At 67.6% G+C, this 56,507-nt stretch carries 55 protein-coding genes and 3 tRNA genes (2 of these 58 running past the window's edge); 33 read left to right on the top strand and 25 right to left on the bottom strand.

Going from position 1 to position 56,507, the window contains the following annotated elements; translation table 11 throughout:
- Both AB0O89_RS10105 and AB0O89_RS10110 read right to left on the bottom strand, forming a co-directional pair.
- On the bottom strand, window positions 1–712 hold the 5' portion of the coding sequence (locus tag AB0O89_RS10105) for a pirin family protein (RefSeq protein ID WP_363497027.1). The gene continues 284 nt to the left of window position 1, outside the view; the window shows 712 of its 996 coding nt (coding positions 1–712); its start codon is at window positions 710–712; its stop codon lies beyond the left edge, outside the window.
- A complete protein-coding gene (locus tag AB0O89_RS10110; protein ID WP_363497030.1) occupies window positions 709–1,032 on the bottom strand; it encodes a GNAT family N-acetyltransferase in 324 nt (107 codons plus the stop codon). Before AB0O89_RS10110 ends, AB0O89_RS10105 begins: the two co-directional genes overlap by 4 nt.
- A 120-nt stretch (window positions 1,033–1,152) precedes the next feature.
- On the opposite strand from AB0O89_RS10110, the gene AB0O89_RS10115 reads away from it, so the two are divergent.
- The 5 genes from AB0O89_RS10115 (at window position 1,153) to AB0O89_RS10135 (ending at window position 10,399) form a co-directional block, all read left to right on the top strand.
- Window positions 1,153–3,735, top strand: coding sequence for a DUF3516 domain-containing protein (locus tag AB0O89_RS10115; protein WP_363497159.1), 2,583 nt, complete (start codon window positions 1,153–1,155; stop codon window positions 3,733–3,735).
- A gap of 58 nt (window positions 3,736–3,793) precedes the next feature.
- Window positions 3,794–5,752, top strand: a complete 1,959-nt coding sequence (recQ, locus tag AB0O89_RS10120; RefSeq protein ID WP_363497033.1) for a DNA helicase RecQ — start codon at window positions 3,794–3,796, stop codon at window positions 5,750–5,752.
- Between the two features lie 32 nt (window positions 5,753–5,784).
- Window positions 5,785–7,596, top strand: a complete 1,812-nt coding sequence (locus tag AB0O89_RS10125; RefSeq protein WP_363497036.1) for a glycoside hydrolase family 3 N-terminal domain-containing protein — start codon at window positions 5,785–5,787, stop codon at window positions 7,594–7,596.
- A 30-nt stretch (window positions 7,597–7,626) separates the two neighbouring features.
- Window positions 7,627–8,178, top strand: a complete 552-nt coding sequence (locus tag AB0O89_RS10130; RefSeq protein WP_363497039.1) for a gluconokinase — start codon at window positions 7,627–7,629, stop codon at window positions 8,176–8,178.
- Window positions 8,179–8,347: 169 nt separating this feature from the next.
- On the top strand, window positions 8,348–10,399 hold the full coding sequence (locus AB0O89_RS10135) for an acyl-CoA dehydrogenase (RefSeq protein WP_363497042.1): 2,052 nt from the start codon (window positions 8,348–8,350) through the stop codon (window positions 10,397–10,399).
- Window positions 10,400–10,437: 38 nt separating this feature from the next.
- Here AB0O89_RS10135 and AB0O89_RS10140 read toward each other — a convergent pair whose 3' ends face one another.
- Entirely contained in the window at window positions 10,438–11,139 is a 702-nt protein-coding gene (locus AB0O89_RS10140) for an alpha/beta hydrolase (protein WP_363497045.1), read from the bottom strand.
- An 89-nt stretch (window positions 11,140–11,228) separates the two neighbouring features.
- Between AB0O89_RS10140 and AB0O89_RS10145 the strand changes: the two genes are divergently transcribed.
- Window positions 11,229–12,152: an AraC family transcriptional regulator gene (locus AB0O89_RS10145; protein WP_363497048.1), complete on the top strand. Its 924-nt coding sequence runs from the start codon at window positions 11,229–11,231 to the stop codon at window positions 12,150–12,152.
- A 53-nt stretch (window positions 12,153–12,205) separates the two neighbouring features.
- Window positions 12,206–12,799 carry a DNA-3-methyladenine glycosylase I gene (locus AB0O89_RS10150; RefSeq protein ID WP_363497051.1) on the top strand — a complete coding sequence of 198 codons (594 nt, stop codon included), beginning with the start codon at window positions 12,206–12,208 and terminating at the stop codon, window positions 12,797–12,799.
- An 18-nt stretch (window positions 12,800–12,817) separates the two neighbouring features.
- On the opposite strand, the gene AB0O89_RS10155 is transcribed toward AB0O89_RS10150, so the two are convergent.
- From AB0O89_RS10155 to AB0O89_RS10180, 6 genes are all read right to left on the bottom strand, one after another.
- Complete coding sequence (locus AB0O89_RS10155) at window positions 12,818–13,306, bottom strand: recombinase family protein (RefSeq protein ID WP_363497054.1); 489 nt, start codon at window positions 13,304–13,306, stop codon at window positions 12,818–12,820.
- Window positions 13,307–13,364: 58 nt separating this feature from the next.
- Window positions 13,365–15,119: a sodium:proton antiporter gene (locus AB0O89_RS10160; RefSeq protein WP_363497057.1), complete on the bottom strand. Its 1,755-nt coding sequence runs from the start codon at window positions 15,117–15,119 to the stop codon at window positions 13,365–13,367.
- On the bottom strand, window positions 15,116–16,126 hold the full coding sequence (locus AB0O89_RS10165; protein WP_363497060.1) for a malate dehydrogenase: 1,011 nt from the start codon (window positions 16,124–16,126) through the stop codon (window positions 15,116–15,118). The genes AB0O89_RS10160 and AB0O89_RS10165 overlap by 4 nt, the downstream gene beginning before the upstream one ends.
- A 52-nt stretch (window positions 16,127–16,178) precedes the next feature.
- Complete coding sequence (locus AB0O89_RS10170) at window positions 16,179–17,864, bottom strand: GMC family oxidoreductase N-terminal domain-containing protein (protein WP_363497063.1); 1,686 nt, start codon at window positions 17,862–17,864, stop codon at window positions 16,179–16,181.
- Complete coding sequence (locus tag AB0O89_RS10175) at window positions 17,861–19,606, bottom strand: aldehyde dehydrogenase family protein (protein ID WP_363497066.1); 1,746 nt, start codon at window positions 19,604–19,606, stop codon at window positions 17,861–17,863. Before AB0O89_RS10175 ends, AB0O89_RS10170 begins: the two co-directional genes overlap by 4 nt.
- A 90-nt stretch (window positions 19,607–19,696) precedes the next feature.
- Window positions 19,697–19,963, bottom strand: a complete 267-nt coding sequence (locus tag AB0O89_RS10180) for a glutaredoxin domain-containing protein (RefSeq protein WP_292712983.1) — start codon at window positions 19,961–19,963, stop codon at window positions 19,697–19,699.
- A gap of 110 nt (window positions 19,964–20,073) precedes the next feature.
- On the opposite strand from AB0O89_RS10180, the gene AB0O89_RS10185 reads away from it, so the two are divergent.
- On the top strand, window positions 20,074–21,225 hold the full coding sequence (locus tag AB0O89_RS10185) for a glycosyltransferase (protein WP_363497069.1): 1,152 nt from the start codon (window positions 20,074–20,076) through the stop codon (window positions 21,223–21,225).
- 29 nt (window positions 21,226–21,254) lie between these two features.
- Here AB0O89_RS10185 and AB0O89_RS10190 read toward each other — a convergent pair whose 3' ends face one another.
- A complete protein-coding gene (locus tag AB0O89_RS10190; protein ID WP_363497072.1) occupies window positions 21,255–22,322 on the bottom strand; it encodes a xylanase in 1,068 nt (355 codons plus the stop codon).
- A gap of 183 nt (window positions 22,323–22,505) precedes the next feature.
- Here AB0O89_RS10190 and AB0O89_RS10195 point away from each other — a divergent pair, with 183 nt between their 5' ends.
- Together AB0O89_RS10195 and AB0O89_RS10200 are read left to right on the top strand one after the other, a co-directional pair.
- The gene (locus AB0O89_RS10195; protein WP_341578341.1) at window positions 22,506–22,904 is read left to right on the top strand and encodes a (deoxy)nucleoside triphosphate pyrophosphohydrolase; all 399 of its coding nucleotides are present in this window, start codon (window positions 22,506–22,508) and stop codon (window positions 22,902–22,904) included.
- A 9-nt stretch (window positions 22,905–22,913) separates the two neighbouring features.
- Window positions 22,914–23,426: an ACT domain-containing protein gene (locus AB0O89_RS10200; protein WP_363497076.1), complete on the top strand. Its 513-nt coding sequence runs from the start codon at window positions 22,914–22,916 to the stop codon at window positions 23,424–23,426.
- Window positions 23,427–23,460: 34 nt separating this feature from the next.
- Here the strand turns inward: AB0O89_RS10200 and AB0O89_RS10205 are convergent, their stop codons facing one another.
- The 3 genes from AB0O89_RS10205 to nrdI are packed head-to-tail and all read right to left on the bottom strand — an operon-like array spanning window position 23,461 to window position 25,215.
- Window positions 23,461–23,769: a hypothetical protein gene (locus AB0O89_RS10205; RefSeq protein WP_363497079.1), complete on the bottom strand. Its 309-nt coding sequence runs from the start codon at window positions 23,767–23,769 to the stop codon at window positions 23,461–23,463.
- A 48-nt stretch (window positions 23,770–23,817) separates the two neighbouring features.
- Window positions 23,818–24,732, bottom strand: coding sequence for an oxygenase MpaB family protein (locus AB0O89_RS10210; protein ID WP_363497082.1), 915 nt, complete (start codon window positions 24,730–24,732; stop codon window positions 23,818–23,820).
- Window positions 24,733–24,771: 39 nt separating this feature from the next.
- Window positions 24,772–25,215, bottom strand: a complete 444-nt coding sequence (gene nrdI, locus AB0O89_RS10215; RefSeq protein ID WP_363497085.1) for a class Ib ribonucleoside-diphosphate reductase assembly flavoprotein NrdI — start codon at window positions 25,213–25,215, stop codon at window positions 24,772–24,774.
- A gap of 130 nt (window positions 25,216–25,345) precedes the next feature.
- Between nrdI and AB0O89_RS10220 the strand changes: the two genes are divergently transcribed.
- Window positions 25,346–26,128 (top strand): alpha/beta hydrolase, encoded by a 783-nt coding sequence (locus AB0O89_RS10220; RefSeq protein WP_363497088.1) that lies wholly within the window; start codon window positions 25,346–25,348, stop codon window positions 26,126–26,128.
- 7 nt (window positions 26,129–26,135) lie between these two features.
- Here the strand turns inward: AB0O89_RS10220 and AB0O89_RS10225 are convergent, their stop codons facing one another.
- The 5 genes from AB0O89_RS10225 to AB0O89_RS10245 form a co-directional block, all read right to left on the bottom strand.
- Window positions 26,136–26,675: a YaeQ family protein gene (locus AB0O89_RS10225; RefSeq protein WP_363497091.1), complete on the bottom strand. Its 540-nt coding sequence runs from the start codon at window positions 26,673–26,675 to the stop codon at window positions 26,136–26,138.
- Between the two features lie 20 nt (window positions 26,676–26,695).
- Entirely contained in the window at window positions 26,696–27,868 is a 1,173-nt protein-coding gene (locus AB0O89_RS10230; RefSeq protein WP_363497094.1) for a Fic/DOC family N-terminal domain-containing protein, read from the bottom strand.
- 201 nt (window positions 27,869–28,069) lie between these two features.
- Window positions 28,070–28,142 (bottom strand) — tRNA-Phe (locus tag AB0O89_RS10235).
- Between the two features lie 69 nt (window positions 28,143–28,211).
- A tRNA-Asp gene (locus tag AB0O89_RS10240) sits at window positions 28,212–28,285 on the bottom strand.
- 20 nt (window positions 28,286–28,305) lie between these two features.
- Window positions 28,306–28,378 (bottom strand) — tRNA-Glu (locus tag AB0O89_RS10245).
- A gap of 175 nt (window positions 28,379–28,553) precedes the next feature.
- Between AB0O89_RS10245 and AB0O89_RS10250 the strand changes: the two genes are divergently transcribed.
- On the top strand, window positions 28,554–30,305 hold the full coding sequence (locus tag AB0O89_RS10250; protein ID WP_363497097.1) for a CocE/NonD family hydrolase: 1,752 nt from the start codon (window positions 28,554–28,556) through the stop codon (window positions 30,303–30,305).
- Between the two features lie 93 nt (window positions 30,306–30,398).
- Entirely contained in the window at window positions 30,399–31,733 is a 1,335-nt protein-coding gene (locus AB0O89_RS10255; RefSeq protein ID WP_363497100.1) for a peptidoglycan DD-metalloendopeptidase family protein, read from the top strand.
- A 76-nt stretch (window positions 31,734–31,809) separates the two neighbouring features.
- Here AB0O89_RS10255 and ppa read toward each other — a convergent pair whose 3' ends face one another.
- Window positions 31,810–32,364: an inorganic diphosphatase gene (gene ppa, locus AB0O89_RS10260; RefSeq protein ID WP_363497162.1), complete on the bottom strand. Its 555-nt coding sequence runs from the start codon at window positions 32,362–32,364 to the stop codon at window positions 31,810–31,812.
- Window positions 32,365–32,533: 169 nt separating this feature from the next.
- On the opposite strand from ppa, the gene tilS reads away from it, so the two are divergent.
- The 12 genes from tilS to lysS all read left to right on the top strand — a co-directional run bounded on the left by tilS (window position 32,534) and on the right by lysS (window position 43,626).
- Entirely contained in the window at window positions 32,534–33,529 is a 996-nt protein-coding gene (gene tilS / locus AB0O89_RS10265) for a tRNA lysidine(34) synthetase TilS (RefSeq protein WP_363497103.1), read from the top strand.
- A 22-nt stretch (window positions 33,530–33,551) separates the two neighbouring features.
- Window positions 33,552–34,103 (top strand): hypoxanthine phosphoribosyltransferase, encoded by a 552-nt coding sequence (gene hpt / locus AB0O89_RS10270; RefSeq protein WP_363497106.1) that lies wholly within the window; start codon window positions 33,552–33,554, stop codon window positions 34,101–34,103.
- 133 nt (window positions 34,104–34,236) lie between these two features.
- The gene (gene ftsH / locus AB0O89_RS10275; protein ID WP_363497109.1) at window positions 34,237–36,243 is read left to right on the top strand and encodes an ATP-dependent zinc metalloprotease FtsH; all 2,007 of its coding nucleotides are present in this window, start codon (window positions 34,237–34,239) and stop codon (window positions 36,241–36,243) included.
- A 9-nt stretch (window positions 36,244–36,252) separates the two neighbouring features.
- Entirely contained in the window at window positions 36,253–36,837 is a 585-nt protein-coding gene (folE, locus tag AB0O89_RS10280) for a GTP cyclohydrolase I (protein WP_363497112.1), read from the top strand.
- Window position 36,838: 1 nt separating this feature from the next.
- Window positions 36,839–37,744: a dihydropteroate synthase gene (gene folP, locus AB0O89_RS10285; RefSeq protein WP_363497115.1), complete on the top strand. Its 906-nt coding sequence runs from the start codon at window positions 36,839–36,841 to the stop codon at window positions 37,742–37,744.
- The gene (gene folB / locus AB0O89_RS10290; protein ID WP_300590960.1) at window positions 37,728–38,108 is read left to right on the top strand and encodes a dihydroneopterin aldolase; all 381 of its coding nucleotides are present in this window, start codon (window positions 37,728–37,730) and stop codon (window positions 38,106–38,108) included. Before folP ends, folB begins: the two co-directional genes overlap by 17 nt.
- Complete coding sequence (folK, locus tag AB0O89_RS10295; protein WP_300590961.1) at window positions 38,105–38,638, top strand: 2-amino-4-hydroxy-6-hydroxymethyldihydropteridine diphosphokinase; 534 nt, start codon at window positions 38,105–38,107, stop codon at window positions 38,636–38,638. The genes folB and folK overlap by 4 nt, the downstream gene beginning before the upstream one ends.
- Entirely contained in the window at window positions 38,635–39,126 is a 492-nt protein-coding gene (locus tag AB0O89_RS10300; RefSeq protein ID WP_363497120.1) for a DUF3180 domain-containing protein, read from the top strand. Before folK ends, AB0O89_RS10300 begins: the two co-directional genes overlap by 4 nt.
- A 52-nt stretch (window positions 39,127–39,178) precedes the next feature.
- Window positions 39,179–39,730: a PH domain-containing protein gene (locus tag AB0O89_RS10305; protein WP_300592913.1), complete on the top strand. Its 552-nt coding sequence runs from the start codon at window positions 39,179–39,181 to the stop codon at window positions 39,728–39,730.
- Window positions 39,727–41,301: a PH domain-containing protein gene (locus AB0O89_RS10310; protein ID WP_300592910.1), complete on the top strand. Its 1,575-nt coding sequence runs from the start codon at window positions 39,727–39,729 to the stop codon at window positions 41,299–41,301. Before AB0O89_RS10305 ends, AB0O89_RS10310 begins: the two co-directional genes overlap by 4 nt.
- The gene (locus AB0O89_RS10315) at window positions 41,298–41,993 is read left to right on the top strand and encodes a Rossmann-like and DUF2520 domain-containing protein (protein ID WP_331790843.1); all 696 of its coding nucleotides are present in this window, start codon (window positions 41,298–41,300) and stop codon (window positions 41,991–41,993) included. Before AB0O89_RS10310 ends, AB0O89_RS10315 begins: the two co-directional genes overlap by 4 nt.
- Window positions 41,994–42,066: 73 nt before the next feature.
- Entirely contained in the window at window positions 42,067–43,626 is a 1,560-nt protein-coding gene (gene lysS, locus AB0O89_RS10320) for a lysine--tRNA ligase (RefSeq protein ID WP_363497124.1), read from the top strand.
- A 43-nt stretch (window positions 43,627–43,669) separates the two neighbouring features.
- Here the strand turns inward: lysS and AB0O89_RS10325 are convergent, their stop codons facing one another.
- Entirely contained in the window at window positions 43,670–44,779 is a 1,110-nt protein-coding gene (locus AB0O89_RS10325; protein WP_363497127.1) for a DUF4192 domain-containing protein, read from the bottom strand.
- Window positions 44,780–44,888: 109 nt separating this feature from the next.
- Here AB0O89_RS10325 and AB0O89_RS10330 point away from each other — a divergent pair, with 109 nt between their 5' ends.
- The 4 genes from AB0O89_RS10330 to AB0O89_RS10345 all read left to right on the top strand — a co-directional run bounded on the left by AB0O89_RS10330 (window position 44,889) and on the right by AB0O89_RS10345 (window position 48,499).
- Window positions 44,889–45,077, top strand: coding sequence for a hypothetical protein (locus AB0O89_RS10330; protein ID WP_300591526.1), 189 nt, complete (start codon window positions 44,889–44,891; stop codon window positions 45,075–45,077).
- A gap of 53 nt (window positions 45,078–45,130) precedes the next feature.
- Complete coding sequence (gene cls, locus AB0O89_RS10335) at window positions 45,131–46,648, top strand: cardiolipin synthase (protein WP_300591525.1); 1,518 nt, start codon at window positions 45,131–45,133, stop codon at window positions 46,646–46,648.
- 22 nt (window positions 46,649–46,670) lie between these two features.
- Window positions 46,671–47,366: a hypothetical protein gene (locus AB0O89_RS10340; RefSeq protein WP_363497131.1), complete on the top strand. Its 696-nt coding sequence runs from the start codon at window positions 46,671–46,673 to the stop codon at window positions 47,364–47,366.
- A 563-nt stretch (window positions 47,367–47,929) separates the two neighbouring features.
- Complete coding sequence (locus AB0O89_RS10345; RefSeq protein WP_300591523.1) at window positions 47,930–48,499, top strand: hypothetical protein; 570 nt, start codon at window positions 47,930–47,932, stop codon at window positions 48,497–48,499.
- Between the two features lie 96 nt (window positions 48,500–48,595).
- Here AB0O89_RS10345 and AB0O89_RS10350 read toward each other — a convergent pair whose 3' ends face one another.
- The gene (locus AB0O89_RS10350) at window positions 48,596–48,841 is read right to left on the bottom strand and encodes a helix-turn-helix transcriptional regulator (protein WP_363497134.1); all 246 of its coding nucleotides are present in this window, start codon (window positions 48,839–48,841) and stop codon (window positions 48,596–48,598) included.
- Complete coding sequence (locus AB0O89_RS10355) at window positions 48,838–49,449, bottom strand: hypothetical protein (RefSeq protein WP_300591521.1); 612 nt, start codon at window positions 49,447–49,449, stop codon at window positions 48,838–48,840. The genes AB0O89_RS10350 and AB0O89_RS10355 overlap by 4 nt, the downstream gene beginning before the upstream one ends.
- Before the next feature lie 260 nt (window positions 49,450–49,709).
- On the opposite strand from AB0O89_RS10355, the gene AB0O89_RS10360 reads away from it, so the two are divergent.
- The gene (locus tag AB0O89_RS10360) at window positions 49,710–52,238 is read left to right on the top strand and encodes an ATP-dependent Clp protease ATP-binding subunit (protein ID WP_363497137.1); all 2,529 of its coding nucleotides are present in this window, start codon (window positions 49,710–49,712) and stop codon (window positions 52,236–52,238) included.
- A gap of 58 nt (window positions 52,239–52,296) precedes the next feature.
- Here AB0O89_RS10360 and AB0O89_RS10365 read toward each other — a convergent pair whose 3' ends face one another.
- Complete coding sequence (locus AB0O89_RS10365) at window positions 52,297–52,554, bottom strand: hypothetical protein (RefSeq protein ID WP_363497140.1); 258 nt, start codon at window positions 52,552–52,554, stop codon at window positions 52,297–52,299.
- 182 nt (window positions 52,555–52,736) lie between these two features.
- Here AB0O89_RS10365 and AB0O89_RS10370 point away from each other — a divergent pair, with 182 nt between their 5' ends.
- The 3 genes from AB0O89_RS10370 to AB0O89_RS10380 are packed head-to-tail and all read left to right on the top strand — an operon-like array spanning window position 52,737 to window position 54,434.
- Window positions 52,737–53,243, top strand: coding sequence for an amino-acid N-acetyltransferase (locus tag AB0O89_RS10370; protein WP_292732458.1), 507 nt, complete (start codon window positions 52,737–52,739; stop codon window positions 53,241–53,243).
- Between the two features lie 46 nt (window positions 53,244–53,289).
- Window positions 53,290–53,973 carry a hypothetical protein gene (locus AB0O89_RS10375; protein WP_300591518.1) on the top strand — a complete coding sequence of 228 codons (684 nt, stop codon included), beginning with the start codon at window positions 53,290–53,292 and terminating at the stop codon, window positions 53,971–53,973.
- A gap of 50 nt (window positions 53,974–54,023) precedes the next feature.
- A complete protein-coding gene (locus AB0O89_RS10380) occupies window positions 54,024–54,434 on the top strand; it encodes a dehydrogenase (RefSeq protein ID WP_300591517.1) in 411 nt (136 codons plus the stop codon).
- Between the two features lie 12 nt (window positions 54,435–54,446).
- Here the strand turns inward: AB0O89_RS10380 and radA are convergent, their stop codons facing one another.
- Entirely contained in the window at window positions 54,447–55,832 is a 1,386-nt protein-coding gene (radA, locus tag AB0O89_RS10385; protein ID WP_300591516.1) for a DNA repair protein RadA, read from the bottom strand.
- A gap of 302 nt (window positions 55,833–56,134) precedes the next feature.
- A protein-coding gene (locus AB0O89_RS10390; RefSeq protein ID WP_300591515.1) for an acyl-CoA dehydrogenase family protein crosses the window boundary here: on the bottom strand, window positions 56,135–56,507 show its 3' portion. Its footprint extends 35 nt past the window's final position; 373 of the gene's 408 nt are visible here — the last part of the coding sequence; the start codon falls outside the window, past its right edge — the gene reads right to left on this strand; it ends in the stop codon at window positions 56,135–56,137.

Raw genomic sequence — 56,507 nt, forward strand, 5'->3', positions numbered from 1 at the left:
GGTCGGCGGTGTCGTGCGCATCGCCGCCCGGCGCACCGCTGACCGTCGCGTCACCATCAATCAGAAGCAGCGCGTGCTCCCATGCCTGTTCGAGCGGGATGAGCACGTCGGCTCCGGGCGAGAGTTCGAGTTCGGCGCCGACGATCGGAGTGTGCGTCGTCGCGGGGGAGGATGCCTCGCCGAGCGTCCCGAGCACCACGGTAGCCTGCGCGCTACCCGCGGCAGCGGGCAGATCGACCACCGGAAGATCCGCGTGCTGTTCGAAGGATGCCGCCCCGAACCGGGTCGCTTCAGGGAGGGCGACCCACAACTGCAGGGCGTCGAGGTCGACATCCGTCTCGCCCACAGAGTATTCGGAGTGGGAGATCCCGGCGCCTGCGGTCATGAGGTTGAGCACGCCTCGGCGCACGATCACGTCGCTGCCGACGGAATCGCGGTGACGCACCTCGCCGCTGATCGGCCAGGTCACGGTCTGCAGGCCGATGTGCGGGTGTGGCTCGACGCGCATCATGGTTCGCTGCGGCCCGAAGCGGTCAAGGAAGCACCACGCTCCGACGAGCGGGAGGTCGCGCTGCGGGAGCGCGCGAGAGACCTGCATGGCCCGTATCCCGCCGAGCGGGACATCCCTCATCTCGAGGTTCAGCAGGCGGGGTCCGTCGCAGTCGGCTGCCCCTTCTTCGGCCACCGCTGCGTCCGAGTCGAGTCGGGTCATCCCCGTGGCGCCGAGCCGTGGGGCCACGCGACGTCGAGCCCGTTGACCTCGTGCTTCTGCAGGTAGCGCACCACGAACGAGCACTCCGGCACGACGGTCTCACCACGGGACGCAACATCCGTCATGGCCTGTCCGATGAGTTCGGTGCCGAGGCCTCGGCCCGAGAAGGCCGGATCGATCTCGGTGTGGGGGAAGACCAGGCGACCCTGATCGTCGGCGACGAATTCGGTGAAGCCTGCGAGGGCTCCGTCGAGGCTGATCTCGTATCGTCCCTTGTCGTCGTTGCGCACGACCTCGGGGGTCACGTCAGTATCGGTCATCACCTGTCCTCTCGTTGCTTCCTCCCAACGTAGGCGGGGGCTGTCGTGTTCCGCGAGGGTCAGTGCGCGTGGGGGCGAGTCGCTCGCGTCAGGCAGACTCGGGGGGTGACTTCCCCGCCTATGCTCACGGACGCCGTGACAGGCGCCGCACCGGATGCCGTCTATGACGCTTTCGTGTCGTGGGCGCAGGGGCGCGGCATCCGTCTCTACCCCGCGCAGGATGAAGCTGCCATCGAACTCGTGTCGGGTTCGCACGTGGTGCTCTCGACGCCGACCGGAACGGGCAAGTCGCTCGTCGCGATCGCTGCTCACACCGCGTCGCTTGCCCGGGGCGGCCGCTCGTACTACACCGCGCCGATCAAGGCGCTCGTGGCCGAGAAGTTCTTCGCGCTGGTCGAGATCTTCGGTGCCGAGAACGTGGGAATGGTCACGGGAGACTCGTCGGTCAACGCCGACGCACCGATCGTGTGCTGCACTGCGGAGATCCTGGCGAACATCGCGCTGCGGCAGGGCACGGATGCCGACATCGACGCCGTCGTGATGGACGAGTTCCACTACTACGGCGATCCCGACCGCGGCTGGGCGTGGCAGGTGCCGCTACTGCTTCTTCCGCGCGTGCAGTTCCTGCTCATGTCGGCGACCCTGGGCGATGTCACCCCGATCGTGGCTGACCTCGAGCGCCGCACCGGCCGCGAAGTGGCGCAGATCACGGGCGTCGAGCGTCCCGTGCCGCTGCACTTCTCGTATGAGCGGCGCCCGGTCCATGACGTGGTCGAACGGTTGCTGGAGGAGTCCGAGACCCCGATCTACATCGTTCACTTCTCGCAAGCTGCAGCCCTCGAGCGGGCTCAGGCGCTTATCAACACCAAGATCGCATCGCGCGAGCAGCGTGATCAGATCGCCGCCGAGATCGGCGGGTTCCGGTTCACGACGGGGTTCGGCAAGACGCTCTCACGCCTCGTGCGGGCCGGAATCGGCATCCATCATGCCGGGATGCTGCCGCGCTACCGCCGCCTGGTCGAAACCCTCGCCCAGCGGGGACTGTTGAAGGTCATCTGCGGCACCGACACCCTCGGGGTCGGCATCAACGTGCCGATCCGCACCGTGCTCATCACGGCTCTCACCAAGTTCGACGGCACGCGGATGCGGCAGCTCACCGCCCGCGAGTTTCATCAGGTCGCCGGACGCGCGGGCCGGGCCGGGTTCGATCCCTACGGCAATGTCGTCGTCATGGCTCCCGAGTGGGAGATCGAGAACGCCGTCGCGCTCGCAAAGGCCGGCGACGACGCTTCCAAACGCAAGAAAATCGTGCGCAAGAAGGCACCCACCGGCCAGGTGAACTGGGGTGAGGGGTCGTTCGAGCGACTCGTCGACGCCGAACCCGAGCCACTCACCCCGCACCTGCAGCTGACCGCCGCGATGCTCATCAACGTCATCGGACGCGGGGGCGACGTCTTCGGCAACATCCGCTCCCTTGTGTTCGACAACCACGAGCCTCGTGCACGGCAGTACGAACTCGCTCGCCGGGCCATCGCGATCTTCCGCACGCTCGTGACGGCAGGCATCGTGGATGCCACGGCTGACGGCATCCGTCTCACCGTCGATCTGCAGCCGAACTTCGCCCTCAACCAGCCCCTCTCGCCCTTTGCGCTCGCCGCGATCTCCCTGCTCGACCCCGATGCGCCCGCCCCCGCCCCCGCGAACTCCGCAGAATCGCACGAACTCCGCAGTCCTGAGCCAGAATCCTCCGAACGTGGCGCGGATCTGCGAACTTCGAGTGCCAAGACGACGGCCGGCACCGGGCACTATGCGCTGGATGTCGTGAGCGTGATCGAGGCGACGCTGGATGACCCGCGCGCGATCCTCTCGCAGCAGGAGTTCCGCGCGAGAGGCGAGGCGGTGGCGGCGATGAAGCGCGACGGGCTCGAGTACGACGAACGGATGGCGCTGCTCGAAGACATCACCTATCCGAAGCCGCTCGCCGAGCTGCTGGCCCAGTCATTCGCGGTGTTCGCGTCGAGTCAGCCGTGGGTGCTCGATTTCGAGCTCTCGCCCAAGTCGGTGGTGCGCGACATGTATGAGCGGGCGATGTCGTTCGGCGAGTTCGTGTCGTTCTACCAGCTTGCCCGGAGCGAAGGCCTCGTGCTGCGCTACCTCTCGGATGCCTACCGCGCCGTCCGCCAGACCGTGCCGGCCGAGGCGCAGACCGACGAGGTGCTCGACCTCATCGAGTGGCTCGGCGAACTGGTCAGGCAGGTCGACTCGTCGCTGGTCGATGAGTGGGCATCCCTCACGAACCCGGTCGCCGACCCCGAGGCCCCCGTCGTGCCGCCGGCACCGCCGTCGGTCCTGACAAACCGTCGCGCCTTCACGGTGCTCGTGCGCAACGAACTATTCCGCCGCATCCAGTTGGCGGCGCTGCAAGACGACGACGGGCTGGCCGAGCTCGATCCGGGCGTCGACTGGTCGGCGGCGATGGATCGGTACTACGACGAGCACGACGAGATCCTCACCGGCGGTCCTGCGCGCTCGCCGCAGCTGTGCGTCATTGACACGACGGATGCCGAAACCTGGCGTGTCGAGCAGATCATCGACGATCCGGCGGGCGACCATGACTGGCGCATCCGCGCCGAGGTCGACCTGGCAGCATCCGTCGAGGAGGGAACCGCCGTGGTGCGTGTAACCGAGGTCGTGCGGTTGTGAGCGGGGCGCCTGCGAGCGGTAGGGACTGGGCGTCGGCGGCGCCGGATACGGTGGAGCGGTGAGTACGCCCGAGGATCCCTACGCCGACCTGGTGTGGGATCCCGACGAACTCGCCCCACCGCCCGACGGTGACGAGCCACCCGAGGACTGGGCGCCATCCGCAGTCGGCATCCGTCGCGTGTCGGCGGCTCCCGCCCGATCGTTCACGGGAGTCGACCCCCTCGCCGTGCTGCGCGAGGTCTACGGCTACGACGCGTTCCGCGCGGATCAGGCCGACATCGTCGCGCATGTCGTCGCGGGCGGAGACGCCGTCGTGCTCATGCCGACAGGTGGCGGAAAGAGCATCACCTACCAGGTGCCTGCGCTCGTGCGCGAGGGCACGGGCCTCGTGATCTCGCCGCTCATCGCGCTCATGCACGATCAGGTCGAGGCGCTCCGGGCAAACGGCGTGCGTGCGGCGGCCCTGAACTCCACGCAGTCTGCCCCCGAGCGCGCCGAGACCGAGCGCGCGTACCTGAACGGGGAGCTCGACCTGCTCTACGTCGCACCCGAGCGCCTGTCGGGTGCCGCGACGACCGCGCTGCTGCAGCGGGGTCGAATCAGCGTCATCGCGATCGACGAGGCCCACTGTGTGTCGCAGTGGGGTCACGACTTCCGCCCCGACTACCTCGCCCTCGGGGATCTCGCCGAGCGCTTCCCGGGCGTCCCCCGGATGGCGCTCACCGCGACCGCGACGCGCGAGACCCACCGCGAGATCACCGACCGGCTTCACCTGCCCGAGGCCCGCCACTTCGTCGCGAGCTTCGATCGTCCCAACATCCAGTACCGGATCGAGCCCAAGACCGACGTGCGCCGCCAGCTCACGGCGTTCGTTCGTGCGCAGGCCGCGGGAGCGTCGGGCATCGTCTATGCCCTGAGTCGCAAGAGTGTCGAGCAGACCGCTACCTACCTGCGGAGTCAGGGGATCGACGCGCTGCCGTATCACGCGGGGCTGGATCCCGGCATCCGTGCTGCCAACCAGCAGCGGTTCCTCCGCGAGGACGGCGTCGTCATGGTCGCCACGATCGCGTTCGGCATGGGGATCGACAAGCCCGACGTCCGCTACGTCGCGCACATCGATCTGCCGAAGTCGGTCGAGGGCTACTACCAAGAGACCGGCCGCGCCGGCCGCGACGGCGAGCCGTCGGTCGCGTGGATGGCCTATGGCCTCGCGGATGTCGTGCAGCAGCGTCGCCTCATCGACGGCGGCGAGGGCGATCTCGCCCGCAAGCGACGCCAGCACCAGCACCTGGATGCCATGCTCGCCCTCTGCGAGACCGTCGAGTGCCGGCGGGTGAATCTGCTCGGCTACTTTGGCCAGCCCGCCGAGCCGTGCGGCAACTGCGACACGTGCCTCGAGCCTCCCGAGACCTGGGACGGACTCGTTCCGGCGCAGAAGCTCCTGTCGACGATCGTGCGTCTCCAGCGTGAGCGCGGCCAGGCCTACGGGGCTGGGCAACTCATCGACATCCTGCGCGGCGCCGACACTGAGCGCATCCGTCAGCTGGGTCATCAAAGCCTCGCGACCTATGGCATCGGGTCTGACCTGTCCGACCAGGACTGGCGCAGCGTCGTGCGGCAGCTGCTTGCGCGCGGCATCCTGGTCGCCCGCGGGGAGTACGGCACTCTCGCTCTTGGTGAGGCTGCCGGCCCCGTGCTCAAGGGCGAACAGGCAGTGCCCCTGCGCCGCGACGTTGCCGGCCGCGCGGGAGCTGCCCGGGTACGCAAAACGGCGGCAACGGATGTCGCGCCCGCCGATCGCGACCTGTTCGAGGCGCTCCGCGCCTGGCGTGCCGAAACCGCCCGCGAGCAGGGAGTCCCCGCGTATGTCGTGTTCGGCGACGTGACGCTGCGCGCGCTCGCCGCCGCCCGTCCGACCTCACCTGCGGGCCTGGAGGGCATCACCGGGATCGGGGCGAAGAAGAAGGATGCCTACGGCGACGCCGTCCTCGCCGTCGTCGCCGCGCACTCGAGTTGAAAACCAAACAACGCTCGGTTTAATGTGATGCCATGAGCAATGGCGCCGCCGAGACCGCATCCGTTCCCTCCGTCGACACCCGCTACAAGGACTCCGCGCTCCCGATCGAGGAACGCGTCGAGATCCTGCTTCAGCAGATGACCCTGGAGGAGAAGGCGGGTCTGTTCTTCCAGACGATGATCGCTCTCGGCCCCGGCGGTGAGCTGTCAGATGGCGATCCCGCATTCGGGATCGCGTCGAACCGCGAGTACGTCGTGGAGCGCCACCTCACGCACTTCAACCTGCTGGGCGCGGCCCCCACGGCACGCGAGATCGCGCGCTGGCACAACAAGCTCCAGGAGCTCGCAGCCTCGACGCGCCTGGGCATTCCCGTCACGATCTCCACCGACCCGCGCCATTCGTTCAGCGAGAACCCGGGCGCGGCGATCTTCGCTGGGCCGTTCTCGCAGTGGCCCGAGCCGCTCGGCCTTGCCGCGACCCAGGATGCTGAACTCGTCGAGCGCTTCGGTGACATCGCTCGCCAGGAATACACCGCTGTCGGCATCCGTGCTGCCCTGCACCCCCAGGTCGACCTCGCCACCGAGCCCCGCTGGGCGCGTCAGCTGCAGACGTTCGGCGAGGACCCCGACCTGTCGGGAGAGCTCGGCGCCGCCTACATCCGCGGCTTCCAGAACGGCTCGGCCTTCGGGCCAGGCGCCGTCTCGACGATGGTCAAGCACTTCCCCGGAGGTGGCCCGCAGAAAGACGGCGAAGACCCGCACTTCGCGTACGGCCGTGAGCAGGTCTACCCCGGCGGCAAGTTCGAGCTGCATCTGAAGCCCTTCGAGGCGGCGTTCGACGCCGGCGTCCGCCAGGTGATGCCGTACTACGGGATGCCGGTGGGCACCGAGTACGAAGAGGTTGGATTCGGCTTCAACAAGAGTGTCCTGACGGGCCTGCTGCGCGAGCGCTACGGCTTCGACGGCATCGTCTGCACCGACTGGGGACTGCTGACCGATCAGCCGATCTTGGGCGATGACTTCCCCGCCCGCGCATGGGGTGCCGAGCACCTGACCCCGGGTGAGCGAGCGGTCAAGATCCTCGATGCCGGTGCCGATCAGTTCGGCGGCGAGGACGACCCGACCCTGCTGATCGAGCTTGTCCGCGCCGGCGCGCTCAGCGAGGACCGCCTGGATGTCTCGGCGCGACGCCTGCTGCGCGAGAAGTTCGTGCTCGGACTCTTCGACAACCCGTACGTCGACGAGGATGCCGCAGACCGCATCGTCGGCAACGCCGAGTTCCGGGCAGCGGGTGTCGCGGCCCAGCAGGCGTCGGTGACGGTGCTCACCAACGGCGTGCAGCGCGCTGCGACGACACCGACGCTGCCGTTCGCCGCGGGACTGGGCCTCTATGTCGAGGGCATCGATCCTGCGGTGGCGAGCGCGTATGGTGAGGTCGTCGAGAGCCCGGAGGATGCCGACCTCGCAATCCTCCGGCTGCAGGCTCCCTTCGAGCCGCGTGCCACCGCGTTCGAGAACTTCTTCCACGCCGGCTCGCTCGACTTCGCTGACGAGACGATTGCCCGCGTCGCCGAGATCGCTGCGGTGACGACGACGGTCGTGGATGTGTTCCTCGATCGACCCGCGATTCTTGCGCCGATCGTCGAGGCCGCGCACGCGGTCGTCGTGAACTGGGGCGCGAGCGCCGACGCGCTGCTGTCGGTCCTCTCGGGGAAGGTCGCTGCCCGCGGAAAGTTGCCGTTCGACGTACCTCGCAGCATGGCCGCGGTCGAGGCCTCGCGCCCCGATGTCCCCTTCGACACCGCCGACCCGCTCTTCCGTTTCGGTCACGGGCTTACGCTCTAACCGGCGGTCGGGCACCCCTAGGCTGGCAGCATGACCCGACCCGGCACCGCGATCGTCGTCATGGGAGTCAGTGCGAGCGGAAAGTCGGTGGTCGGGATCGAGATCGCCCGGCGCCTGCACCTCCCGTTCGTCGACGCCGACGACCTGCATCCGGCCGAGAACGTGGCAAAGATGTCGCAGGGTATTCCGTTGACGGATGCCGACAGGATGCCGTGGCTTGACCTGGTCGGCGACCGGTTGGCGCTGCGCTCCACGGGCGGCGAGGTGCCAGACAGTGGGGCAGCCGCGGCATCCGGCGTCGTCGTCGCGTGCTCCGCGCTGAAGCGGTCGTATCGCGATCGCCTGCGCGCGCGTGCGCCACACACGGTGTTCGTCCACCTCACCGGTGACCCCGAGCTGCTCAGCGCCCGGGCGCTGGCTCGCACCGGACACTTCATGCCGCCGGCGCTGCTGGCGTCGCAGCTGGCCACGCTCGAACCGCTCGAGACCGACGAGCCTGGCGTCGTGGTCGATGTCGCCGAGGATGTGGCGACAGTCGCCGAGCGCGCCGTCGAGTGGGTGCAGCGCGAGAGCAGCGACTGAGGCGGCATCCGTGCTGAGGGCTCCCTGAGTGCCCTGTCGCAACGCCACAACCAGCCCGACCGACCTGGCCGACCCGCGTTGTAGGCATCGTGAAGCGATTTGAGACGTCTTTGTGGGATGCCTACGGTGGAGCCTGACGTTCCCTTCCCCCTCATCGAGAGGTGATCCCATGGTTGACGCTGCCGTCCGTCCGTCCGAAACTCCTACCGCTGAACCGCGCATCGACGCCGATCTGGTCACGCGGATGCTGCTGGGCACGTGGGCCGACACTCGCCGCGAAGCCCGTGAACTCATCAAGGACCCGGCCTTCTGGCAGATCAATGGCCTGCCGATGCAAGAGCACCGCGAGCGGGTCCTCAGCCAACTTCATCTCCTCGTCGACGCTGGCGGATCCCGCCGCGCGTTCCCCAAGAAGTACGGCGGGCTCGAAGACAACGGCGCCAACCTCGCCGGCTTCGAGGAGCTCGTGCTCGCCGATCCGAGCCTGCAGATCAAGTCGGGCGTGCAATGGGGGCTGTTCGGCTCGGCGATCTATCAACTCGGCACTGAGAAGCACCACGACCGCTGGCTTCCCGACGTGATCTCCCTCGCCCTGCCCGGCGCCTTCGCCATGACCGAAACGGGGCACGGGTCGGATGTCGCGGCGATCGGAACCACGGCGACCTACGACCCCGACACCGAAGAGTTCGTCATCCACACGCCCTTCCGGGGTGCGTGGAAGGACTACCTTGGCAACGCCGCGCTGCACGGCAAGGCTGCGACGGTGTTCGCGCAGCTCATCACGGGGGGCGTGAACTACGGCGTGCACTGCTTCTTCGTGCCGATCCGCGATGACGAGGGCGCCTTCTTGCCCGGAGTCGGCGGTGAGGATGACGGCGTCAAGGGCGGCCTCAACGGCATCGACAACGGTCGCCTGCACTTCGATCAGGTCCGCATCCCGCGCGAGAACCTGTTGAACCGCTACGGCGATGTCGCCCCCGACGGCACCTACTCCAGCCCCATCGACAGCCCCGGCCGCCGTTTCTTCACGATGCTCGGCGCCCTCGTGCAGGGCCGCGTTTCGCTCGACGGCGCCTCGACGTGGGCATCCGCGCTCGCCATGACGATCGCGGTGACCTACGGCAACCAGCGGCGCCAGTTCGACAGCGGCGCAGGAACTCCCGAGGTCACCCTGCTCGACTACGGCAAGCACCAGCGTCGCCTGCTTCCCCGGCTCGCGCAGGTCTACGCGCAGGCCTTCGCGCACGACGAGCTGCTGCAGATGTTCGACGGCGTCTTCAGCGGTCGCACCGACACCCCCGAGGAGCGCGAAGATCTCGAGACCCTGGCTGCGGCGCTGAAGGCGCTCTCGACCTGGAACGCGCTCGACACGATTCAGGAGGCGCGCGAAGCCTGCGGCGGCCAGGGCTTCCTTGCCGAGAACCGCCTCACGGCCCTGCGTGCCGATCTCGACATCTACGTGACCTTCGAGGGCGACAACAACGTGCTGCTGCAGCTGGTCGGCAAGCGGCTGCTCTCTGACTACGCCAAGCAGTTCAAGGGTAAGGATGCCGCTTCCCTCGCCCGCTTCGCTGTAGGCCAGACTGCCGGCAACGTCGTCCACGGTGCGGGCCTGCGCCAGTTCGGCCAGGTCGTCACCGACTTCGGATCTACCGCTCGCGCTGTCGAGCGCGGCCTTCGCGCCGAGCAGCAGCACGAGCTTCTGGGCGACCGCGTTCAGCAGATGGTCGCCGACATCGCCGGGCGGCTGCGCCCGGCATCCAAGATGTCGAAGACGGATGCCGCTGCGCTGTTCACCGAGAACCAGGCCGAGCTCATCGAAGCGGGGCGTGCCCACGGCGAGCTGCTGCAGTGGGAGGCATTCACGGATGCCCTGAACCGCATCGAGGATGCCGACACCAAGCAGGTCCTGACGTGGCTGCGCGACCTCTTCGGTCTGACCCTCATCGAGAAGCACCTCTCGTGGTACCTCATCAACGGACGTCTGTCGACCCAGCGGGCCGCTGCAGTCACCCGCTACATCGACCGGCTGCTGCGCAGACTGCGCCCGCACGCCCAGGAACTCGTCGACGCGTTCGGCTACGAACCCGAGCACGTTCGCGCGCCCATCGCGTCCGGCGCAGAGCAGGCCCGCCAGGACGAGGCGTCCGACTACTACGCGCGCCAGGCAGCCCAGGGGTCCGCGCCGATTCCCGAGAAGGTAGCCAAGTCCGGTCGGTGAGGCGCAGCGCGCTCGCGCGCCGCGCCCCACCGGGTCCGTTACGCGACGCTCTGCGCTGCCTTTTCGATGACGTCGGCGACGGCATCCGGCTGCGACAGGAACGGCGAGTGGCTGGAGGCGAGTCGTGCGGTCTGTGCGCCGGCGCGGGCCGCGAGAGCTTCCTGCGCCACCACCGGGAAGACGGTGTCGTTCTCGGTGATCAGATAGGTCGTGGGCCGGCCACGCCAGGCGACTTGCGTGAGTGTGTCAGAGAACGGCTGCACGGCCTGCGAGAGCAGTCGCGAACTCGCACGCTCAGCCTCGTCCTCGCTCATGTCGTTGAAGAAGAGCGTGTGCGGGGGCAGTTCGTCGTTGCCGGCCGTTGACAGCGGGCCATCGATGACCCACCAGTCGGGCGCGACCCCACCGACCGCACCCAGCAGCGATTCGCCCTCGTCGAGGGCGAAGGCCGCGATATAGACGATGTGGGCCACCTTCGGATCGGTGGCACCCTGTGTCGTCGGAACACCGCCGTACGAGTGCGCAACGACAACGACCGGGCCGTCGATGCTGTCGATGGCTGCGGCGACAGCATCCGCATCGTCCTGCAGCGTGAGTGTCGCCTTGTCTTCGGCGTGCACGGTTGGCAGGTCGACGGTTTCCACGGTCCAGCCGCGGTCGACGAGGATGCTTTCGAGCGGCTCGAAGGCCCAGGAGCCGTGCCAGGCGCCATGAACCAGGAGCAATGTGGGGCGGGACATCAGTGTCCTTTCTCGAGGGATCGGGTTAGTGTCTCAACGTATTCGCGAGAGTTCGCGTGGGCAGTGGCGCCGTGTGCGAAGGAGTGGCGATGGCTGCAGAGTGGGGCCCGACCATCCAAGGATCCACCCGAGGGATGCCGGGGTGGAGCGGCCATGAGCTGTTCTGCGATGCGATAGCCGACGTCTATGTCGGCGTGCTTCCCCGGCGTCCGGAACGGCCGAGCTTCGACGCCGACTTCGCGACGTATGACCTGGGGGGCGCCTCGCTCGGGATGATCGATACACCGGGGGTGTGGGCCGATCGCACCCGGAGCTCGATTCGCCACGTCCCCGACGACGCCCTGTTCATCAACCACAGCACGACCCCCTGGGGTTTGCAGCAGGGCGGCCGCGAGTGGTCTGCCGGCGCAGCATCCGCCCTCGTCTTGGACAACGCTCAGCCGTTCACGGTGACGGTGGGTCAGAATCATCGGCTGCGGCTGTCATCGCTTCGCATCCCGCAATCGCTCGTCGGTCGCCGCCTCGCCGAACCGGATGCTCTCAACGATGTTCTGAGCCGTGGCGGTGTCGGCACCCTCCTCGGCACCCAAATGGGGATGCTCGCGGCGGCCACGCGTGCGCGTCTAGCAGGCGCTGCCAGTGCCATGGTCGACACTGTTCTGGAGCTGCTCGACGCGGCATCCCGGGGCATCGCTCCGCCTGACCGGGTCGCGACCATGAAGTCCTATGTGGAGGGACGTCTGACTGATCCTCAGTTCGGTCCGGCGGAAGTGGCGCGGGCGTTCGGGTGCTCGGTACGCACGGTGCACAAGCAGTTCGGGCGCGACGGCACCACGTTCGGTGCTTATCTTCGCGCGGCGCGCCTGGACCGGGCGCGTCAGGTTCTCCTGGCTCCCGCACCACGTACACGCACTGTCGCGGCCATCGCGCAGGAGTGCGGGTTCACCGATGTGGGGACCTTCCACCGCGCCTATCGTGCGCGCTTCGGCGTGAGTCCCGCAGCCGACCGGTGAGGCCAGCACGCCGGCGAACAGCCGATGTCGGCGGCGGACTTTAGCCTGTGAGCATGAGTCCTGACGTGGTCCGCTCCGATCTGGTCATCGACGGCGATGGTGTGGCCCGCTGCGGCTGGGTCGGCGCCGATCCGGACTACATCCGCTATCACGACGAGGAGTGGGGGCAGCCGCTGCACGGTGACCGTGCGCTGTTCGAGAAGATGAGCCTCGAAGGCTTTCAGGCTGGGTTGTCGTGGATCACGATCCTGCGCAAGCGTCCGCGCTTCCGTGAGGTGTTCGCGGGCTTCGAGCCCGATGTCGTCGCCACGTTCGGCGACGACGACATCGAGCGCCTCATGGCGGATGCCGGGATCGTGCGCAACCGGGCCAAGATCGAGGCGACGATCTCCAACGCGAGGCTCGTGGCAGGGATGTCGGCGGGCGAACTCGATGCGCTGCTGTGGTCGTTCGCCGTCCCGCCGGGCGAGCGGCCGCGCCCCCGAGCGCTGAGCGAGCTACCGGCCACCACGGCGGCATCCGACGCCCTGAGCCGTGAGCTGCGGCGCCGCGGGTTCCGATTCGTCGGGCCGACGACGATGTACGCCCTCATGCAGTCGGCTGGGATGGTCGACGATCACCTCGACGGGTGCTGGCGGGCCGCCTGAATCCCGGCACCCGAGTCGCTACCGCGGCGCCTCGGCGTCGGGGTCGGTCAGTTCTGGAGTGGCAAGCGTGACGCCCGTCTCGAGCAGGTGTGGCGCGTCATGGTCGACGACCTTCACGATGACGCCGCGGCGGCGCAGCTCGGCCACGGTGCGGATCTCTTCTCCGACGTCTCGCCCCAGAGCATGGACTGTTGCGACAACGACGACATCGCCGCGGCGCAGGCGTCCGAACAGGCGCGCCAGCCGGTCCTCCCACGACTCGAGGGTTTCGGGTGACGGATGCCGAAAGCCGTCGATCGGCACACCGAATCGAGTCAGGGCTTCGCGCTGACTCACCACCGGCGGCATCCCCTCGCGGGAGACGACAACGCCAACCAGACGCGCGTCCGAGGGGCGCGCTCGCCACCACGCACTGTCGGCGCGTTGTGGCGCGAAGCACGTCGGGCACTCCGCCGCCTGGTGCGCGCCGGGGGATGCCGCAACGGGCCCGCCCTGATCGTCAGTCATGGAGGCCTCCACGGCTATTGTGCCTGACGGTTGCGAGGCCGGCGCGCGGGGTGTTGTGTCAGTCAGCGCTCTCGAGGCGCAGCTCGAGGTTGATCTGCGAAGCGTCGAGTTCAGCGAGGGCCCGGCGCAGTGCCGCGCTGCCGAACTGGCCGCCACTACTGAGTTCGATGAGCCGTTCCCGGCGCACGCGGATGAGGGCGAGCCGTAGTTCGAGGATGTCGCGGGCCTCGTCATCCTCTGCCTCGCCAGCCTGCAGGAACAGGGGTCCGACCCGCTCGGCGAACTCCGTCGCGAATGGCGTGCCGTCGCGTCGTGTGAGCGACCCCTCGTCGGCTGCCAGCAGTGCAGCCTGGTGCATCTCGCGCTCGAGCCGTTGCTGCTCGGATCGCACCAGGTTCTCGTCGTCCTCGTTGGAGACACGGAGCAGGCGAACCAGCCCGGGGAGAGTGAAGCCCTGCAGCATGAGGCTCGTCAGGGCGACGGTGAAGGCGACGAAGATGAGGAAGTGTCGGGAGGGGGCATCGGCCGGCAGGGTTTGGGCTGCGGCGAGGGTGACGACACCACGCATCCCCGACCAGACGATGATCGTGCCGTGCTTCCAGCCGAGGGGTGCGGCTCGGTAGTAGTTGAGGTCTGACATCGCCCGAGAGATCCGGCGGCGGAAGATGGCGAGGCGACGGTTCCAGCCCGCCTCGGTGATGCGTCGGCCTCGGTCACCGTACTGTTCAGGACCGCCGGCTTCGATCTCATCGATTCGGTCGGAGATGGCGTTCAACCGCTCGGTGCGTCTCGGGTGCAGCCTGCGGCCCTGCCCCCAGACCAGCAACGCCACGTATCCGGTCCGGACAAGGAGCAGGATGCCCAAGGCTGCGCCAGCGATCCACAGTCCGTGCCCGATGCCGTGGATGCCGTTGGCGGTGCCCGTCACGATCTCGCTCATCTCGAGACCCATGATGAGGAAGACGCCGCCTTCGAGGAGCAGCTCGACGGTGTGCCAGGTGACGCGGTCGGACATGCGCTGTTCGGGCGTGAACCACCGAGCCGCGCCCTGGCCGGTGACAATTCCGGCGACCACGGCGGCGACGAGCCCGGACCCACCCAACTCCTCGGTGGGGAGGTACGCGACGAAGGGCACGATGAACCCGGCTGCCGTCGTCGCCGCCGAGCTGCGTAGCCACGATCGCAGACGAAGGTTCGCGTAACCGACGATCGCACCGATCACGATCGCGATGAACACCGCCCAGAAGAACCCGCCGACCGCGTCGATGGCTGGCGGAGCCTGGCCGGTCGAGGCGATCATGACGAATGCCGCCACTGCCGAGTTCAAGATGACCAGTGCACTTGCGTCGTTGAGCAGGCTCTCGCCCTCCAGCATCGTCACGACTCGTCGGGACACGCCCAGCCGTTTGGCTACCGCCGTGGCGACGGCATCCGTGGGGCTGAGGATCGCGCCGAGGGCAAGTGCGAGAGGGTACCCGAGGTCGGGGATCACGAGGCAGAAGAACGTTCCCAGCACGAACGAGCTCACGAAGACGAGAACGACCGCGAGACCCGCGATGGGAAGGAGGTCCCGGCGGAACTCGACGGCGGGCAGCGACACTGCCGCCGAGTAGAGCAGCGGGGGCAGCACTCCCACCAGGATGAGTTCCGGGTTGACGCTGATGTCGGGCAGGAACGGAAGGTAGCTTGCGACGATGCCGATCAGCACGAGAAGAAGCGGACCGGCGACTCTGATGCGCGGAGCAACTCTTGCCGTCATCGCGACGACGAGCACGCCGCCGATGACGAAGAGGAACGCTTCGGTCGTCGTCACAGCAGTCCTCGTGCGGCGACAGCATCCCGCTCTGCGACGAGTTCGGCCACGGATGCATCGATGCGCGCCCGTGAGCGAGCGTCCACGTCGAGACCCTCGATCACGCGGTAGCCGGTGCCGTCCGACGAGACCGGGAACGAGCAGATGAGGCCCTCAGGAACGCCGTATTCGCCGTGGGAGACGACCGCCGCCGAGGTCCACGCGACTCCTGCGGTCTCATCCCGGACATGGTCGATGGCCGCAGCGGCAGCGGAACCCACCGACGAGGATCCGCGGACCTCGATGATCTCGGCCCCCCGCTTCGCGACCCGCGTGATGAAGGTGTCATCGAGCCAGGTCAGCGCCGCATCCTCGCCGCCGAACCGCTGCGCAAGCGCAGCGCGCGCCGGCATCCCGTCGACGAGGGCGTGGTCGACGTCGGGGAACTGCGTCGCCGAATGATTGCCCCAGATCGTCATCCGCTCGAGGCTCGCCGCCGGCCGCTCCACGGCTGCGGCAAGCTGCGCGAGCGCGCGGTTGTGGTCCAGTCGGGTGAGCGCGGCAAAGCGTTCGGCCGGCACGTCGGGCGCGGATGCCGAGGCGATGAGCGCGTTCGTGTTCGCGGGGTTTCCGACCACGAGCACCCGCACATCGTCGGCGGCCACAGCGCCGATCGCGGCTCCCTGCGGCCCGAAGATTCCGGCGTTCGCCTCGAGGAGGTCGGCGCGTTCCATACCTGCGGTTCGAGGGCGCGCGCCGACGAGGAGCGCGACGTTGCACCCGTCGAAACCGGTGTGGGCGTCGTCGGTGACCTCGACGTCGGAGAGCAGCGGGAATGCACCATCCATGAGTTCGAGGGCTGCGCCCTCTGCCGATTTCATCCCCTGCGGAATCTCCAGCAGCCGCAGTCGCACGGGCCGGTCGGGTCCGAGCATGTCGCCTGCCGCGATGCGAAACAGCAGCGCGTAGCCGATCTGTCCGCCTGCGCCGGTGATGGTGACTGTCGTGGGCGTCGCGTCAGGAGCCATGACCCAGAGCGTAGTCGTCGGGCGGGTCTCGGGTTGGCCCGATAGTCCCGCCTCAGCGAACGCTGGAGGTACGCGCGGCACTCTGTCTGCGCAGAAGATCGGCTGCGATCTCGCCGATCACGATGGACGGAGCGTGGGTGTGACCGCGGATGATCGTCGGCATCACCGAGGCATCCGCCACGCGCAGGCCCGAGATGCCGCGCACACACAGCTCCGGGTCGACGACAGATGCGGCATCCGCGCCCATTCGAGCGGTGCCGACGGGGTGGTAGAGCGTGTGCGAGTACCGCCGCAGTGACAGCTCGATACGCTCGGCGCTGGTCATCCGCTCCCCGCCCTGGGGCTGTACCCACTCGCCGGTCGTGACGGCACCCAGGGACGATGTCGCGATGAGCTTCTCGCACACCTCGAGACCGGCGCGCAGGGTCGCGGCATCCGTGCCTTCGGCGTCGCTCAGGTAGGCGGGGTCGATGAGCGGGTGGGCCTGGGGATCGGCCGAGGCAAGACGGATGCTGCCGCGACTGCGCGGGCGCAACAGGATCGCGCCAACAGTGATGCCCTCGCCCGGCAGGGGAACGAGGCCCTCGCCGACATACGGGGCTGCAGCGAAGATGATCTCGATATCGGGGAGGCCGCCCGGCATACCGACACGGTCGGCGAGCGCGGTGCGGACGAAACCGTGGGCCTCGGCGACATTCGAGGTGAGCATTCCGCGCCGAGTTGTGAGGTAGCGCAGCAGCTCGGCCGGGCGCTCGGCTCCGTACAGTGTGCCGCCCGATGCGGCAGGGGCAAGCCCCGCGACGAGGTGGTCCTGCAGGTTCCTGCCGACCTCGGGGGAGTCCACGAGCGGACGGATGCCGACCTCGGCGAGCTCGTCTGCCGGCCCGATGCCCGAGAGCATCAGGATCTGGGGAGTGTTGATCGCGCCGCCGCAGAGGATCACCTCGCGCCGGGCGCGGGCGTGGCGGGTCGTGCCAGCGATGTCGACGTAGACCCCGGTGGCCCGCGGTCCGTTGTAGCCGTCAGTGGTGACCGTCACACGACGCACCTCGGCGTTGGTTACGATGCGGAGGTTCGGTCGCGACGCTGCGGGCCGCAGGTACGTGTCGGCGGTCGACGCCCGGGCGCCGCGCCGCTGCGTCACCATCGTCTGCGAGAACCCCTGACCGGCAGGGAGGTTCGCTTCGGTGATGGCGTATCCCAGCTCGCGCGCGGCTGCGAGAAACGCGGCGGTGTGAGGCCGCGGGTCGCGCTGCCGCTCAATGTTCTGCGGGCCTGACCGACCGAGTGATGGGTCGACGGCATCCTGCACGTTCTCGATGCGGCGCAGCACGGGCAGTACGGCATCCCACGACCAGCGCTCGCTCGCAGCAGCGCCCCACTCGTCGTAGTCGGCCGCGAACCCGCGCACCCACATCATGGCGTTGAGCGATGACGAGCCGCCGAGCGTCTTGCCCCGCGGCCAATAGACCTGGCGACCCTCCAGCTCGGGCTGGGGCACGGTGTCGTATCCCCAGTCGTACGGGCCGCGGAACAGCTTCTTGAAGGCCGCTGGGACATGCAGCTCCAGGGCGCGGTCGGGGCCTCCCGCTTCCAGTAGCAGCACCGTGACCTTCGGATCCTCGCTGAGCCGCGCGGCGAGGGTGGCTCCCGACGAACCTGCACCGACGATGACGTAGTCGGCGTCCAGCTCCCCGCCACGGCGGCGCGTGGCTCGAGGGCGTGCGCCGCCGCTCACGACCGGAACGCCGACTCGAGGATGCCGAGCAGGGTCGTCAGGCGCGGGCGGATGCGGAACCTGGTGAGCAGCCGCCCACCGTCGGCGGCGCCGGGACTGGTGACGAACCAGGGCGGCCGGGGAAGCGCCGAGAACGTCCCGGGGCCGACCAGAGAACCGGCCGAGCGGGGGAAGGGCCGGAAGGGCCCGCGCATGACCCCGCGCTCGATGTCGTCGAGCAGCAGCGCATTGTGGACGACGCCGATGCCGCTCTGGACGTCTTCGAGCGTCCCGCCGGGATACGCGCCCCACGGCATCGTCGGGATGCCGAACGCGACGCCGGTCCAGGTGTTGATCGCCACGGTTCCATAGCGCAGCTCTGCGACCGCGCGCTCGAACCCGTCGCCGAGGGCCGCTTCCGTGACGGGATCGATGAGAAGGTTGGCGCCGAGGGTTCCGGTCAGTCGCGCGTTCGCGTATTCGACAGCGGCGTCGAGGAACTCCTGGCCATTGCCGGGGAGGGTCACCACGCCCAGCGCCGGGGCGAAGTACTCGGTGGTCTCGATGGGCGTCGGGTCGGCATCCGTGCCAACGTCGATGACCGCGCGGGTGTGGCCCGACGACCAGTGCGCGCTCGGGTAGGTCTCGGCAACCTCGTTTAGGCGCGCCTGCGCCCCCGGGTACCAGACAGGTCGTTGCGGCGCGCGGGCCATCGCCGCCTCCACCTCCGCAAGGAACTGCTCGCGCTGGACCCACTCGGCGCTCAGGATCACGACCTGTCCCGCGACGCAGTTGTGACCGCTGTTGTGCAGGCGCATCGTCGCGACGTGTTCGGCCTGGAAGCGCAGGTCGGCGTCGGTCCACGGGCCCGGAACCACGATGATCGGGGAAACGCCGCCGAGTTCGGCGGTGATCGGCACTGAGAGCCGCGGCCGTGCGCGGCGCTTGCCCGTCGCGGTGCGGCCGAACACGATCGTGTCGAACGTGCGGGCGGCTCCCGTGATGTGGACGTGGTCGATACCCGCGTGCTCCGTGAGGGCAGCGCCGACCTCACCGCCGCCCTGCACGATGCGCAGCAGGCCGAGTGAAATCAGGGGCGCCAGGGCGCGGCCGAACACCGGAGCAAGCGGGTCCTGCGTCGGATTGATCTTGAGGATGCTGACCCGGTTGTGCGCGATGAGTTCGTACAGCACGTCGAGAACCGGGATCGAGGTGATGTTGCCCGCGCCCAGAACGAGCCCGACCCCACCGGACTCTCCCGAGGTCAGCTGACCGAGACCGGCCCTGCGTTGCGCCTCGGCGAGGGTCACACCAGGACGCAGCCACACCTCGCCGGTGTACCCCGAGAGGAGGAGGCCATCGACCGCGCTCGTCGGGAAGGCATGCACGCGGATGCGATCGCCTGGAGCCTCACCCACCCGAACGTGATCGAGCGGGCTGGCGCCGACCCGCAGGCTCGAGAGAGTCTCGATGTACGCGTCGATCGCGACCACCGTCGCGTACGGTCCGGTGAGCCACTCCTCGCCGACCAGGGGGCTCCCCGGTTCGAGACCCTTCGATCGGGCTGCGGTGAGCGCCCATTCCTCGGCTTCGGCGGCGACGGTGGCGCGGATGCTGCGAAGCAGACGGATCCGCTGCGTGAGGGTCAGTGCGCTCCAGGTGCGAGTCCCCGCACGCAGCTCTTCGATCGCTGCGTCGAGCGAGTCGGAGACAGAGGTCTCGTCGGTGACCGTGTTTGCGGCGGGACGAACGGATGACGGCATGGGCGCGCTCCTTCGGACGTGCTCCAGCATATGTCCGCGGCACGGCGTCTCACTCGCTGTGATGCGCCGTCTCACTGCCCTGTCAGAGAGCTAGGAGATCAGTGCGAGCTCGCGCAGCTTCGCCTCGACGTCGGCGTTGCTCGGCTCCACATGGTGCGTCGCATCGGGATAGACCACGACAGGAATGTTGGTGCGGCCAGAGATGTCGCGCGCGACATCCGCCGCTGACGGGTCGGCCTCGAGATCGACGTACTCGTACGCAACCCCCAGCTCATCGAGCTGCGCCTTGGTGCGCCGGCAGTCGCGGCACCAGTCAGCGCCGAACATCGTCAGGGTGCCAGAAGTTTCCGAAGTCATGCATCCAGCGTACGACCGCCGCGCACTCATCGGCCGGTCAGCCTGTGGATGCGCTATGGATCAGTGGACAGCGTTACGGCGAACTCGCCGAGGCATGCCAGCATTGAGCCATGGATCTTTCCATCGTGGTGCCGACATACAACGAGGCACCCAACATCGCGGAACTCGTGACTCGGGTTGCATCGGCGACGAGCGGCATCCGGGCAGAGATCGTCTTCGTCGATGACAGCACCGACAGTACCGCTGATGAGATCCGCCGGGTAGCTGCGGAGGCGGCGATTCCCGTTCGCCTCATTCACCGCGACATCCCCACGGGCGGCCTCGGCGGCGCGGTGATGGTGGGGTTCGACGCGGCGGCATCCGACATCTGCATCGTTATGGATGGCGACCTTCAGCACCCGCCTGAGGACATCCCGCGCCTGTGGCGCCGCTACGTGGTGGGCGATGTCGATGTCGTCGTCGCCTCGCGATACAGCGGCGAGGGGACCAATGACGGACTGGCCGGAGCATCGCGCGTTGCCGTGTCCAAGTCGGCGACGCTTCTGACCAAGGCGATGTTCCCGGGCCGCCTCAAGGGCGTCACCGATCCGATGACGGGCTTCTTCCTCATCGATCGCCGCCGCCTCGATCTTCGTACGCTCAAGCCGCGCGGGTTCAAGATTCTCCTCGAGATCCTCGCCCGCACCAACCTGCGAGTCGCTGAGGTGCCGTTCGACTTCGCCGACCGCAACGCCGGCGAATCCAAGGCCTCGTTCCGACAGGGCGTGCATTTCCTCGCACAGCTGACGATGCTGCGCTTTGGCAAGATGTCGATGTTCGCCGTCATCGGCGGCCTGGGTGCCGTCGCCAACATCGTGATCGTCTGGCTGTTGACGCGATGGGGAGTCCATGACATTCCCGCGATGATCGTCGCGGCCGAGACCACGATCATCGCCAACTTCCTGCTGCAGGAACGGTTTGTCTTCCAGGATGTGAAGGCTGAGGCATCCGGTGTCTGGGAGCGCTTCGCGAAGTCGTTCGGCTTCAACAACGCCGAGGCAATCGTGCGTATCCCGCTCACGGCGCTTCTGGTCTCGACGTGGCACATCTCGGTGGTCATCGCGACCGCGATCACCCTCGTGATCGCGTTCGTTGCGCGGTTCCTGTTCCACGCGCTCGTGGTCTACGCACCCTCGCGCAGCCGGCGCACGGGTGCCAAGACCCGCACCCGCGAGGTCCTCGAACAGCTCGACGAGCAGGTGATGGCTCCCGGCGAGCTCTGAGCCGCCGATCGCGATCCGGTAACGCGAGGTCAGCCGATCTGCCTCGCGAGGTCGCCCACCGACATCCCGTAGTTCATTCGGATGACCGGAAGCGCGAGCTTGTCTGTGCCGATGTGTACGTAGCCGTAGTCGATCGTTCGTGCCAGCTCGAACCCGGCGGCAGCGACGCCCGCCTTGGCGGTGTCGTTGTAGTGGCCGAACGGATACGCGATGACTTCCTTCGCGCCGATGTACGCGGCGGATGCCTCAAGATCGGCGGCGATCACGTCGGCGGACTCGTTGACCATGCGTCCCTGGCCGTTGGCGCCGGCGCGGTGCATGTCCTCTGTGTGTGACCGGACGATGACGTAGGGAGACGGATGCAGTTCCCGCCGGTCCACCGTGATCATGAACGAGGTTGTTAGCACGTGATGGGCATCGACCACGGGGACTGCCAGCTGGTACCAGGTGGCGTCGGCGTCGTCATCCGTCACGATGACCGAGTGGTTAGGCAGGAACAGCCGACCATCGATGAACGCGCTCAGTTCGTCCCACGTCGGAAGGTAGAAGCCCTGGTCGGCGATGTAGGCCATCTGCTGCTCGAAGTCGCCGATGTAGGCGAAGTTCAGGCGGAGCCACCCCGACTCGCCCTCGGGCTTCGAGGTGAATTGGTGGTACATGAGGATCGGGACCTGCGCGTCCTCGGCGGCGTTAGCCTCGGGAGTCGTCCACGCACCATAGAGAGTGCGCTCGCGCTCGTCGCAGTCGACCAGCTCCGACCCGTTGACGCGGTCGGCGATGCTGAGGCTCTGGGCGCCTGCGGGTGAGGCGTACCAGCCCGCGAACACAGCGCCCTCACGGGAGGGGATCGGTAGCCCCGCGTAGAGCTGACCCTCGTGCTGCAGCATCGGCGGCACGTCGAGGTCGGCGGCGTCGAACGACACCGCGCAGGTCGTCGTGTCGCCGCTATCGACGAGCATCTGCTGCGTCGCGCTCAGGGGTGGAGGAGTAGCGGGACGGGTCGGAGTCGCTGAAGCTACGGCTGCCGATGCCCCCGGATCTGTCAGGCTGATGGTTGCGACCGCACCGACGATGATCGCCACCAGTGCCACAGCCACCAGGGCAGCCCACAGGATCACGCCATGGCGCGGGCGCACATGTGCTGGTGCACGATGCGCCGGATCCGCACTCCCCTGCCCGCTCATTGGCTACCCCAGTCAGACACCGCGGCCCCGAGCCGCGCACCGCGTACGGCGCGGCGTCCGACGCGCACCATCACGCGCGATAGGAGGATTGTATTCGTGAATGATGTCCCAACCATCGATGTCGTGGCCGCTGTCGTCACAGACGGTGACGAGATCCTGGTGTGCCGGCGTGCGGCTCACATCGGTCAGTCAGGCCGCTGGGAGTTCCCCGGGGGCAAGGTCGAACCGGGGGAAGACCCGATCGATGCGCTCGTGCGTGAAGTGCAGGAAGAGCTCGGCGTCGGCATCCGTGTCACGGGACATCTGTCGACCGACGACACCCACGTCGGCGACCGCATCATTCGCCTCGCCTGCTATCGCGCGGAACTGGAGGGCGAGCGGCCGACGGAAAGTACCGATCACGACGAGCTGCGGTGGGTCGGGGTCGGCGACCTCGACCAGTTCTGGTGGGCAGAGCCCGACTTGCCCGCTGTGCGGATTCTGACCGCGGAGTAGCATGCGAGCGTGCCTCGCTACGTGATCACGCTCGTCGGAGAAGACAGGTCTGGGCTTGTCTCGGCGGTCGCGGATGCCGTGAGCGCCCACGGTGGCAACTGGGAGGGAAGCCAGCTCGCTGAGCGCGCGGGCGTGTTCGCCGGGGTGATCGAGATCTCGGTTCCCGAGGAGTCGGCGGCGGTGCTGTTGGATGCGCTGCTGGCGCTCGATGAGACTCTGACTGTCACGGCGCTCTCGGGGGCGGATGCCGCAGCGTCCAACCGCACGGCCAGTTCCCTCGTGATCTCGCTTATCGCCAACGACCGCCCGGGAATCGTCCGCGATGTCTCCGCTGTGCTCGCCGCGCACGGGCTGAGCATCGACGATCTGTCGACCGAGGTGCGGGACGCGGCAATGGCCGGAGGACGCATCTTCGAGGCATCCGTGCTGGCACATGCTGCAGCCGGGACCGATCTGTCGCGCGTGAAGGAAGACCTCGAGACGTTGGCTGCAGAGCTGCAGGTCGAGATCGCGATCGGCTGACGCCGGGCGTCACGCCCGCTGAATCAGACGCCGATCACTGACGCGCGAGGGCGTCCCAGTTGATCTCGATGTGCGTCGGGTCGCTCGGTGAGATCAGCGCCGGGAGGGTCGAGCCGACACGCGGCCAGTACTTCGCGCTCGTCACGACCTCGGTGCTGATCCGTGTCTCCGGGATGCCTGCGGTGGTTGTGACGACCTCGAGCTGACACGCCTGGTAGCGCGCGCGACCCTCGCGGTCGGATGCCGAGACCACCCGCACCGTGCCGCGCACCGCATCGGCCAGCGGGTCGCCGGTGTACTTCTCGAGCATGTGCGCGGCCTCTTCGACCCAGGGTTCCTCCATGCCCGCAGCCTACGGGACGCGCCGTTACGTGCGTGTCATCGGGTGGGCTCAGCTCGCCTCGGCGGGCCCGGTGCCGGATGCCTCGAGCCGACGCAGCCGCCGCCGCGCCATGTCGTGCGCGCGCGGACCGCTACCGAGGCTCTTGCCGGCGACGAACAGCACGAACCGGGTCATCGTGACCACCGGCAGCCATGAGCGACGCAGCCCCAGCATCCGTCGATACTCGCGCGGGATCGTCGCCACGGCGCCGGCGAACAGCAGACGGTAGGCCCACCGGAGCGACCCGTCGAGCGGGACCCGACGGAGGAACCGTACGACGTCGTGCACGCGCTCGTCACCTCGCAGGATGCCGCGATCGAGGTATCCGTGCATCCGGGCGCGCAGCTCTGCGGCAGTCTCGGGCGGATCGGTCACGCCCATGAGTCGGCCCGCGGTCGACCAGTCGCGAACGTAGGCATCCGGCCCGCCGGGGATCGCGCCGCCCCAGGTCTCGTGGCAGGTGAGGAAGGCATCCGTGAACGCGAGATGCACCCATTCGACCAGGTCGGCATCCGCGGCGGAGTAAGCGCGGCTCGCGCCGGTGCCGTCGCGGTACTTGCCCGAGACGTCGGCGTGGAAGCGGGCGACGCGGCCGAGTTCGGCATCCACCTGCTCCCGCGAGCCGAACGTGACGCAGATCACCCAGCGGACGGTCCCCGCGAGGCGGCCGAGGGGGTCTTCGCGGTAGCGCGACCAGTCGTGCACCCCCGCCATCGCGCCAGGATGCAGGGCCTGCATGAGCAGGGCACGGATGCCCGCGACGAGCGTCGGCATGCCCGCGTGCACAGTCCACGCTGCGCCGTCTTCGGCGAACAGCCCCGGATCGTCGCCGCGCTCGAGTCGCTGCACCCACGGCGGCATCCCGTTCGGATCCCCCGACAACGGCACGAGCAAGCGCGCGCGAAGTCCGGGTCGGCGGGTCACTCTCTCAGGATGCCATCGCCGCAGACCGGCGGCTCCGGATCAGGCGTCGGCGGGGTGGGATGCAGCGAGCGCGGCATCCAGGTCGTCGAGAATCTGTGCACAGTTGGTGACGTCTTCGGGGGTGCCCGCCAGTTCGAACTCGAACAGCACGGGTCTGCCCGACTTGGTGGCGAGTTCGCGGGCAGCTGCCTGGTAGTAGACGCCGAAGTTGCGGTTGCCCGACCCGATGATCCCGACCATTCGGCGCCGGTTCGCGGGGGAGCGCAGGAAACTGCGGACGCCTGCGGGCAAGGTGACTTCGTCGGCGTTGCCTGCCTTGTATGACGGGGTCAGCAGGACCCAGGGGCCGGATGCCTCGGTGCGTCGGACGCTCGCGTCGGCGAGGTTGTGCACGTCCCGGCCGGTCGCCTCGGCCAGGTGCTGCGCGAAGCGCCCCGTGAGGTTCGAGGTCGACGAGTAGAAGTAGACAGGCGTCTTGTCCACGGTTCCAGTGTCTCGCCGTTGCGGCTGGCGAGGCGTGGAGGGGGCCGGGGATAAGGGTCCGCGGTGCGAGCAATCGTCATCTCCTTCTGAGGCCTGTTCGGTGTCCGCGGCGAGGTCTACGCTCGGCCGCATGGATACGACCATCTCGGCCGACGGTACGCGCATCGCCTACGAGACCTTCGGGTCGGGCCGGCCCGTCGTCATCGTCGGCGGAGCCTTTTCAACCGCGAGCGACGGAGTACCGCTTGCGGAGGCTCTCGCCGCTCTCGGTCTTCACGGGGTGACTGTCGATCGTCGTGCCCGAGGTAGCAGCGGAGATACCGCGCCATACGCACCCGAGCGGGAAGCGGAGGATGTGGCAGCAGTCGTGGATGCCGTCGGCGGCCGCGCGGCACTTCTCGGCCATTCGTCGGGTGCGGTGCTCGCGCTGCTGGCGGCATCCCGCGGCGCACAGGTCTCGCACCTCTTCCTGTCAGAGCCGCCGCTGGGCTTCGGGCACTCGCACGTCCCTGCTGACCTGCCCGAGACGCTGCAGGGTCTGCTCGACGAGGGTCGTCGCGAAGATGTCGTCACGATCTTCCAACGCCAAGCCGTCGGATTGCCTGACGCGATGATTGAGCAGATCCGTGAGAGCCCGATGTTCCCGCATCTGGTCGGCCTTGCACAGTCGGTCGTCTATGACGCGGCCCTCGCGCGTGCGTGCGATTCTCCGAACGAGCGGATGCTCGGCCTGGATGTTCCGACCGCAGTGCTGTGCGGAGCCGAGACGTTCCCGTTCCTTGAGGTGTCATCTCGTGCGCTCGCCGAGGCGATGCCAGCGGCAGAACTCGTCATCGTGCCCGAGTCCCGCGGGCATCGCCCCGACCCCGTGGCCACGGCTCGCGTGGTTGCGGAGCGGATCGGCGGGGTCTGAGGTCGACTCAGGCGGCGAACACGGAGTGGATGTCGGACGAGAACGTCTGCCCGTTGATGTCGAGATACAGATGCTTCTCGGTAACCGAGACGGTCAGTGCCGTTCGGCGCTCGATACCTGACGCCGCGGTCTCGAGGAAGCCGCGGTCGAAGCTGACAACGGGAATCTCGTCGCCACGGTGGATGCGCTTGCCAGCCCAGCTCGCGACGAGCTTGGCCGGATCCCGGTGCGTGTACACAGCCACGCGCTCGGCCTTCATACTGCCCTCGTGAAGTCGCGCGGCATCCGGGGCTCCGACTTCGATCCAGGCCGTCAACGCGCCGGTCGCGTCACGGATCACAAGCGCCGGCTCATCCGTCGAGGAGAGACCTTCGGTGAACGTGATGCCCTCTTCGTACTCGAGTGCATAGGCGAGCACGCGCGTCAGCATGAACACGTCGGTCTCAGACGGATGCCGCGCCACCCGCAGCGACAGGTCGTCGTAGACGCCACGGTCGACATCGGCCAGCGTCACCGTGAACGTGTAGATCGTCGCGCCCGCAGCCATCTCGCCAGCCTATGGTTCGATCACGCGTCGCCGTAGCTCATCGGCATCTCGATGACCTCGAAGATGGCTGGTGAGTACCAGCGTTCGCGGCCTCCGCGTCCAAATGTGCCGAGCGATCGAAGCCAGCCGCGAGTCTCTGCGTTCTTGATGAGGTTCCGAGTCCCCTGGTTTGTGAGTTCGAGTTCGTCTTGCACGGACTTCACGGTCACGAAAGGGTTGCGCACGATGATGTCCACGAGTCTGGGCAGGCTCGAGCGTTCTTTGATCGCCTCGGAGTGGTAGATCTCGCGAATGGAGATGAGGCGTCGCGAGCGAGTCACGGCGTCGTCAGCTTGGGCGCGGACCGCTGTGAGAAAGAAGACGAGCCAGCCCTCGATGTCAGCGTTCTCACGCACCGATTGAAGCCGCTCGTAGTACTCGTCGCGGTGAGTTTCAAAGTAGTTCGAGAGGTAGAGCAGAGGCAGCGGCAGACGCTTGCGCTCCATGAGGAGAAGGTTGATGAGCAGTCGACCGATTCGGCCATTGCCATCGAGAAATGGGTGGATGGTTTCAAACTGGTAGTGCATCAATGCCGCCTGGATGAGTGCGGGTAGCGTGCGGCCGTCGTCGTTGACGAAGCGTTCCCAGTCCGCGAGTAGCTCACCGAGGTGTTGGGGTAACGGCGGCACAAACGTCGCGTTACTTGGGGTAGCGCCCGCGCGGCCGACCCAGACGGGGGAACGCCGAAACTCACCGGGCGACTTCTCCTCGCCACGCACCCCCGTCAATAGGGTCTCGTGAACCCGAAGAATGAGGCGCTGAGTTATGGGAAGGGTCGCGGCCAACTCGTAGGCCTGTCGGGTTGCTTCAAGGTAGCGCTGCACCTCGGCCGTGTCATCGTTGCGGGCGTCGGCATCCACCTCCGCTTGGAAAACGTCGGACAGTGAGGCTTGGGTTCCTTCGATCCGAGAGCTGGCAAGTGCTTCGCGGCGAAGGTACGGGCCGATGAGCAGACTGGGGTCTGTGATGAGCATCCCCAGACCCTGCAGATGCCCGAGGGCAGCGTCCGCTTCCGAAAGGGATGCGACGACGGGACTCGTCAGTTCGAGGTGGCGAGGGATCGGCTTCGGCAAGTAATAGACGAAAGCGTCCTTCTTGCCGGGCTCGCGCGTTGCGCCACCGAACACGGAATCCACGAATCGAGTTGCATCCACAGGGTTACGCTACAACAGATACAGCCCTTTAGTTGGAGCGTAGGTGATGCGCGGCAACTGCAGTTGGAGCGTCACCTGGAGCCTGCTACTCGCACCTTTTCGCAGTTGGAGCGTCGGCTCCGGCCGCTCGTGCGAAAGCAAAACCCCCGCCATGTAGAAGCTAGGCGAGGGTTTCTGGGACCGTTGTAACGACGGTCCTTGTGGCTCCGACGGGCGTCGATCCCGTGACCTCACGATTTTCAGTCGTGCGCTCTACCAACTGAGCTACAGAGCCGCACGGCAGCCGAAGTTGCCGCGTCCTATACGAAGAGCCCTTCCGAAAAAGGGCCCGTCGCTTTCGGAGCGACCCTGACGGGACTTGAACCCGCGACCTCCGCCGTGACAGGGCGGCACGCTAACCAACTGCGCTACAGGGCCATGCTTATTCAATTGTAGGGTGACCCCAACGGGATTCGAACCCGTGCTACCGCCGTGAAAGGGCGGCGTCCTAGGCCGCTAAACGATGGGGCCGGATGAACTCCAGCATCCTTCGAAAAGGACCCCGGGGGCTCACGCTTACCGACGGTCAAGCATACGCAATACCCGAGGGATCCGCCAATCGACGGTGCGACACACGGATGCCGACCTGCAGCCTCTCACGCGGTTCTACCCACGAGCCACCCGACCCGGCGGTAGCGTCGGGCCCGTGCCGGTGCCGCCCCCGCAGAGATTTCGCCACTCTCCCGCGTGGTTTCTCGCTCGCGTCGTGCGCCGCATCCGTCTGTTCGCGAAGCCCCGTGTGGATGTCGCTACCGACGAGCCGGACTGGATTCTCGAACGTGACATCCCGGTCACGATGCGCGACGGAACTCTGCTGCGCGTGAATGTGTTCCGGCCCCGTGGTGATGAGCCGGTGCCGGTCATCATGTCGGCGCACCCGTACGGGAAGGATGCCGTGCCGGCGCGCTCGCGCAGCCGCCGCGCACTGAATCCGCAGTACCGGATCATGCCGCAGCCCGACCGGGTCGGGATCTCGGCGTGGACCGGGTGGGAGGCGCCGGACCCTGCGTTCTGGGTGCCGCGCGGCTACGCCGTCGTGAACGCGGATGCCCGCGGCGGCGGTACGTCGGAAGGACAGGCCCATCTGTTCGAGGCACAGGAGGCCGACGACTACGAAGACCTCATCGCGTGGGCGGGGACCCAGCCGTGGTCGACCGGCAAGGTCGGCCTCGACGGGGTCTCGTACCTCGCGCTCTCGCAGTACGCGGTAGCGGCCCGGGCGCCCGAGCACCTTGCTGCGATCTGTCCGTGGGAGGGATTCAGCGACCTCTACCGCGACTTCGTCTGGCCCGGCGGCATCCATGAGAACGGGTTCTCGGTGCTGTGGTCGACCCTGACCTCGCGCGCTGCCCGGGTTGCGTCACCCTCGCTGCGCCGGGAGTTCGCGCGGCACACCACGCGCGACCAGTGGTACCGCGACCGCACCCCCGACATCGATCGCATCGGAGTCCCGATGCTCGTCTGTGCCAGCTTCTCAGATCACAACCTCCACACCCGCGGCTCCTTTGAGGTCTTCCGTCGCGTCGGCCGGGCGCTCCCTGAGCGACCCGCGCGCTGGCTCTACACGCACCGCGGAGGCAAGTGGGCCACGTACTACAGCGCCGATGCCGCCAGCATCCGGGCCCGCTTCTTCGATCACACCCTGCGCGGGCTCGACAATGGCTGGGATGCACTTCCTCCGGTGCGGCTGGCCGTGTATGAAAGCGGCCCGATCCCGGTAGCTGTCACATCGGAGTCGGCGTGGCCGCCGGCGGACCTGCGGATGCGCCGCCTGCACCTCGACGGCATGGATGGTTCCCTCGGCGACGACCCATCACGGGCGACCGCGCAGACCGGCTTCGCGATGAATGGCCCGGGCCTCGAATGGGCGTGGCGCATCCCCGAAGGCCTGGACGTCATTGGACCGATGTCGCTGCGGCTGCACGTATCGGCGCGGGCCGCCGACGATCTGACGCTGTTCGTCGGCGTGCGCAAGGTAGCGGACGGTGCCGTCGTGCCGTTCGAGGGGTCGTACGGATTCGACCGGGCGTGGATGTCGTACGGATGGCAGCGGGTGAGTTACCGCGACCTCGATCCAGACCTCACAACCGACCTGCACCCTGTCCACACCTTCGAGCAGCGAACGCCGATTCGCCCCGGCGAGATCATCCCGGTCGACATCGAGGTGCGCGAGCACGCGACCCGGTTCCGGGCGGGTGAGGAGCTGAGACTCGTCATCCGCGGCCGCTGGGTCCACAGCCGCAACCCCGTCACGGGGAGTTTCCCGGCCGGATACGCGCGCCGTCGAGGCGGCACCGCGATCATCCACACCGGACCGGAGCATCCGTCATCGCTGCTGCTGGGACACCGGCCGCCGGCCGGATCGCCCGGGGAGCCATGGCTCTATGAGGCCTCGTGACCGGATGCCGAACCCCGACTTCCCTCGCGAAACCTGTTGTTTGTGTGACTGATGTTGTTAGTGTGAATACGTTCTGTGTGACAGGAGGAACCGGTGGAGCTCGAATCGAGCGCTGAGGAGTGCGGCTGCGCGCCCACGCCCCGCGAGCGTCGTGCGCTCTCGCGCCGCTCCGCCCTGGGCATCGGAATCACGGGCGGGCTCCTGCTGTTTGGCGGCGCCTCGGCCTTCAGCCTCGCACCTGCCTTCGCAGAGTCGTACCCCAGCTGGGATGACGTGCAGAACGCCAAGGCGAATGAGGCTGCCAAGTCCCGGGAGGTCACCCGTATCGAGGGGCTGATTCGAGACCTGACTGCCGAGGTCGAGCGCACACAGGCAGAAGCACAGCGCCTCTCGGATGAGTTCTACGTCGCGCAGCAGGCCTACTTCGACGCCGCTAAGCGCGCCGATGACCTGCAGGCGCAGGCTGACGAGCAGGCAGCAGCAGCTGACGAGGCTGCGCAGAAGGCCGGACGCGTCGCGGCACAGCTCTACCGGGATGGCGGCGATGACACCGCCATGCAGTTGTTCTTCTCGGGATCCGCGGTCGGGGCAGACGAACTGCTCGCGCGCCTCGGGACGATGGACAAGCTTCTCGAACGGAACCAGACGGTCTACGACGACGCGGTCAGGGCGCGGGATGCTGCGCAAAGCTACAGCGACCAGGCAGTCCAGGCCCGCAACGAGCGTGACAGGCTGCAGCAAGAGGCCGAGCAGAAGATGATCGCAGCCCAAGAGGCTGCCGCTGCAGCGCAGGTCGCTCTCGACAACCAGACCACTCACCTCGGCGATCTTCAGGCGCAGCTGGCCGCACTGAAGGACGAAACGGCGAAGACCGTCGCCGGCTACCAGGCCGGCGTGGAAGCCGAGCGCAAGGCTCGCGAGGAGCGGGAGCGCAAAGCCCGGGAAGAGGCTGAACGCATCGCGCGCGAGCAGGCGGCCAACGGCGGCGGCAACGGCGGGGCAGTAACGGGCGGCGGATGGGCACGCCCGTCATCCGGGTATGTGTCTTCGGGCTACGGATCACGCTCCAGCGTGTGCAACGCGAACTACTGCTCATCGAGCTTCCACTACGGCTATGACTTCGCTCCCGGATGCGGCGCTGCGATCTACGCCGCAGGTGCTGGCCGGGTCGTGTACGTCGGACGCAACGGTGGCTACGGCAACTACATCAAGATCGACCACGGCGGCGGCATCGGCACCGGCTACGCGCACATCGTGGACGGCGGATTCTGGGTGAGCTACGGGCAGTGGGTCGGCGCGGGCCAGGCGATTGCCGCCACGGGAAACACGGGCAACTCCTTCGGCTGCCACCTGCACTTCGAGACCTACGTGAACGGCGCCGCCGTCAACCCCTCCGGGTTCATGGCAGCCCGCGGCGTCTACTTCTAAGCCGAGTTCGGCGGCAGAAACACGAAGCCGCGGCATCCGTGACGGACACCGCGGCTCGTGTGATGATCTGGAACGCTCAGAGCGTGTTGGGCGCTTCGCCCTCACCCTGCGTGCGGGTCTCGCCCTCGTGCTCGTCGAAACGCACGACGGCCTCGGCGATCAGTCTCTCGGCCTCGGCGGCATCCGCCCAGTCGTCGACCTTGACCCACTTACCGGGCTCGAGGTCCTTGTAGTGCTCGAAGAAGTGCGCGATCTCTTTCTTCGTGTACTCGGGGATGTCGGCGACATCCTGGATGTGGTCCCACCGCGGGTCTTTCGCGAGGACCGCCACGACCTTGTCGTCGCCGCCTGCCTCGTCGCTCATCTTGAGCACGCCGACCGGGCGCACCTTGGCGAGGATGCCGGGGTAGAGGTCGCGGTCAAGCAGGATCAGGACGTCCAGCGGGTCGCCGTCTTCGCCGAGGGTGTTCTCGAAGAAGCCGTAGTTGGCGGGGTAGCCGAAGACGGTGTAGAGGATGCGGTCGAGGAAGACGCGGCCGGTGCCGTGGTCGACCTCGTACTTCACGCGGCTGCCACGCGGGATCTCGATGACGGCGTCGTACGCGCCCATGCTCTGTGCTCCTTTGTCGATGACGGATGCCGCCGACCAGCCTAGTGCGCCGGGTCCGCCTGCCCGAGCCCTCGCACTTGTCGCTAACTCCGCACGATCGGCGCTAAATCACACCTGGCCGGCCCGCCGAGCCGGCCCGGCGGCCGGATTTGCGGAGTTAGCAACGGTGGGCGGCCGGTAGCGTGGCGGCGTGGACGTTCGACCGGGTCTGGATCCGGCCGTCGCAGAGGTGCGGCGGGCGGTGCGGCGCGCCCTCGCGGGCCTCCCCGAGGGCTCGACGGTGATCGTGGCCCTGTCGGGTGGACCGGATTCCCTGGCCCTCGCGGCGGCAACGGCCTTTGAGGCGCCCAAGCGCGAGATTATCGGCGTCGCCGTCACCGTCGACCACGGTCTGCAGGACGGGTCGGCCGAGGTCGCCGCGACCGCGGCCGCGAAGGCCGAGGCTCTCGGACTCGCCGCCCGCGTCATCCGGGTCGACGTGCACTGGGGTGGCGGACCCGAAGCCGCAGCGCGCGACGCGCGGTACGAGGCACTCGACGCCGTCGCGCGCGAACTGGGCGCGGTAGCCATCCTCGTAGGCCACACCCTCGACGATCAGGCAGAGACCGTGCTGCTCGGGCTTGCGCGCGGATCCGGCGCGACGAGCCTGCAGGGGATGGCCCCGGTAGCCGAGCGGGGCGACGGATGCCGCATCCTGCGCCCCCTGCTCGAGGTGAGGCGCGAAACGACGCGGGCTGCGTGCGCCGCTCAGGGCCTGGAGCCGTGGCTCGATCCCCACAACACCGACCCCCGCTTCACCCGCGTACGTGTGCGTGAGACCGCCTTGCCGACACTCGAGCGCGAGCTCGGCCCGGGCGTTGCGGAGGCGCTTGCGCGCACGGCGGCGCAACTGCGCGAGGACGCTGAAGCCTTCGACGAGATGATCGACGAGATCATCGAGGATGTCGTCGAGCACGCCGAAGCCGGCATCTCGCTCTCGGTCGGGGCGCTGGCCGCCAACCCGGCGGCGCTGCGGCATCGGCTCATCCGTCACGTTGTCGCCGCCGAGTTCGGGCAGAGCCTCACGCGCTCGCAGACCCTCGATGTCGCCCGGCTCGTGACCGACTGGCGCGGGCAGGGGCCGATCGATCTGCCCGGATGCCGCGCGGCCCGCATCAACGGCCGAATCGAGTTCACGGCGCGCTAGCGGTCCGCCTATGCTCAAAGGCATGCGTGCCGAGGAGGTCCAGTCCGACATCACCCGAGTGCTCGTGACGGAGGAGCAGATCCGCGCGAAGCTCGACGAGATCGCGGCGCAGGTGACAGCTGACTACGAGGGCAAAGAGCTCCTGCTCGTGGGGGTACTCAAGGGCGCTGTCATGGTCATGGCCGACTTCGCTCGTGCGCTGCCGACGCACGTGACGATGGACTGGATGGCCGTTTCCTCCTATGGCACCGGCACGCGCTCGAGCGGGGTCGTGCAGATCCGTAAGGACCTCGACACCGATCTGCACGACAAGCACGTGCTGATCGTCGAAGACATCATCGACTCCGGCCTCACCCTCAGCTGGCTGCTGACCAACTTCGCGTCGCGTGGCGCGGCATCCGTCGAGGTCTTCGCCCTGTTCCGCAAGCCGGATGCCGCCAAGGTCGAGGTGGACTGCCGGTACATCGGTTTCGACATCCCGAACGAATTCGTCGTCGGTTACGGACTCGATTACGCCGAGAAGTATCGCAACCTGCGCGACGTCGCGGTGCTGGCTCCTCACGTCTACAGCTGAGCGCTTTCGGGGTACGCCGTGGGCGAATGCTCAGACGTGGCATAGCAAGCCCGCGATAGCCTGTCTGCACCGTTTCCGCGTTCCCGCGCGGATCGGCGCCTGATCGACGGAGGGACCGGGTTCGCCCCGAACCATGGATTTCAAGAAGCTCACACGCAACCCGCTGCTGTATGTCGCGCTCATCGCGGTGTTCCTCATCATCGGATTCACGCTCATGTCGAGCCTGGGCGGTGCCAAGCAGATCACGACCCAGCAGGGTCTCGACCTGCTCGCCGGGAATACGGTCACCGAGGTCGTGAACACAGACGGCGATCAGCGGGTCGACATGACGCTGTCGACGCCGTTTGAGGGTTCCACTGACGTCCAGTTCTATTACGTGACGGCGCGGGCTGAAGAGGTCGTGAACGCGATCGATGCGGCAAACCCGGCCGACGGCTACAACGACGTCGTGCCCCGGGCTACCTGGTTCGACGGCTTCCTCTCGCTCTTCCTCCCGATCCTGTTGCTGGGTGTGCTGTTCTGGTTCCTGCTCTCCTCTGCCCAGGGTGGTGGAAGCAAGGTCATGCAGTTCGGTCGCTCCCGCGCAAAGCTCGTCACGAAAGAGAGCCCGACCGTCACCTTCGACGATGTCGCCGGGTCAGATGAAGCGATCGAAGAACTGCAGGAGATCAAGGACTTCCTCAAGGAGCCCGCGAAGTTCCAGGCCGTCGGCGCGCGCATTCCCAAGGGCGTGCTGCTGTATGGCCCTCCTGGAACTGGCAAGACTCTCCTTGCGCGCGCTGTCGCGGGCGAGGCTGGCGTGCCCTTCTACTCGATCTCGGGTTCGGACTTCGTGGAGATGTTCGTCGGCGTCGGAGCGAGCCGTGTGCGCGACCTGTTCAACCAGGCAAAGGAAAATGCCCCCGCGATCATCTTCATTGACGAGATCGACGCTGTCGGCCGTCACCGTGGTGCCGGTATGGGTGGCGGACACGATGAGCGCGAGCAGACGCTGAACCAGATGCTTGTCGAGATGGACGGGTTCGACCCGAAGGCCAACGTCATTGTCATCGCGGCGACGAACCGCCCCGACATCCTGGACCCGGCGCTGCTGCGCCCCGGCCGTTTCGACCGTCAGATCGGTGTGGACGCCCCCGACCTCCAGGGCCGTAAGCGCATCCTCGAGGTGCATGGCCGTGGCAAGCCGCTCGCCGACGGCGTCGACCTCGAGGTCGTCGCCCGCAAGACCCCCGGTTTCACGGGCGCCGACCTCGCGAACGTTCTCAACGAGGCAGCCCTGCTGACGGCGCGCTCCAACGCGCAGCTGATCGACAACCGCGCCCTCGATGAGGCGATCGACCGTGTGCTCGCGGGTCCCCAGCGCCGCACGCGCATCATGAAGGACAAGGAGAAGCTCATCACGGCTTACCACGAGGGTGGGCACGCCCTTGCTGCGGCAGCGATGAACTACACCGACCCGGTCACCAAGATCACGATCCTGCCGCGAGGCCGCGCTCTCGGGTACACGATGGTCATGCCGCTGGATGACAAGTACTCGGTGACCCGCAACGAGCTGCAGGATCAGCTGACCTACTCGATGGGCGGCCGCGTCGCGGAAGAGATCGTGTTCCACGACCCGACGACTGGTGCATCCAACGACATCGAGAAGGCGACGAACATCGCCCGCAAGATGGTCACCGAGTACGGCATGACAACGGATGTCGGACCGGTCAAGCTCGGTCAGGGCTCGGGCGAGGTTTTCATGGGTCGCGACATGGGTCACGGTCGGGACTACTCCGAGCGCATCGCTGAACGGGTGGATGCCGAGGTGCGGGCCCTCATCGAGCAAGCCCACAACGAGGCCTACCAGGTCATCAACGACAACCGCGACATCCTCGACAAGCTCGCTCTTGAGCTCCTCGAGAAGGAGACGCTCGACCACCTCGAGATCGAGGAGATCTTCAAGGATGTCAAGAAGCTGCCCGAGCGCCCGCAGTGGCTCTCGAGTGAGCAGCGTCCGGTGTCGGTGCTGCCTCCGGTCGAGGTTCCGCGCCGCCCCGCGCCGGCGAGCGTTGCGGCCTCGACGGAGGCCGACTCGGGCTCTGCCGAGAAGGCGCCGCGTCGTCGGCCGACCGGGCAGGCGCGTCCCGCAACCGCGTAGGCTCGCCTGGTGGCCGTTGATCGTGAACGCGTCGCCGCACTGGTGCGCGAACTGCTCGAGGCGATCGGGGAAGACCCGGATCGCCCCGGTTTGAAGCTGACCCCCGAGCGGGTGGCGGATGCCTACTCCGAGTTCTTCGGCGGCATCGGCAAAGACCCGGCTGAGCCGCTCGCGCACACGATTTCGATCTCGCGGGGCCCGGCGCCTGAAACCCTGCCCTCCGGTGCGGTGATGCTGCGCGACATCCTGTTCCGCTCCGTGTGCGAGCATCACCTGCTGCCCTTCCGCGGGCACGCCCACATCGCGTACCTGCCGGGCGAAAAGGTGGTGGGCCTGGGCGCACTGCCCAAGGTCGTCGACGTACTCGCCGCGCGGCCGCAGGTGCAGGAGCGCCTTGCCGAACAGATCGCGGACACGATCTCCGACGCGCTCGATGCGCGAGGGGTGCTCGTCGTGCTGGATGCCACACACGAGTGCGTCACGATGCGCGGCGGCCGCCAGACCGACGCATCCACCGTCACGATTGCCGCTCGCGGAGCCTACGAAGAGCCAGTCGCGCGCGCCGAGCTGATCGCGCTCATCGGAGCGAGCTGACATGTCCACGCTCGTCATGGGGGTCGTCAACGTCACGACCGATTCGTTCAGCGACGGCGGCCGCTATCTCGACACGGGAGCGGCGATCTCGCACGGTCTGGCGTTGTGGGCTGCCGGGGCCGACATTCTCGATGTCGGCGGCGAGTCGACCCGCCCCGGTGCCGAACGGGTGGACCCCTCGATCGAACGCGACAGGGTGGTGCCCGTCATCCGTGCCCTCGCCCAGCGCGGCGCCTGGATCAGCATCGACACCATGAACGCGTCGACCGCCGTCGCCGCTGTCGACTCGGGCGCAAGGATCGTCAACGACGTCTCGGGGGGACTCGCGGATGCCGCGATGCTGCCCGCCGTCGCTGAGACTGACGCCGAGATCATCCTCGGGCATTGGCGTGGGCACTCGCGGGAGATGTATGCGCCAGCGCAGTACGCACACGTCGCCGCCGAGGTTGCAGCTGAACTCGCCGAGCGGGTTGCTGCGGCCCGCGCGGCGGGCATCGCTCCCGACCGGATCATCGTCGACCCCGGCATCGGCTTCGGCAAGCGCCCCGAGCAGAACTGGGAGGTCCTGCGCGCCCTGCCAGAGCTCGTCGCGGCAGGACAGCGGGTGCTGCTGGGCACGAGTCGCAAGCGATTTCTCGCTGAAGCGCTGGCCGAGGCATCCGTTGACGCCGAACGCCGCTTTGCCGAGCGCACGGGAGCCGCGGCTACCCGCGCTGGCGGCGAAGACTCGTCAGGCGACACGATCGGCACGGTTACCGAAGCTCGGCGCGATGGCGCGACGGCCATCACCAGTGCTCTTGCCGCGCGCGCCGGGGTGTGGGGCGTGCGGGTCCACGACGTCGCCGGCACGCGCGACGCCCTGCAGATCGCGGAGCTGTGGGGAGGTTCGGATGCCGCAGCTCGATGAGATCCGGCTCGAGGGGCTTCGCGTCTTCGGCCACCACGGCGTCTTCGATCATGAGCGCGAGAACGGTCAGGACTTCGTCATCGACCTCGCCCTCAGCGTCCGTGCCGAGCGCGCCGCCCAGACCGACGATGTCGCCGACACCGTCCACTACGGCGAGGTCGCCGACGCCGTCGCGGACATCGTCGCCGGCGACCCGGTGAATCTCATCGAGACGCTTGCCGAGCGGATCGCGGATCGCGTGCTCGCCTTCCCCGGTGTTCTCGCGGTGCGGGTCACGGTGCACAAGCCGCAGGCTCCCATCCAGCAGCAGTTCACGGATGTCTCCGTCACGATCACGCGCCGGAATGCGGAGGCCCGAGCGTGAGCCGCCGACTGGCCGAAGGCGTCGACGGGAACGCCCATGCGGATGCCGCTCCCGCCGTGGACGCGGTCGTCGCGCTCGGGGCGAACCTCGGCGATCGGCGCGAGACGCTGGCTGCTGCTGCCGCCGCGCTCGGGCACCTGCCGCTGGTGTCGGCGGTGCGGATGTCGGAACCAATGGAGTCGGTCGCGGTCACCCTCGACGGCCCCGATCCGGACGCACCCGGCTACCTGAACGCCGTGGCCATCGTCACGACGCGCCTCGCGCCTACCGTGCTGCTGAGCTACCTGCACGCCATTGAGGACCAGCACGGACGCGTGCGGCGTGAACGCTGGGGCGATCGCACCCTGGATCTGGATCTCATCGCCTACGGTGACCTCATCTGCGACACCCCGACGCTGACGCTTCCCCACCCCCGTGCAGCCGAACGCGACTTCGTGCTCGCGCCGTGGCTGAGCATCGACCCGGATGCCTCCCTCGTCGGCGCCGGGAGCGTCGCCGACCTCCTCGAGCGCCTCGGGGATGCCTCGTGAAACGCACCGGCGCTGGCATCCTGATCGCGACCGCCGCCATTGCGGTGGCAGGCGGCTTCCTCGTGAACCAGCTGCTCACCGCGACGGGACGCGCGACGTTCACGCCGCTGATCACGCTGCCCGTTCTGCTCGTCGCGCTCGGGGCCATCGTGGTCGCTCTCGCGATCCCGGTGTGGCGAGCATCCCGGGGGCACACCCGCGCGCCGATCAACCCGTTCCGGGCCGTGCGCATCGCCATGCTCGCGAAGGCGTCGAGCCTGCTCGGCGCAGCATCCGTCGGGTTCTCGGGAGGATTGGTGGTTTTCCTCCTGACCCGACCCGTGGTCCCGCCGTTAGGCTCGATGGCGACCCAGTTGGCAACGCTCGTCGCCGGGCTTCTGCTGGTTGCGGCGGGGCTCGTGGCCGAGTATCTGTGCACGATCCGGAAGGATGACGATGACGAACAGCCCGGAGGCGTCGACCCCGGCTTCGGAGCCCACAGCCACTGACGGCACAGTCACTGACGGCACAGCCACAGACGGCACAGCCACTGAGCCATCCGTGGCGGAGGGCGCCGAGACTTCCGCGCTCGACGAGGGCACGTTCTCACGGATTCTCGAGCCGCGATCGGCCAACCGGATTCCGATCGGCGACGGCACCTGGCACCAGCTCGCCCGGCAGTACGTCTGGGTGCAACTCATCTCGTCGGGCATCCTGTTCCTCCTCGTTCTCGCCGCCGCGCTCGCGATCTGGTTGATCGTCGGGGTGGGGTGGGTCTGGATTCCCGCGGGGATCGTGCTGGTGATCCTCGCGATCACGCTTGCTGTTACGCCACGCCAGGCTCGGGCCTACGGCTATCAGCTGCGCGAAGACGACCTGGTCTTTCGCAAGGGGATCCTCTGGCAGCGGGTCGTCGCGGTGCCCTACGGTCGCATGCAGCTCGTCGACATCACGCACGGTCCACTCGATCGCGGGTTCGGGATCGCGCAGCTCAAGCTCGTGACGGCGGCAGCCACGACCGGGGTCGCCATTCCCGGCATCCGTCAAGACGCCGCCGAGCAGCTGCGTGACACCCTCATCGCGGTAGCCGAGACCCGCCGGACCGGGCTGTGACCGACCCCAACGCCACCCCCGCGACGCCCGCCACCCCGCCGCCCGCCGCGGAGGTGCGCTCGCCGCTCAGTGACGGCGAATGGCATCGGATGCACCCCCTCACGCCGCTGTTTCGCGGTGGGCTGGTGCTGGTGATCGTCGCCGGCGTCATCATCGCGAACCTGCGAGACCGGCTCATCGCGATCTTCCTGCCGTGGCTGGCTCCCGGCTTCGAGGGAGAGTCGATCCCCGGTGACCCCGTCGACTACGTCGTGTCGCACAACCTGATCCTCGTTGCGACGCTTGTCGTGCTTGCCGTCGTGATCGTGCTGATCGGCCTCTTCTATCTCGCCTGGCGCTTCCACAGTTTCCGCATCACGGATGACGATGTCGAGGTGCGCTCGGGCGTCGTCTTCCGGTCGCACCGCCGCGCCCCCCTTGACCGGGTGCAGGGAGTGAACCTGACGCGCCCCACCGTTGCGCGACTGTTCGGGCTCGCCAAGCTCGAGGTCGTGGGCGCGGGCCTGGACGCGAACGTCAAGCTCGAATACCTGTCGACGGCGAACGCAGAGGCGATTCGCGGTGACATCCTGCGGCTCGCATCGGGGCGTCAGCTCGGCGAGCGCGGCAAGGCGCAGCGGCGCGCCAGGGCATCCGAGACCGTGTCGGCAGGAATCACCGGCCTGATCGCGGGGGCAGAGGCACCCGTTGCTGAGCCCGAGTCGGTCGTGTCGATCCCTGTCGGGCGCCTGGTCGCTTCCCAAACCCTGTCGGGCACCACGATCTTTCTGGTCGCGGCGATCGCTGCGATCGTGACCGGGGCGGTCACGACGACCGGCTGGGTGCTGTTCGCCGTCGTTCCAGCGGTCCTCGGGTTCGGTGCCTACTGGATCCGCTCGATCACCCGCTCGCTCCGCTACTCGATCGCCCCGACCCCGAGCGGCGTTCGAATCACCTACGGTCTGCTCACGACGATCACCGAGATCATCCCGCCGGGTCGCATCCATGCTGTCGAGGTCACGCAACCGCTGATGTGGCGGCCGTTCGGCTGGTGGGCGATTCGTATCAACCGACTGTCGGGTCGCAGCATGAGCGACGGCGCCAACGACCAGTTCGGCACCGTGCTGCCGGTGGGCAACCGTGCTGATGTCGAGCGGGTGCTGCGACTCATTCTGCCGTCGATCGACCAGGACGACTGGCCCATGATCGTCGACAACGGCGCCCTCGGTCCCGTGGCCGACGACCCGTACACGACCACGCCGAGGCGAGCGCGGCTGCTTCGACCGCTCTCGTGGCGGCGCAACGGATACTGGCTCGGAACTGACGCGCTGTTCCTGCGTCGGGGCCGGATCTGGCGCACTCTCGCCGTCGTGCCGCTGGCACGGATGCAGAGCCTCGAGGTGAGTCAAGGTCCGCTCGATCGCGCGCTTCGGGTTGCGAACATCCGTGCGCACACGGTCATCGGTCGCGTGTCGGGCAGCCTCGGCATCCTCGACCGCGACGACGCGTTGCGCCTGTTCGATGACGGCGAGCGCGCCGCCATCGGCGCCGTCGCAACCGACCGCTCGCACCGCTGGGCGGGGGAGGAGTGAGCGACAGGCTGCGCGTCGGGATCGTCGGCGCGGGCAGGGTCGGTCCTGTCATCGGTGCGGCACTCGCGGGAGCGGGGCACGCCATCGTCTCGATCACGAGCGGCTCGGACGACGACCGCGTCGCCGCGATCCTTCCGGGCGTCCCCCTCCGGGACCCACAGGATGTCGTGCGGGAGAGCCAGCTCGTCGTGATCGCCGTTCCACACGATCAGCTCGAGGGACTCGTGACCGGACTCGCCGAACTCGACGCGTGGCAGCCGGGTCAACTCGTCATGCACACCGATCCGGCGTTCGGTACCGACGTCCTCGCTCCGGCGCTGGCGCGCGGCGTGATTCCCCTGGCGATTCATCCGGCGATTGCGTTCACCGGCACGTCGATCGACCTGCGTACCCTTGTCGGTGCGTATGCGGCTGTCACTGCGCCAGCGCCCGTCCTGCCGATCGCGCAGGCGCTCGCGGTCGAACTGGGATGCGAGCCCGTGATCATCGCCGAGAGCGACCGAGCCGCCTACGCCGAGGGTGTCACGACCGCCACCGACTTCTCGCGCTCGATCATCCGTCAGGCCACCGACCTGCTGCGTTCGGCCGGCGTTGCCGAGCCGGGGCGCTATCTCGCGGCGCTCATGCATACGACCGTCGACCACGCGCTCGTCGAGGCGGGAACCGACGACATCCGCCCACCCGTGGACTGAGCCGGAGCGACCGCCAGCGGAGCCTCGCCGGCCCGCCGATAGACTGGGCGACGATTTTCAAGGAGCCCCCCTCATGACCGACACGCCTGCCGCCGTGCCCGCGGACGCCGCCCCCGAAGCATCCGACGAGGACGTCTTCGAGCAGAAGGCGGTGCGGCTGGCAAAGCGCGAGCGGCTGCTGGCCGAGCGCACGGATGCCGCGGGCGGCGCCTATCCGGTGAGTGTGCCGGTGACCGCAACCGTCGCTGAGGTTCGCGAACGCTTCGCCCATCTTGAGGCAGGTGACGAGACGGGCGAGACCGTGTCGGTTGCGGGTCGGGTCGTCTTCAGCCGCAACACCGGGAAGCTGTGCTTTGCCGCGCTCCAGGCCGGCGACGGCAGCCGCATCCAGGCGATGGTTTCGCTTGCCGCCGTCGGCGAGGAATCGCTGCAGCGATGGAAGGAACTCGTCGACCTCGGCGACCATGTCGCCGTGACGGGCGAGGTTATCTCGAGCCGTCGGGGCGAGCTCTCGATCATGGTGGCCGAGTGGACGATCGCTGCCAAGGCGCTGCTGCCCCTGCCGAACCTGTACGCGGAACTGAGCGAAGAGAGCCGCGTCCGCAGCCGCTACCTCGACCTCATCGCCCGCGATCAGGCGCGCCAGACGGTGCTTGCCCGCGCTGGCGTCAACCGGAGCCTGCGCGACACATTCGCCGCTCACGGCTTCGTCGAAGTCGAGACCCCGATGCTGCAGGTGCAGCACGGTGGGGCGTCAGCTCGCCCCTTCGTCACCCACTCGAACGCGTTCGATACCGAGCTGTACCTGCGGATCGCGCCCGAGCTGTTCCTCAAGCGCGCGGTCGTCGGCGGTATCGACCGGGTGTTCGAGATCAACCGCAACTTCCGCAACGAGGGAGCGGACTCGACCCACAGCCCCGAGTTCGCGATGCTTGAGGCTTACCAGGCCTACAGCGACTACAACGGGATCGCCGACCTCACGCAGGAGCTCATCCAGAACGCCGCGATCGCCGTGACCGGCTCGACCGAGGTGACCTGGGCCGACGGCACCGTCTACGACCTCGGTGGTCAGTGGGAGCGGATGTCGATGTACGACTCCCTCAACGACGCGCTCGCCGCCGCCTGGGAGGGCACGGATGCTGCCCCTCGCGTCGACGCCGCGACTCCCCTTGCCGATCTCACCGCGATCGCCGAGCGCTTCGGGGTCGACGTGCCCTCGCATCCGATTCCCGGCAAGCTGGTCGAGGAGCTTTGGGAGCACTTCGTCAAGCCGACGCTCGTGCGTCCGACGTTCGTCATGGACTTCCCCCTCGACACGAGCCCGCTCGTGCGCGAGCACCGATCGATCCCCGGTGTCGTCGAGAAGTGGGACCTCTACGTTCGCGGCTTCGAGTTGGCCACCGGATACTCCGAGCTGGTCGATCCCGTCATCCAGCGTCAGCGCTTCGAAGAGCAGGCCAAGCTTGCCGCGCGCGGTGACGACGAGGCGATGCGGATCGATGAGGAATTCCTTCGCGCGCTCGAGCACGGGATGCCGCCTACCGGTGGCATGGGGATGGGGATCGACCGGCTGCTCATGGCGATCACGGGTCTCGGCATCCGTGAAACCATTCTCTTTCCCCTCGTGAAATAGACGGCGCGTGAAATAGACCGGCTCGTGAAGTAGGCCGGCGCGGTCACCGCCCCGGTTCATCCAGCCGGAACGCCCAGTCGGGCAGGTGGCCGGCTCCCACGAACGAGCGCACGATCTCAGCGAGTCCATGCTCTGGTTCGATCGCCGTCGCCTGCTGGGCGAAGAGGTCGGCGTGCGTCGACCTGCCGAGTGCCCACGAGAACCACGCGGCAACCGCAAGCGGGCCTGGACGCCGAGATGCGGGAACGGCGCTGGCGACATGGCGCGCGAGCAGCAGGGCGCGGCCCAGTCGCTCAGGTGACGGCCTCGCGCCCTCGCCCCACAGCCGCATCGCGATCTCGCTCGGGTACTCGTCCCCGTCTTCCCAGCGAGCCTGCGCGTTGGCCGCCTCGTCTCCGGCATCGATACCGTCGATCCAGCAGATGAGGGCGATGTCACGCAAGGACGGCCTCCCCAGTGCCCACGCCACAGCGGCGATCTCAAACGGTTCCAGGGTTGCGGCATCCGTGCTCAGCAGTCGTTCCACGAACGCCGGAAGGTCATCGAGAAGGCATGCCGCCGCGAAGGCGCGGGGATCGATCCGCGCAGCATCGGCCGGTGGATGGGCCGCGTCGGAGAGCACCAATGCCCGGATTGCCGCATCGAGCGCCGTGCACGCACCCTCGACCGCGTCGGATCGTGCGGCATCGAGCGGGACCAGGTCGGCGCCGGCGAACTGATTCGCTTCTGGCTCCGCGACATCCCCGAGGCCCGAGGGCAGATCATCCGCTGACGGAACCGAACCCGCGTCCGACGTCGCATACGAACCCCACCGCCGGTCGGCTACCCACAGGGCCTCGACGATCACCACACCGCACGCCTCGGCTCGACGCTCGATCCCCTCGACGAGGGCGCGGGCCGGGGCATCCGTCTCGCCGTAGACGACGATCGCGCAGCCGTCGGCCTCGGGTACCCGGCACACGAGCCCCATCATGGTCGCCGCGATCTCATCGGCGCGGTCGTCGTCGGGCGGGAGGTCGAGGCGCAGGGCGCCGCGACTGCGTCCACGCCGGAACGGCACCAGAACGACACTGCGCTGCGGAACGAACCCGAGGAGGCGAGGAACGACGGTCAGGAACTCGGCGGGTGAGGTCGCATGGATGATCGGAGTCATGGGAATGAGCATGCGAGCGGCGCCGCGTTGCGTTGCAGGATCACCGGCAGGACGGGGATAGGTGAGGCTCGGGGCAACCTGGGGAGAGGGGGCCGCGTATCCTGGAGGCGTGGACAACTTCTGGGTGGCAGCGCTGTGGGCGATCCTGCCGACCATCGTTGTGGTGACGCTCTTCTTCTGGGTCCTGCGCAGCATCATCCGTGCCGATCGCAACGAGCGCCGCGAGTATGCGCGCATCGAAGCCGAGGAACGCGCGGCGCGTGGGCTTCCGCCGGCGCCCGCTGCAACCGAGCAATAGCCCGAGTTCCCACTACGCTGGCGTCAGACCGTCACAGCGGAGGGAGCTGACGCATGGTGCTTGCAGGACTTGTGCCGTTGACGTCCGGCGGAGATGTCGATGTGACAGTCGACCTCCCCGACATCGCGTTCTGGTGGCTCCTCGCGCTCTTCCTGTTCGACCTCAGCATCCGTATCGCGGCGATCATCGTGATCCCGCGCAATCGCCGCCCCACCTCGGCGATGGCGTGGTTGCTTGCCATCTACTTCATCCCGATCGTCGGTGTGTTGCTGTTCCTGCTCATCGGGAACCCGCGACTGCCTCGAAAGAAGCGCCAGCAGCAGGAGCAGATCAATACCGCATTGCGGGAGAACGGTGAGAGCATCGCGGTCGGGACGCTCCGACCCGGTGCGCCGGCCTGGTTCACGGGGCTTGTCGATCTGAACACGAACCTCGGAGCGATGCCGCTCACCGGTGACAACCAAGCCACCCTTATCTCGGAGTATCAGGCGAGCCTGGATGCTATGGCCGATGCCATTCGCGGCGCCCAGAGCTACGTGCACGTCGAGTTCTACATCCTGCAAACCGACGCATCGACCGACAACTTTTTCGCAGCCCTCGAGGAGGTCGCTGCGCGCGGCGTCACCGTTCGTGTGCTGCTGGATCACTGGGCCAACCGCGGCAAGCCGTTCTACAAGAAGACGCTGCGGCGGCTCGATCGCATGGGTGCCGCGTGGCATTTGATGCTGCCCGTGCAACCGCTCAAGGGTAAGTGGCAGCGACCCGACCTGCGAAACCACCGCAAACTCCTGGTCGTCGATGGCAAGGTCGCCTTCGTCGGGTCACAGAACGTCACCGACTCGACCTACAACCTGAAGAAGAACATCAAGCGAGGCCTGCACTGGGTCGACCTCATGGCGCGGGTCGAAGGCCCGGTCGTCTCGTCGATCGACGTCGTTTTCCTCTCGGACTGGTACAGCGAGACCGGAGAGATCCTCACCGACCAGATCGATCTGTCATCCGTCCCTGACTCGGGCGGCAACCTCGACTGCCAGATCGTCCCGTCCGGTCCCGGTTTCGAGTACCAGAACAACCTCAAGCTGTTCATGGGACTCCTATTCGCGGCGCGCGAGAAGATCATCGTCGTCAGCCCCTACTTCGTGCCCGAAGAGTCGCTGCTGCTCTCGCTCGTCACCGCCTGCCAGCGCGGCATCCACGTCGAACTGTTCGTCTCGGAAGAGGGCGATCAGGCGATGGTGTACCACGCCCAGCGCAGCTATTACGAAGCCCTCCTCCGTGCAGGCGTGAAGATCTGGATGTACAAGAAGCCCTTCATCCTGCATTCGAAGAGCCTCACGATCGACGACGATGTCGCCGTCATCGGCTCGAGCAACATGGACATGCGCTCCTTCGGCCTCAACATGGAGATCTCGATGATGGTGCGCGGCGAGGAATTCGTCGCCGATATGCGCCGCGTTGAGGCCGAATACCGATCCCTCAGCCGCGAACTCACCCTCGAGGAATGGTTGAAGCAACCACTCAGGTCCACGGTGTTGGATAATCTCGCCCGGCTCACTTCTGCACTCCAGTAGCAGCGCCGCACCAAGGAGCCTCATGAAACGCCGTGTCCTTGCATCCCTCGTCATCGGCGCGGTTGCCGCGCTCGGCCTCACCGGGTGCCTCAGCAGTTCCGATGCCCCCGCCGGGCAGGAGACCGACGTGAACGCCGCCTGGCTCGACGACGGCCGAATCATCGCGCTCGTGACCACCGGATCCAGCAGCTGCGTGCCCGTTGCCGAGAGCGCCGAGATCAATCAGGACGGCGCGCTCGCTGTCGAGCTCTCTCTGCCGGATGCCGACCAGCCCTGTACCGCGGACCTCGCACCGCGCGCGACGCTCGTGCCGGTGCCCGAGGGGGTCGACCCGTCCCAGGACCTCGTGATCTGGGCTACCGGCGAGGGCTACTACGGCGATGTGACACTTCCTGGAGTCTCGGGCCTCGCCGGCCCGGGTGGATCGACCGACTACGAGCCGACCGCGGGATGGACTCAGCAGCAGGGCCAGTTTGTCATCCTCACCTGGGGGTCGTCGAGCTGCGTGCCGGTCGTCGAGACGAGTGAGGTCACCGCGGAAGCCGAGGTGACGGTCACGTTCCAGGAGCCGCCGGCAAACCAGGCGTGCACGATGGACATGGCGCCGCGCACGAACTTCGGCTTCGCCGACGGTCTGTCGGGCGTTTCCGACGTTCAGCTCGTGCTGAGCGGCGACTCCCTCGACAGCACGATCCCGATCTACGGCACCAGCGACTGACCCCCGCGCCCCCGTGGGCGGCATCCGTTCGCGCCCTCCCCACGGTTCCGCTGTCACAGATTGTCGTGTTCAGGCGTCGGCGCGTGCATTCTGTGACAGTCGAAGCCGCGTGGATGCTTGTGGATAGGCCATCGACTGCTCACAGATGACCGCCGCGGGGTTTGTGAGGCGACACGGTGGTGCAGCCTTTCGGCATGGGGCTCATCGAAATTCCAGCAGCCTTGGGTCGAACGTTCTCCGTCGAGGACGCGCGCAAGCACGGACTTAGGGCTTCGCGACTCCGGTCTACGGACCTGGATCGGCCCTTCTACGGTGTCCGAAGTCTCCCGCACGCGAGTGAACCCGATGGCGATCCCGCGGCCCTGATCCGAGAGAACGCCGAGTGCTTTGCGACCCGGATGGGAGAGCATGAGTTCTTTAGCCATCTCACGAGCGCTGCGTTGTGGAGTCTGCCGCTGCCACCGCGAGCCATGCGCCAAACATGCGTTGATGTTGGCGTGCTGGCGCCTCGACGGCTTCCCCGAGGACAGGGCGTTTCCGGCCACCAGCTCCGCTCTTCACTCGTGACCGTTGTCGAGCACCCAGCGAATCGGATGCGTCTCCTGGATGCCGCGAGCACCTGGACGTCGCTGGCGGCGAGTCTCCACCCCTACGACCTGGTGGCACTCGGCGATGCGATCGTTCGGGACTGGCGTCTGGCTCACGGAGGCTCACCGCTCGCCACGGTTGCGGACCTGGAAGCGCTCGTCGTTGCGGGGCGTCGGGTTGGTGTCGGCGCGTTGCGTGCTGCGTTGCCGAGGATCCGCTCCCGATCGGCTTCTCGGACCGAGACATGGCTCCGGCTGACTCTCGTGGATGGAGGTTTGCCGGAGCCAGAGCTCAACGCCCGTGTCAGCCTCACCGCCCAGCGCGATGTCGCGCTCGACCTCGCTTTTCTTCACGAGCGGGTGGGAATTGAGTACGAGGGCGACCACCACCGGGTCGAGGCGGCTCAGTGGCACGCCGACCTAGAACGCTACGAACTCCTCGCCGACGAGGGCTGGCGGATCATCCGGGTGACACGTCGGGATCTGTTCGTCACGCCTCGCGCCCTGATCGCGCGAGTCCGCGCCGCCCTGAGCGCGACTTCCTGATTCAGGTACGGGGTTCGACTGTCACAGAGTGCGGTCTGCGAGCCAGTCCGGCTGCGATCTGTGACAGCGGAGCGGGGGTGGAGACGACGCGGATGCCTAGTCCGAGCCGTCGGCGCGGACGAGGAGGTCCCCGACCTCGCAATCCAGGGCGCGGCAGATCGCTGACAGGGTGGAGTAACGGATGGCGCGAGCGCGATCGTTCTTGAGGATCGACAGGTTCACCACCGAAACGCCGACCAGTTCTGACAGTCTCGTCAGCGTCATCCCGCGTTCGGTGAGCAACTCATCGAGGCGACAGTGGATGCCGCTCGGTCCGTCGTCTTCGGCTTCGGCGGGGCTCACACCAGTCCCTCGGTGTCACGCTGCATCCGGCGCATCGCCTGGAACACGTAGCCGAGGGCGAGGACGGCGAACCCGACGAGGGGAATGGTGAACCCCCACCCGTCGATTCCGAACCCCACCAGCAGGATGCCGCCCAGGGCATCGTTGGTCGTATGCGCAGCCTCCATCGATCCAAACCCCTGCGCAGCGGTCCCCAGCAGTGGCCCGAGAGCGAGGGCGAATCCGGCCGCGAGCGTGAACCGATACAGCGTGACCGGGAAGCGCATGCCCGAGGCGATGGCCCACAGCAGCCAGGCCGCCGCCGCGCCCACGATCAGTGCCGTCACGGCGAAGGCGACGTTTCCCGCCGCCATCAGTAGCCGCGCCGACTGCGCGAAGTCGGCGGTCACGGATGCCGATTCCACCGAGGCTGCAGTCACCCCGGCATCCGGCGTGATGGGTAACGGGGCTTCGGCAAGGAGAGTGAGGGTGATGTCCGGAGAGAAGAGGACTGCGAACGCCCGCGCAAGCTGACCCGCGCACAGAACGAGTGCCATGAGGGCTGCCAGTACCGCGATCGTCCGGATAGTGCCCCGGTCGACGCGGCCGGGTTGGGTGTCCTGTGACATGATGGGCAGACTCCTTATCGTTCTTCGTTAATAACGATAAACGATATGCTGCTCCCGTCAAGTAGCGGCCTCTCACCGCCCGTGCACCTGCGGGCCGGTCGGGATTGCGGCGAGGCCGGATCGCCAGCCCGCGCGAGAAGGAGGATGCGGTATGCCCCTGGCGAACACGGGCATAGCGTTCCCGCTCCGTCGTTACTCTCGATGTACGACGCCAGCAGTGGGTCAGCATCCAGCGACTCACCGGCCGAAGGAGTAAGCGGATGTTCGAGAGATTCACCGACCGTGCCCGTCGCGTGGTTGTGCTCGCCCAAGAAGAGGCGAAGATGCTCAACCACAACTACATCGGCACCGAGCACATCCTCCTGGGTCTGATCCACGAGGGTGAGGGCGTTGCTGCCAAGGCGCTCGAGTCGCTCGGTATTTCGTTGGATGCCGTTCGCGAGCAGGTGCAAGACATCATCGGCCAGGGCCAGCAGCAGCCGACGGGCCACATCCCGTTCACGCCGCGCGCCAAGAAGGTCCTTGAGCTGTCGCTGCGCGAGGCGCTGCAGCTCGGCCACAACTACATCGGCACCGAGCACATCCTGCTTGGCCTCATCCGCGAGGGCGAGGGCGTTGCCGCTCAGGTGCTCGTCAAGCTCGGCGCTGACCTCAACAAGGTGCGCCAGCAGGTCATCCAGTTGCTTTCGGGTTACCAGGGCAAGGAGCCCGCGGGTGTCGCCACGGGCGCTGGCGAGCAGGCCCAGGGAACGGCTCAGGGCGGATCGCAGGTGCTCGACCAGTTCGGTCGCAACCTCACGCAGGCCGCGCGCGACAACAAGCTCGACCCCGTCATCGGGCGCGAGAAAGAGATCGAGCGGGTCATGCAGATCCTGTCGCGCCGCTCCAAGAACAACCCCGTGTTGATCGGTGAGCCCGGCGTCGGCAAGACCGCCGTCGTCGAGGGCCTCGCGCAGGCGATCGTGAAGGGCGATGTCCCCGAGACGCTGAAGGACAAGCAGCTCTACTCGCTGGACCTCGGCTCGCTCATCGCCGGATCCCGCTACCGCGGCGACTTCGAGGAGCGCCTGAAGAAGGTCACGAAGGAGATCCGCACCCGCGGCGACATCATCGTGTTCATCGACGAGATCCACACGCTCGTCGGGGCCGGTGCTGCCGAGGGTGCGATCGACGCGGCATCCATTCTGAAGCCTCTGCTCGCGCGCGGTGAGCTGCAGACCATCGGTGCCACGACGCTGGATGAGTACCGCAAGCACTTCGAGAAGGATGCTGCGCTCGAGCGCCGCTTCCAGCCGATCCAGGTTGCCGAGCCGAGCCTGCCCCACGCGATCAACATCCTGAAGGGGCTGCGCGACCGCTACGAAGCGCACCACAAGGTGCAGATCACCGATGGCGCGATTGTCGCGGCCGCGAACCTCGCCGACCGCTACATCAGCGACCGGTTCCTGCCCGACAAGGCCATCGACCTGATCGATGAGGCTGGAGCACGCCTGCGCCTGAGCATCCTGTCGAGCCCGCCGGAGCTTCGCGAATTCGACGAGAAGATCGCGAAGGTCCGCGAGCAGAAGGAAGCTGCATCCGAGGACCAGGACTTCGAGAAGGCTGCATCCTTGCGCGACGAGGAGAAGAGCCTGCTCGCCGAGCGGCTGCGTCTTGAGAAGCAGTGGCGTTCGGGTGAGGTTTCGTCGCCCGCCGTCGTCGACGAGGGCCTGATCGCCGAGGTGCTCGCCCAGGCGACCGGCATCCCCGTCTTCAAGCTCACCGAGGAGGAGTCGAGCCGCCTCGTCTTCATGGAGAAGGCGCTGCACCAGCGCGTCATCGGCCAGGAAGAGGCGATCGCCGCTCTATCCAAGACGATCCGTCGTCAGCGGGCGGGGCTGAAGGACCCGAAGCGTCCGAGCGGCTCGTTCATCTTCGCCGGTCCGACCGGTGTCGGAAAGACGGAGCTCGCCAAGGCACTCGCCGAGTTCCTGTTCGACGATGAAGGTGCCCTGATCTCGCTCGACATGAGTGAGTTCGGCGAGAAGCACACCGTTTCGCGTCTGTTCGGTGCCCCTCCCGGATTCGTCGGCTTCGAAGAGGGCGGCCAGCTCACCGAGAAGGTGCGTCGCAAGCCGTTCTCGGTCGTGCTGTTCGACGAGATCGAGAAGGCCCACCCCGACATCTTCAACTCGCTCCTGCAGATCCTCGAAGAGGGCCGGTTGACCGATGGTCAGGGACGCGTTGTGGACTTCAAGAACACCGTCATCATCATGACGACGAACCTCGGTTCGCAGGCGATCGCCGGCGGCCCGGTCGGGTTCCAGGTCGAGGGTGACACCGCGACGTCGTACGACCGGATGAAGGGCAAGGTGAACGAAGAGCTCAAGCGGCACTTCAAGCCCGAGTTCCTGAACCGCGTCGACGACATCATCGTGTTCCCGCAGCTCGATAAGGACGAACTGCGTCAGATCGTGGACCTGTTCACGAAGCGCCTGGGCGAGCGCCTGCTCGACCGCGACATGACGATCGAGCTGTCGCTTGCCGCGAAGGATCGCCTCATCGAGGTCGGGTTCGACCCGGCCCTCGGTGCTCGCCCGCTGCGTCGCGCGATGCAGCACGAGATTGAGGACCAGCTGAGCGAGAAGATCCTGCACGGCGAACTGAACCCCGGCGACCACGTGAAGGTGGATGCCGAGAACGGCCAGTTCCTGTTCGAGCACGGTCCGCGCGGTGAGAAGGTCGCGGTCGGCGTGATCTCGGGCGGCGACATCTCGATCACGCCTGACCTGGCGATCACCTCGGACTGATCCCGGCACAGGCTGAGAGGGGACGGATGCTTCGGCATCCGTCCCCTTCGTCGTTCCCTCAGGCCGCCAGGGAAGGCGCGAGGAGCGCCGCTACCGCTGTGTCGAGGATGATCGACTGCCGCACCTCGACCGCATGGTCGTAGCGGGGGCCGGCGAGGGCGACATAGACCCCGCCGACGATGTCGATGTAGCCCACGACCCGATCAGCCCGGTGCACTTCGTACGTGGTGGGACCGATGAGAACGACCGATTCTGACGTCGGTGCGGGGGCTCGAGGCGGGGCAGCGGGCGTGGGGGTGGATGTCGTGGGGACCATGGTGGATCCTCCCGTTGAAGGGAACTGCTCCTGAAGGGTCCACCCGCACCGGGCGAAACGGTGGGGGCTTGACATCACCGCGCGATCGGTGGTGCTACCTCGATCATCCGCCGCGCCGGTCAGTCAGGGAAGGGGGTGCGCCTGGCAGATTCCTTGGAGAGTTCGCGCTCTAGGCTGGGGGGATGACCGAATTCAGCGTCCGACCGGCACGAACGGCGGACGTTCGCGCGATCCAGGCTCTCCTCGAACCCTGGGTGCAGCGACGAGTTCTCCTGGGCAAAGACCTCGTGGTGCTGTTCGAGTCGGTGCAGCAGTTCACCGTTGCCGAGGATGCCGATGGCCGACTTATCGGGTGTGGTGCGCTGCACGTCATGTGGGACGACCTCGGCGAGATCCGCACTCTCATCGTCGCTGACGAGTGGCTGCATCACGGCGTCGGCCGAGCGATCGTCGACCGTCTGGAAGAGAACGCGCGTGCGCTCGGGCTGCGACGCCTGTTCTGCCTGACCTTCGAGGTGGAGTTCTTCTCGGCCCGTGGTTTCGAGGTGATCGGCGAGCAGGTCGTCGACCCGGACGTGTACTCACAGCTCATCCGCTCGCCTGACGAGGGTGTCGCCGAGTTCCTGGACCTCGCCCATGTGAAGCCCAACACCCTTGGCAACACGCGGATGCTGAAGACCTTCGACTGAGGCGCGCCGATCCGGCGTCGCGCGGCCCCGCGCCTACCCTGGATGCATGAGCAGCCAGCCACCGCGTCGCCGCCCGTCCCCGGGCGTGTACCGTCGGCGGCGCCTCGTCGTGCTGCTCGCACTGATCGCGATCATCGCCGCGATTGTCTGGTTGTTCGTCGCCCAACCGTGGTCGAGCGCGGCGCAGCCGGATGCCGGTCCCAAGCCGACCCGCACGTTATCCGTCAGCCCGGCCCCGACCGCGACAACGCCCGCCCCGACTGACTCGTCAGCACCCGAGGCTGCGGCGACCACCGACCCCGGCCCCCTGGAGACCGCGCCCCCGACGTGCACGCGCGGAGACGTGACCGTTGAGGCACTCACCGACCAGGACGAGTACGCCTCGGGTCAGAACCCCCAGCTGTCGATCCGGCTCACGAACACCTCGGATGCCTCGTGCACGATCAATGTCGGAACCACGACGCAGTCGTTCACGATCACCAGTGGGAGCGACACGTGGTGGCGTTCGACAGACTGTCAGACCGACCCGAGTGACATGATCGTGACGCTGGAGGCTGGCCAGACAGTCGACAGCGCGACACCGCTGACGTGGGACCGCACCCGCTCATCCGTGAGCACGTGCGACGCCGAGTCGCGCCCGTCAGCAGGCGCTGGTGGTGCGTCGTACCACCTCGCTGTGGAGATCGGCGGCATCGCCTCGGACCAGACCAAGCAGTTCTTCCTCTACTGACGCCGACCGCACGCCGGGAGCCTGCCGGTGGGGTCATCTACCCTGGAAGGATGGCTGGGAAGAAGGGCGCGAAGCCGCTGGAGTTCCGCAACACGCAATTGGCTGATGCGCTTCAGACGCAGGATGTCGCAGCTGTTGCTTTTGCCCTGCGGCACGGTCCGACAGTGGTGCCGCTCATGAAGCCGGGGCAGCGCGACAATCCGCTCGACGTCGGTGAGGTGTGGACCTTTCGCGACCCGAACACCGGCCAGGTTGCTCTCCTTCTGTTCAGCGACGCGGCAAACAAGCCGGCGACCCTTCCCCCGGCGGTCGCGCTGATGCCGCCGGCAAGCCTCAAGACCTTTCTACAGGCGCACCGCGACGAGATCACCACAGTCTTCTTCGACCTGGCGGGGCCTCATCCGATGCAGGCGAGCCCAGCCGATGTGCTTGCCGCCCTCGAGGTCCGGATCGAGGACTAACCCGGCCGGCAGCTAGAAACCTGGTCCATCGTCGGAGCGCTCGGAGCCGGGTCGCCGGCCCGGCCGCACCGTATGCAGACTCAAGTCCCCGAGTGCGCCGCGCAGATTCTTGGATGCCGCATCCACGACCGTGCGGTAGCCGAGACGCTCAGCCTCTGCCCGCCGCTGGGCCGCTTGCATCACGGGTCTGATCTCGCCAGCGAGGCTGAGCTCGCCGATCGCTGCGGTCCCCTTGGCAAGCGCAGTCTCACTGACAGCGTTGGCAACGGCGACCGCAATGGCGAGGTCTGCCGCGGGCTCGGCCAGCCGCACCCCGCCGACGGTCGACACGTACACATCGTGGTCGCTGACGATCACGCCAGCTCGCCGTTCGAGCACCGCGAGAACCATGGCTACGCGTGAGGCCTCGACGCCGTTGACGATCCGCCGGGGGTTCGGTGCCGAGGTTTTGATCGTGAGCGCCTGCACTTCGACGGGAAGGGCCCGGCGCCCTTCCATCGCGATCGTGACGCAGGTTCCCGCTACCGGATCGCCGTGCCCGAGGAATAGCGCGCTGGGGTCGGCGACCTCTTGGATGCCGTCGCCGGTCATGTCGAAGCATCCGACCTCGTCTGTCGGGCCGAAGCGGTTCTTGAGGGCACGAACGAAGCGCAGCGAGCTTTGGCGGTCGCCCTCGAAGTGGCAGACGACATCGACGAGGTGTTCCAGGATGCGGGGGCCGGCGATCGAGCCGTCCTTGGTCACGTGCCCCACGATGATGACCGGCAGGCCCCGTTCCTTCGCGACCCGGATGAGTGTCGACGCCACCTCACGCACCTGCGACGGATGGCCCGCCGCCCCCTCGTGCATCGCCGACGAAACGGTTTGCACCGAATCGACGATCAGGAGGCTCGGCTGCACGTCGTCGACGTTGCCGAGAATGGTCGCGAGGTCGGTTTCGCTCGCGAGGTAGAGCTCGTCGTGCAGGGCCCCGGTGCGCGAGGCCCGCAGCCTGACCTGCGCGACGGACTCCTCGGCGCTCGCATAAAGAACGCGGTGACCGGATGCCGCGGAGTGCGCCGCGACATCCAGCAGCAGTGTCGACTTGCCGACGCCGGGCTCGCCGGAGAGCAGGATTGCGGCACCCGGGACCAGACCGCCGCCGAGCACGCGGTCGAACTCGCCGATGCCTGTCGTTCGGCGGGGCGCGTCGGATGCCGAGACCCGCGTGATCGGTTGCGCAGCGCGATCGGCGCTCGGCGCCGTGGGGGTGAGTGTCCGCACGATCCCGGTCTGTTCGGCGGCTTCGACCACCGTGCCCCACTGCTGGCACTCGCCGCAGCGGCCGACCCACTTGACCGTTGTCCAGCCGCACTCGGTGCACCGGTAGGGAGCAGCGGTGGTCGGACGTTTGGCCATGCGATCAGGCTAGCCGCGGCATCCGACACCGCCACCCGGCGCGCCCTGCCCTGTGGCTAACTCCTCACATCCGACCGGCACGGGCCCAAGCCGGCATGACCGAGGCCGGAGATGTGGCGTTCTTGAGGAGTTGGCGACGCCGGCCCGCGCTGGTGCGCGCCGGGTGGCTCTGTCGCTGCCCCGGACGGGGCGGCCACCCCGCCCGGAGCCAACTCCTCACACCCGCTGCGGCCAAGCCCGGGAACCAGCGCCCTGGGCGGGAGGGCCGCCAGGATTGAGGAGTTCGTGACGCATGCCGCGGGTCAGTCGGCGGTGAGGACGGCCTCGCCGACGACCTGCTGGGCCAGGGGCACCGAGTACGCCATGAGGGCTCCGGCCTGGGCGTCGCGGAAGATCCGCTGAATCGGCGAGCTCAGCAGGAAACTCCCGCCACCGCCGACCCGGAGTGCCTCCGCTGCAGCCTGCTTGGCGACCTCGTTCGCGAGCATCTTCGATTCGGCGGCGGCGGGCATGGCCTCCTCGGAACGCTCGTCGGCGAGCCACGCGACGCGCTCCGCGAACAGGCGTGCTGCCTGCAGCTGCGTCCACAGCATGCCGGTCTCCATCTGCACCCACTGGTTCTCGGACTGTGACGGGGCGCCGCCTTTGCTCTTTCGGGCGGCGGCAGCGTAGGCA

The sequence above is a fragment of the Microbacterium sp. NPDC076895 genome (genome assembly GCF_040687115.1).
In the GTDB taxonomy this organism is placed as follows: domain Bacteria; phylum Actinomycetota; class Actinomycetes; order Actinomycetales; family Microbacteriaceae; genus Microbacterium.

Excerpts from the sequence above, each read along its gene's own strand:
- AB0O89_RS10325 (WP_363497127.1), bottom strand. The coding sequence starts at position 44,779 with ATGACTCCGATCATCCATGCGACCTCACCCGCCGAGTTCCTGACCGTC.
- AB0O89_RS10130 (WP_363497039.1), top strand. The coding sequence starts at position 7,627 with ATGACCCGACCCGGCACCGCGATCGTCGTCATGGGAGTCAGTGCGAGC.
- AB0O89_RS10175 (WP_363497066.1), bottom strand. The coding sequence starts at position 19,606 with ATGCCGTCATCCGTTCGTCCCGCCGCAAACACGGTCACCGACGAGACC.
- AB0O89_RS10365 (WP_363497140.1), bottom strand. The coding sequence starts at position 52,554 with ATGGTCCCCACGACATCCACCCCCACGCCCGCTGCCCCGCCTCGAGCC.
- ftsH (WP_363497109.1), top strand. The coding sequence starts at position 34,237 with ATGGATTTCAAGAAGCTCACACGCAACCCGCTGCTGTATGTCGCGCTC.
- AB0O89_RS10115 (WP_363497159.1), top strand. The coding sequence starts at position 1,153 with ATGCTCACGGACGCCGTGACAGGCGCCGCACCGGATGCCGTCTATGAC.
- AB0O89_RS10220 (WP_363497088.1), top strand. The coding sequence starts at position 25,346 with ATGGATACGACCATCTCGGCCGACGGTACGCGCATCGCCTACGAGACC.
- cls (WP_300591525.1), top strand. The coding sequence starts at position 45,131 with ATGGTGCTTGCAGGACTTGTGCCGTTGACGTCCGGCGGAGATGTCGAT.
- folB (WP_300590960.1), top strand. The coding sequence starts at position 37,728 with ATGCCGCAGCTCGATGAGATCCGGCTCGAGGGGCTTCGCGTCTTCGGC.
- AB0O89_RS10205 (WP_363497079.1), bottom strand. The coding sequence starts at position 23,769 with ATGGAGGAACCCTGGGTCGAAGAGGCCGCGCACATGCTCGAGAAGTAC.
- AB0O89_RS10180 (WP_292712983.1), bottom strand. The coding sequence starts at position 19,963 with ATGACTTCGGAAACTTCTGGCACCCTGACGATGTTCGGCGCTGACTGG.
- radA (WP_300591516.1), bottom strand. The coding sequence starts at position 55,832 with ATGGCCAAACGTCCGACCACCGCTGCTCCCTACCGGTGCACCGAGTGC.
- AB0O89_RS10135 (WP_363497042.1), top strand. The coding sequence starts at position 8,348 with ATGGTTGACGCTGCCGTCCGTCCGTCCGAAACTCCTACCGCTGAACCG.
- AB0O89_RS10380 (WP_300591517.1), top strand. The coding sequence starts at position 54,024 with ATGGCTGGGAAGAAGGGCGCGAAGCCGCTGGAGTTCCGCAACACGCAA.
- AB0O89_RS10165 (WP_363497060.1), bottom strand. The coding sequence starts at position 16,126 with ATGGCTCCTGACGCGACGCCCACGACAGTCACCATCACCGGCGCAGGC.
- AB0O89_RS10225 (WP_363497091.1), bottom strand. The coding sequence starts at position 26,675 with ATGGCTGCGGGCGCGACGATCTACACGTTCACGGTGACGCTGGCCGAT.
- AB0O89_RS10110 (WP_363497030.1), bottom strand. The coding sequence starts at position 1,032 with ATGACCGATACTGACGTGACCCCCGAGGTCGTGCGCAACGACGACAAG.
- AB0O89_RS10125 (WP_363497036.1), top strand. The coding sequence starts at position 5,785 with ATGAGCAATGGCGCCGCCGAGACCGCATCCGTTCCCTCCGTCGACACC.
- AB0O89_RS10150 (WP_363497051.1), top strand. The coding sequence starts at position 12,206 with ATGAGTCCTGACGTGGTCCGCTCCGATCTGGTCATCGACGGCGATGGT.
- lysS (WP_363497124.1), top strand. The coding sequence starts at position 42,067 with ATGACCGACACGCCTGCCGCCGTGCCCGCGGACGCCGCCCCCGAAGCA.
- AB0O89_RS10145 (WP_363497048.1), top strand. The coding sequence starts at position 11,229 with ATGGCTGCAGAGTGGGGCCCGACCATCCAAGGATCCACCCGAGGGATG.
- hpt (WP_363497106.1), top strand. The coding sequence starts at position 33,552 with ATGCGTGCCGAGGAGGTCCAGTCCGACATCACCCGAGTGCTCGTGACG.
- AB0O89_RS10375 (WP_300591518.1), top strand. The coding sequence starts at position 53,290 with ATGAGCAGCCAGCCACCGCGTCGCCGCCCGTCCCCGGGCGTGTACCGT.
- AB0O89_RS10355 (WP_300591521.1), bottom strand. The coding sequence starts at position 49,449 with ATGTCACAGGACACCCAACCCGGCCGCGTCGACCGGGGCACTATCCGG.
- AB0O89_RS10340 (WP_363497131.1), top strand. The coding sequence starts at position 46,671 with ATGAAACGCCGTGTCCTTGCATCCCTCGTCATCGGCGCGGTTGCCGCG.
- folP (WP_363497115.1), top strand. The coding sequence starts at position 36,839 with ATGTCCACGCTCGTCATGGGGGTCGTCAACGTCACGACCGATTCGTTC.
- AB0O89_RS10140 (WP_363497045.1), bottom strand. The coding sequence starts at position 11,139 with ATGTCCCGCCCCACATTGCTCCTGGTTCATGGCGCCTGGCACGGCTCC.
- AB0O89_RS10360 (WP_363497137.1), top strand. The coding sequence starts at position 49,710 with ATGTTCGAGAGATTCACCGACCGTGCCCGTCGCGTGGTTGTGCTCGCC.
- AB0O89_RS10370 (WP_292732458.1), top strand. The coding sequence starts at position 52,737 with ATGACCGAATTCAGCGTCCGACCGGCACGAACGGCGGACGTTCGCGCG.
- AB0O89_RS10155 (WP_363497054.1), bottom strand. The coding sequence starts at position 13,306 with ATGACTGACGATCAGGGCGGGCCCGTTGCGGCATCCCCCGGCGCGCAC.
- AB0O89_RS10185 (WP_363497069.1), top strand. The coding sequence starts at position 20,074 with ATGGATCTTTCCATCGTGGTGCCGACATACAACGAGGCACCCAACATC.